The sequence below is a fragment of the Burkholderia paludis genome (assembly GCF_000732615.1).
Taxonomy (GTDB): Bacteria; Pseudomonadota; Gammaproteobacteria; order Burkholderiales; family Burkholderiaceae; genus Burkholderia; species Burkholderia paludis.
Window position 1 is genome coordinate 1 of the sequence record NZ_JPGL01000052.1, and the last position, 57671, is coordinate 57671.

50 protein-coding genes and 2 pseudogenes (1 of these 52 running past the window's edge) are annotated in these 57671 nt (G+C 61.1%); 28 read left to right on the plus strand and 24 right to left on the minus strand.

Going from position 1 to position 57671, the window contains the following annotated elements:
- The first annotated feature begins 39 nt into the window (after positions 1–39).
- Both cyoD and GQ56_RS46680 read left to right on the plus strand, forming a co-directional pair.
- Positions 40–372, plus strand: a complete 333-nt coding sequence (gene cyoD, locus GQ56_RS0127230; protein WP_031399413.1) for a cytochrome o ubiquinol oxidase subunit IV — start codon at positions 40–42, stop codon at positions 370–372.
- Positions 373–391: 19 nt separating this feature from the next.
- Positions 392–571 (plus strand): annotated as a pseudogene (locus GQ56_RS46680) (NAD(P)/FAD-dependent oxidoreductase); the annotation flags it as partial.
- Positions 572–833: 262 nt separating this feature from the next.
- Here GQ56_RS46680 and GQ56_RS0127240 read toward each other — a convergent pair.
- From GQ56_RS0127240 to GQ56_RS0127255, 4 genes are all read right to left on the minus strand, one after another.
- On the minus strand, positions 834–1496 hold the full coding sequence (locus GQ56_RS0127240) for an HXXEE domain-containing protein (protein ID WP_031401662.1): 663 nt from the start codon (positions 1494–1496) through the stop codon (positions 834–836).
- Between the two features lie 129 nt (positions 1497–1625).
- The gene (locus tag GQ56_RS0127245) at positions 1626–2741 is read right to left on the minus strand and encodes a porin (protein WP_034199770.1); all 1116 of its coding nucleotides are present in this window, start codon (positions 2739–2741) and stop codon (positions 1626–1628) included.
- A 463-nt stretch (positions 2742–3204) separates the two neighbouring features.
- Positions 3205–4185 (minus strand): LysR family transcriptional regulator, encoded by a 981-nt coding sequence (locus GQ56_RS0127250; protein ID WP_052001532.1) that lies wholly within the window; start codon positions 4183–4185, stop codon positions 3205–3207.
- A gap of 647 nt (positions 4186–4832) precedes the next feature.
- Positions 4833–5858: a DAPG hydrolase family protein gene (locus GQ56_RS0127255; RefSeq protein ID WP_200878007.1), complete on the minus strand. Its 1026-nt coding sequence runs from the start codon at positions 5856–5858 to the stop codon at positions 4833–4835.
- 287 nt (positions 5859–6145) lie between these two features.
- Between GQ56_RS0127255 and GQ56_RS0127260 the strand changes: the two genes are divergently transcribed.
- The 4 genes from GQ56_RS0127260 to GQ56_RS46260 all read left to right on the plus strand — a co-directional run bounded on the left by GQ56_RS0127260 (position 6146) and on the right by GQ56_RS46260 (position 10468).
- Positions 6146–6898, plus strand: coding sequence for an IclR family transcriptional regulator (locus GQ56_RS0127260; protein WP_031401666.1), 753 nt, complete (start codon positions 6146–6148; stop codon positions 6896–6898).
- Between the two features lie 517 nt (positions 6899–7415).
- On the plus strand, positions 7416–7685 hold the full coding sequence (locus GQ56_RS44770) for a hypothetical protein (protein WP_152601868.1): 270 nt from the start codon (positions 7416–7418) through the stop codon (positions 7683–7685).
- Between the two features lie 239 nt (positions 7686–7924).
- Positions 7925–8665 carry a response regulator gene (locus GQ56_RS41980; protein WP_075123039.1) on the plus strand — a complete coding sequence of 247 codons (741 nt, stop codon included), beginning with the start codon at positions 7925–7927 and terminating at the stop codon, positions 8663–8665.
- Positions 8666–9850: 1185 nt separating this feature from the next.
- Positions 9851–10468, plus strand: coding sequence for a hypothetical protein (locus tag GQ56_RS46260; RefSeq protein WP_200878008.1), 618 nt, complete (start codon positions 9851–9853; stop codon positions 10466–10468).
- A gap of 410 nt (positions 10469–10878) precedes the next feature.
- On the opposite strand, the gene GQ56_RS0127270 is transcribed toward GQ56_RS46260, so the two are convergent.
- From GQ56_RS0127270 to GQ56_RS0127280, 3 genes are read right to left on the minus strand one after another with little or no spacing between them, the layout of a single operon-like run.
- The gene (locus tag GQ56_RS0127270; RefSeq protein ID WP_031401668.1) at positions 10879–13950 is read right to left on the minus strand and encodes an efflux RND transporter permease subunit; all 3072 of its coding nucleotides are present in this window, start codon (positions 13948–13950) and stop codon (positions 10879–10881) included.
- A complete protein-coding gene (locus GQ56_RS0127275) occupies positions 13947–15104 on the minus strand; it encodes an efflux RND transporter periplasmic adaptor subunit (protein ID WP_052007344.1) in 1158 nt (385 codons plus the stop codon). The genes GQ56_RS0127270 and GQ56_RS0127275 overlap by 4 nt, the downstream gene beginning before the upstream one ends.
- Positions 15101–16585, minus strand: a complete 1485-nt coding sequence (locus GQ56_RS0127280) for an efflux transporter outer membrane subunit (RefSeq protein WP_407638607.1) — start codon at positions 16583–16585, stop codon at positions 15101–15103. Before GQ56_RS0127280 ends, GQ56_RS0127275 begins: the two co-directional genes overlap by 4 nt.
- Before the next feature lie 152 nt (positions 16586–16737).
- Between GQ56_RS0127280 and GQ56_RS0127285 the strand changes: the two genes are divergently transcribed.
- From GQ56_RS0127285 to GQ56_RS41995, 7 genes are all read left to right on the plus strand, one after another.
- Entirely contained in the window at positions 16738–17424 is a 687-nt protein-coding gene (locus GQ56_RS0127285; RefSeq protein ID WP_031401671.1) for a response regulator transcription factor, read from the plus strand.
- A 3-nt stretch (positions 17425–17427) separates the two neighbouring features.
- Positions 17428–18498 carry a HAMP domain-containing sensor histidine kinase gene (locus GQ56_RS0127290; protein WP_031401672.1) on the plus strand — a complete coding sequence of 357 codons (1071 nt, stop codon included), beginning with the start codon at positions 17428–17430 and terminating at the stop codon, positions 18496–18498.
- Between the two features lie 265 nt (positions 18499–18763).
- Complete coding sequence (locus GQ56_RS40240) at positions 18764–19255, plus strand: hypothetical protein (protein ID WP_152601869.1); 492 nt, start codon at positions 18764–18766, stop codon at positions 19253–19255.
- A 470-nt stretch (positions 19256–19725) separates the two neighbouring features.
- A complete protein-coding gene (locus GQ56_RS47265) occupies positions 19726–19902 on the plus strand; it encodes a 3-keto-5-aminohexanoate cleavage protein (RefSeq protein ID WP_081894982.1) in 177 nt (58 codons plus the stop codon).
- Between the two features lie 16 nt (positions 19903–19918).
- Complete coding sequence (locus tag GQ56_RS47270; protein ID WP_161788583.1) at positions 19919–20062, plus strand: hypothetical protein; 144 nt, start codon at positions 19919–19921, stop codon at positions 20060–20062.
- A 137-nt stretch (positions 20063–20199) separates the two neighbouring features.
- Entirely contained in the window at positions 20200–20550 is a 351-nt protein-coding gene (locus tag GQ56_RS41990; protein WP_161788584.1) for an EthD domain-containing protein, read from the plus strand.
- Positions 20551–20711: 161 nt separating this feature from the next.
- Positions 20712–21110, plus strand: a complete 399-nt coding sequence (locus GQ56_RS41995) for a DUF3331 domain-containing protein (protein WP_075123035.1) — start codon at positions 20712–20714, stop codon at positions 21108–21110.
- A 61-nt stretch (positions 21111–21171) separates the two neighbouring features.
- Here the strand turns inward: GQ56_RS41995 and GQ56_RS0127310 are convergent, their stop codons facing one another.
- Entirely contained in the window at positions 21172–22098 is a 927-nt protein-coding gene (locus tag GQ56_RS0127310) for a LysR family transcriptional regulator (RefSeq protein ID WP_043301676.1), read from the minus strand.
- Between the two features lie 266 nt (positions 22099–22364).
- Here GQ56_RS0127310 and GQ56_RS0127315 point away from each other — a divergent pair, with 266 nt between their 5' ends.
- The 6 genes from GQ56_RS0127315 to GQ56_RS0127340 all read left to right on the plus strand — a co-directional run bounded on the left by GQ56_RS0127315 (position 22365) and on the right by GQ56_RS0127340 (position 28615).
- On the plus strand, positions 22365–23345 hold the full coding sequence (locus GQ56_RS0127315; protein ID WP_031401676.1) for a VOC family protein: 981 nt from the start codon (positions 22365–22367) through the stop codon (positions 23343–23345).
- Between the two features lie 56 nt (positions 23346–23401).
- Positions 23402–24538 (plus strand): FAD-dependent oxidoreductase, encoded by a 1137-nt coding sequence (locus GQ56_RS0127320; RefSeq protein ID WP_043301677.1) that lies wholly within the window; start codon positions 23402–23404, stop codon positions 24536–24538.
- A 15-nt stretch (positions 24539–24553) separates the two neighbouring features.
- Positions 24554–25480 (plus strand): BKACE family enzyme, encoded by a 927-nt coding sequence (locus tag GQ56_RS0127325; protein ID WP_031401678.1) that lies wholly within the window; start codon positions 24554–24556, stop codon positions 25478–25480.
- A 68-nt stretch (positions 25481–25548) separates the two neighbouring features.
- Positions 25549–26724, plus strand: a complete 1176-nt coding sequence (locus GQ56_RS0127330) for an alpha/beta hydrolase family protein (protein ID WP_031401679.1) — start codon at positions 25549–25551, stop codon at positions 26722–26724.
- Positions 26721–27497, plus strand: coding sequence for a cyclase family protein (locus GQ56_RS0127335; protein ID WP_031401680.1), 777 nt, complete (start codon positions 26721–26723; stop codon positions 27495–27497). Before GQ56_RS0127330 ends, GQ56_RS0127335 begins: the two co-directional genes overlap by 4 nt.
- 167 nt (positions 27498–27664) lie before the next feature.
- Positions 27665–28615, plus strand: coding sequence for a SphA family protein (locus GQ56_RS0127340; protein ID WP_052007350.1), 951 nt, complete (start codon positions 27665–27667; stop codon positions 28613–28615).
- A 138-nt stretch (positions 28616–28753) separates the two neighbouring features.
- Here the strand turns inward: GQ56_RS0127340 and GQ56_RS0127345 are convergent, their stop codons facing one another.
- The 6 genes from GQ56_RS0127345 to valS form a co-directional block, all read right to left on the minus strand.
- Positions 28754–29683, minus strand: coding sequence for a CPBP family glutamic-type intramembrane protease (locus GQ56_RS0127345; protein WP_031401682.1), 930 nt, complete (start codon positions 29681–29683; stop codon positions 28754–28756).
- 195 nt (positions 29684–29878) lie between these two features.
- Complete coding sequence (locus GQ56_RS0127350; RefSeq protein WP_031401683.1) at positions 29879–30892, minus strand: asparaginase; 1014 nt, start codon at positions 30890–30892, stop codon at positions 29879–29881.
- Positions 30893–31152: 260 nt separating this feature from the next.
- Positions 31153–32097 carry a hypothetical protein gene (locus GQ56_RS0127355; RefSeq protein ID WP_031401684.1) on the minus strand — a complete coding sequence of 315 codons (945 nt, stop codon included), beginning with the start codon at positions 32095–32097 and terminating at the stop codon, positions 31153–31155.
- Positions 32098–32132: 35 nt separating this feature from the next.
- The gene (locus tag GQ56_RS44775; protein WP_152601871.1) at positions 32133–32327 is read right to left on the minus strand and encodes a hypothetical protein; all 195 of its coding nucleotides are present in this window, start codon (positions 32325–32327) and stop codon (positions 32133–32135) included.
- Between the two features lie 633 nt (positions 32328–32960).
- The gene (locus GQ56_RS0127360; protein ID WP_031401685.1) at positions 32961–33344 is read right to left on the minus strand and encodes a hypothetical protein; all 384 of its coding nucleotides are present in this window, start codon (positions 33342–33344) and stop codon (positions 32961–32963) included.
- Positions 33345–33725: 381 nt separating this feature from the next.
- Positions 33726–36305, minus strand: a complete 2580-nt coding sequence (gene valS / locus GQ56_RS0127365) for a valine--tRNA ligase (RefSeq protein ID WP_031401686.1) — start codon at positions 36303–36305, stop codon at positions 33726–33728.
- Between the two features lie 966 nt (positions 36306–37271).
- On the opposite strand from valS, the gene GQ56_RS0127370 reads away from it, so the two are divergent.
- Entirely contained in the window at positions 37272–37574 is a 303-nt protein-coding gene (locus tag GQ56_RS0127370; protein WP_031401687.1) for an H-NS histone family protein, read from the plus strand.
- A 241-nt stretch (positions 37575–37815) separates the two neighbouring features.
- The gene (locus tag GQ56_RS0127375) at positions 37816–38733 is read left to right on the plus strand and encodes a LysR family transcriptional regulator (protein ID WP_031401688.1); all 918 of its coding nucleotides are present in this window, start codon (positions 37816–37818) and stop codon (positions 38731–38733) included.
- Positions 38734–38781: 48 nt separating this feature from the next.
- On the opposite strand, the gene GQ56_RS0127380 is transcribed toward GQ56_RS0127375, so the two are convergent.
- Positions 38782–39687, minus strand: a complete 906-nt coding sequence (locus GQ56_RS0127380; RefSeq protein ID WP_031401689.1) for a LysR family transcriptional regulator — start codon at positions 39685–39687, stop codon at positions 38782–38784.
- A gap of 182 nt (positions 39688–39869) precedes the next feature.
- Between GQ56_RS0127380 and GQ56_RS40245 the strand changes: the two genes are divergently transcribed.
- A complete protein-coding gene (locus tag GQ56_RS40245) occupies positions 39870–40481 on the plus strand; it encodes a TetR/AcrR family transcriptional regulator (protein ID WP_161788585.1) in 612 nt (203 codons plus the stop codon).
- 110 nt (positions 40482–40591) lie between these two features.
- On the opposite strand, the gene GQ56_RS0127390 is transcribed toward GQ56_RS40245, so the two are convergent.
- From GQ56_RS0127390 to GQ56_RS0127405, 4 genes are all read right to left on the minus strand, one after another.
- Positions 40592–41335, minus strand: coding sequence for a siderophore-interacting protein (locus GQ56_RS0127390; RefSeq protein ID WP_043301678.1), 744 nt, complete (start codon positions 41333–41335; stop codon positions 40592–40594).
- A 66-nt stretch (positions 41336–41401) separates the two neighbouring features.
- Complete coding sequence (locus GQ56_RS0127395) at positions 41402–42931, minus strand: DHA2 family efflux MFS transporter permease subunit (RefSeq protein ID WP_031401692.1); 1530 nt, start codon at positions 42929–42931, stop codon at positions 41402–41404.
- The gene (locus tag GQ56_RS0127400) at positions 42928–44088 is read right to left on the minus strand and encodes an efflux RND transporter periplasmic adaptor subunit (RefSeq protein WP_052001528.1); all 1161 of its coding nucleotides are present in this window, start codon (positions 44086–44088) and stop codon (positions 42928–42930) included. The genes GQ56_RS0127395 and GQ56_RS0127400 overlap by 4 nt, the downstream gene beginning before the upstream one ends.
- An 11-nt stretch (positions 44089–44099) precedes the next feature.
- Complete coding sequence (locus GQ56_RS0127405; protein WP_052001527.1) at positions 44100–45506, minus strand: efflux transporter outer membrane subunit; 1407 nt, start codon at positions 45504–45506, stop codon at positions 44100–44102.
- Positions 45507–45993: 487 nt separating this feature from the next.
- Here GQ56_RS0127405 and GQ56_RS46700 point away from each other — a divergent pair, with 487 nt between their 5' ends.
- Together GQ56_RS46700 and GQ56_RS46705 are read left to right on the plus strand one after the other, a co-directional pair.
- Positions 45994–46167 (plus strand): hypothetical protein, encoded by a 174-nt coding sequence (locus tag GQ56_RS46700; RefSeq protein WP_235212772.1) that lies wholly within the window; start codon positions 45994–45996, stop codon positions 46165–46167.
- A gap of 17 nt (positions 46168–46184) precedes the next feature.
- Positions 46185–46286: a plasmid pRiA4b ORF-3 family protein gene (locus GQ56_RS46705; RefSeq protein ID WP_235212773.1), complete on the plus strand. Its 102-nt coding sequence runs from the start codon at positions 46185–46187 to the stop codon at positions 46284–46286.
- Positions 46287–46515: 229 nt separating this feature from the next.
- Here the strand turns inward: GQ56_RS46705 and GQ56_RS0127415 are convergent, their stop codons facing one another.
- Genes GQ56_RS0127415 through GQ56_RS0127430 form a run of 4 tightly spaced genes read right to left on the minus strand, consistent with a single transcriptional unit; the run spans position 46516 to position 51206 of the window.
- Positions 46516–47553, minus strand: a complete 1038-nt coding sequence (locus tag GQ56_RS0127415; RefSeq protein ID WP_052007348.1) for a Csu type fimbrial protein — start codon at positions 47551–47553, stop codon at positions 46516–46518.
- The gene (locus GQ56_RS0127420; protein WP_200878009.1) at positions 47550–49895 is read right to left on the minus strand and encodes a fimbria/pilus outer membrane usher protein; all 2346 of its coding nucleotides are present in this window, start codon (positions 49893–49895) and stop codon (positions 47550–47552) included. The genes GQ56_RS0127415 and GQ56_RS0127420 overlap by 4 nt, the downstream gene beginning before the upstream one ends.
- A 10-nt stretch (positions 49896–49905) precedes the next feature.
- Entirely contained in the window at positions 49906–50658 is a 753-nt protein-coding gene (locus tag GQ56_RS0127425; RefSeq protein WP_031401697.1) for a fimbrial biogenesis chaperone, read from the minus strand.
- 8 nt (positions 50659–50666) lie between these two features.
- On the minus strand, positions 50667–51206 hold the full coding sequence (locus GQ56_RS0127430) for a spore coat protein U domain-containing protein (protein WP_031401698.1): 540 nt from the start codon (positions 51204–51206) through the stop codon (positions 50667–50669).
- An 871-nt stretch (positions 51207–52077) separates the two neighbouring features.
- Between GQ56_RS0127430 and GQ56_RS0127435 the strand changes: the two genes are divergently transcribed.
- The 3 genes and pseudogenes from GQ56_RS0127435 to GQ56_RS0127450 form a co-directional block, all read left to right on the plus strand.
- Entirely contained in the window at positions 52078–53667 is a 1590-nt protein-coding gene (locus tag GQ56_RS0127435) for a methyl-accepting chemotaxis protein (RefSeq protein ID WP_052007349.1), read from the plus strand.
- 418 nt (positions 53668–54085) lie between these two features.
- On the plus strand, positions 54086–54520 hold the full coding sequence (locus GQ56_RS0127440; RefSeq protein WP_152601872.1) for a hypothetical protein: 435 nt from the start codon (positions 54086–54088) through the stop codon (positions 54518–54520).
- A 287-nt stretch (positions 54521–54807) separates the two neighbouring features.
- A pseudogene (locus GQ56_RS0127450) lies at positions 54808–55161 on the plus strand (IS66 family transposase); the annotation flags it as partial.
- Between the two features lie 193 nt (positions 55162–55354).
- Here GQ56_RS0127450 and GQ56_RS44790 read toward each other — a convergent pair.
- On the minus strand, positions 55355–56647 hold the full coding sequence (locus GQ56_RS44790) for a hypothetical protein (protein WP_161788586.1): 1293 nt from the start codon (positions 56645–56647) through the stop codon (positions 55355–55357).
- An 851-nt stretch (positions 56648–57498) separates the two neighbouring features.
- Between GQ56_RS44790 and GQ56_RS44795 the strand changes: the two genes are divergently transcribed.
- Positions 57499–57671, plus strand: the 5' portion of a protein-coding gene (locus GQ56_RS44795; RefSeq protein WP_235212774.1) for a hypothetical protein. Its footprint extends 82 nt past the window's final position; only the first 173 of its 255 coding nucleotides appear in the window; its start codon is at positions 57499–57501; the stop codon falls past the right edge of the window.

Genomic DNA, 57671 nt, shown 5'->3' on the forward strand with positions numbered 1-57671 from the left:
TGCGTGTTTTCCTTTGTCTATCTCGCGAGCGTGATCTAAATGGCCCATTCGCATTCGTCTCAACTCGAAGAAGGGCACGGCAGCGTCGGCGGCTATGTCGCCGGCTTCATCCTGTCGGTGCTGCTCACGGCCGCGTCGTTCGGCCTCGTGATGGGCGGCGTGCTGTCGCCGCATGCATCGCTGATTGCGCTCGCCGTGCTCGCGTTCGTGCAGATCATCGTGCATCTCGTGTACTTCCTGCACATGAACAGCTCGTCGGGCCAGCGCTGGAACGTGATGGCGTTCAGCTATACGGTGCTCACGGCGGCGATCCTGATCGTCGGCACGCTGTGGGTGATGCACAACGTCAGCATGAACATGATGTCGCGGTAGCGGTTGTCCGGCAGGCGATTCGCTCGGGCAGTTCGGGTTCTATCGTGGCGGCTTGATCCAGGGGCGTTTCGCGCAGTTCAGCCACCCGATGCGCTACCGGCGGCGCCGGCAGGCGCTGCACGGCTTCTCCAGGGCGACCCTGCCGTGGGTCGCAGGGCGCATCAACGGCAGGGTGCGACTGCGCATCCGTTTGTCCTAACGCAGCTCGTTGCGGCGCTGCGCGACGTTTCCAGGAACGCAGGCATGAACGACCGTGCATCGCCCGGGCTCATGAGCGTGGCCGCGATCGGCAGTTTCGACATGCTCTCCGTTTCGTGAGGCCTGTCGCGGCGGCGCAGCGTGATGCGAGGCCGGCTGCCGCCGCGGGGCGCGACGAGCAGGCCGATCGTCAGCGTGCTCGAACGGCCCACGCCGCGATGATGTCGCGGCGCGACGTGCGGGCCCGCCCCTGTTGCGTGAATTTATTTGGCGACGAATTGACCGTAGTAGCCGTGATTCGGGAAAGGGTACGGCGATTGCGGATCCTTGAGCAGCGCTTCCGGGCCCCAGATGGTGACGAGGAGCACGCCCAGCATCGCGACGCCGGCAAGCCATTGGCGCCCGTTCGGGCGCGGTTTGTTCCGCACGAAGTAGACGACGAAGCCGATGAAAAGCGGGAGGTACCCAAGCAGGGCGGTCACGAGGCCCGGGTCGTACCAGGCGGTTTGGCCGCGGCTGCCGAATGCGTTGAGCGATGACGATATGGACAGGGTGTGCGCGACCACTTCGACGGCGCAAAAAAGCATCGCGGCGATGGCTACTGACGCGCGTCCCCCCCACCTCATGACGGCCGCCACGCCCAGGATGAGCACGCCAAAGTTCGTGATCATGTCGGTGAGCTCGTTCATCGGGTACCGGTCGGGTGCGGCGGACCCCGAGATGGTGTTGTAGATGTAGTGGAAGCCGCCCGGGATGACCCACTCCTCCCAGACGTGGGGCACGATCCACACGGCGGTGAGTGCCGCCAGGCGATCTCCCCAGCCCCATGTGTTCCATTTGCGAATGATGAAGGCCGTGAAGGCGATGCCTGTTGCGGTGGCCACCCAGAGCCACACCGACAACCACGAATGGACGAGTCCGGTCATGAATCACTCCCTTTGCTGTAGTCAAGACATGCGATATTCAACGGCGCGCGCGAGCTGACGGACGCGTGCCACAAGTTGCCCGTGTCGATCGAATGCGGTCGTATCGGCGGGTGTCGAACGCACGATGCGCTAGAAGCGCGTCGACAGGCCGATGCGCGCGAGAACCTGAGTTCCGCTCGTCGACGCACTGCCAGGCTGGTTCAGCGCGTTGATCCACGCCTGCGTCACCGGCGCGTCTCCACTCGCGTGCTGATAGATACCTTCCACGTAGACGAAGGTCCGCTTGGACAGGTGATACTGGACCACGCCGCTGACCTGATGCGCCCGGTTGTTGTCCAGCACGGCGTTGCCGTCCATGAATGTGTAGTTCAGGCCGACGGCCCACGGCCCGCCTATGTCCCACTGTGCGCCGGTCTTGTACACGTTGATCTTCGCGTTGCTCGCGGTGTTTGCCGTGTTCGTATACAGCAACATCGCCAGCACGCTGCCGAAGCGGTAATGCGCGCCGAACCCGAAGTTGCGGATACTGCCGTCCCCGCCCTCGAAGAGGCCCGTGTACTTGACGTTGGTGTAGGCCGCGCCGAGCGCCAGTGGGCCATTCGTATAGTTCATCCCGAAGCTCAGCGTCGAATTCGCCGAGAATGAACCCGGGACGCCGCCCAATCCGTAGAGCGCGCCGAACTGCAGCGCGGAATTGCCCGGACTGCGGTACTTGACGGAGTTCGCTACGCGCGACGTCCCGCCCGCCCGGTCGAAGTCGAACGACCCTGTCGGGTTTCCCGGCACGCCAAGCGCGGCGAACGGGCCTTGCCTGAAGTCGTAGATCCCGCCTGCGAGAAGCGCGCCGTCGAAAAAACCGAGCGTGAGCGTCTCGTACATGAAGTCATACTGGTTGCCGAACGTCACCGAACCCAGGCGATCATTGGAGAGCCCGACATAGGACGTGCGGCTGAAGATGCCGCCCGCACCCGGGTTGATCGAACCGTTGCCGAGATCGAACTGCGAGGTCAGTTCGAAGATCGCATGGGTTCCGCCACCCAGATCTTCCGTTCCCTTGAGGGTCAGCAGGTTCGGCGCAAAGATGCCGCTGTCGAGGAACGTCTTCGAACCGCCGTGCTGATTGTTCACATAGGTCACGCCGGCATCGATCAGGCCCGTGACCGTTACGCTGCTCTGCGGAAAAGCGGAACCGGACGCCGACAGGGCAATGGCCCCCACGCAGAGCGGGATATTCTTTCGTTTCATCGTGATCGTCTCCGCTGCCGGCCGGCTTCGCCGACCCTGGCCAATCTCGCGTTGCCCCGGGCCGGCTTGCACGGCCCAGGTGGAAGTCCGGGTTGTTCGTCAGGAGTGCAAGTCAATAACTTGACGACGCCGGAACCGGGTGTCACAGGTATCGTCCGGGAAGCATGGACGGGTGCGGTTTCCATGACGCGGATCGCCGCTGGAAATCTCGTCGCGAGCATGCCGGGAGCGAAGTACATGGCGTGTTCGATGCCGCGGCGCTTGATCGCATGGCAGGCCGGCACCGGAGCGATTTCTCCGCCGGAAGTGAGGGTGGCAATCATGAAGAGGAGCGTCATGAACAGGAATCCTGGATCGACATGCCGGTTTCACCTTCCCGTGGAAATCCGATGATCTGCGTTTTCGGTGCATCGCTTCTTCATGTCCACTCGCATGCCAGCTCGACTGGACGCCAATCGCCGCGCTAGTCGAATCGGGAAGACGTCGCGGGCACGACCTGTTCGAGCGGGCGCTCGGACACTTCCGCAAACCGGTCATGACTATCGGCAAGTGCCAACGGAATCTCGTGCTTCAGGAACTCCACCCAGGCCCGTGTCTTTGCATCGATGAACTGGCGAGATGGATAGATGACGTACAGGTTGAGCGCGCTCAGCTTGACGTCCTGAAGCACGCAAACCAGTTCGCCGCGTTGAAGCGCGGGCAGGGCCGACGCGGCGGGAAGCACGCCGATCCCGAACCCTTCCTGCATCGCGGCGAGCAATGCGCTCTCGTGATTGAAGGAAAGCCGGACGGGTAAATCCCGGATCCGGTCGAGCGCTTCCTTGCCGGCAAGCGTCCAGGTGCCTGTCGGCATATGCGGCGTGACCATGCGCAGGCAGGTGTGCCGTGCGAGATCGTCGAGGTTGCGTGGTGCGCCGTGGCATCGAACATACTCGGGAGATGCACACGCCACTGCCGCGACGGCGCCCAGCGTATGGGCAACCATATCGGAATCGGGCAGCGCGGGGGCCAGCACCAGGGCAGTGTCGTAGCCGCCGTCGATGAGATGCAACGGTGCGTCCGAAAGCACCAGGTCGACATCGATGGAAGGATGCTTCTCCCGGAACCGCAGGACGGTCGATACGCTTTCGCTCTGCCCGAATCCAAGCTGCGCGCATACCCGGAGCGTGCCGGTGGGATCTTCGATCGCCCCTCGGGCTTCCGCTTCGGCCGAGTCCAGCCATTTCATGATCGTCTTGCAACGCTCGAGGTACTTTTCGCCGGCTTCAGTCAGCATGAAGGTGCGCGTGCTGCGGTTCAGCAGTCGCGCCTGCAGATAGTTCTCGAGCTCCGATATCGCGCGCGATACCCGTGATGCGGAAACCCTCATGCGTTTTGCCGCGGGAGAGAACCCTCCCGAGGCAACAACCGTCATGAAGATGCGCATGTTCTTGATCGTATTCATCTGAGATATTCAACCTGGATTCCGCTTCCCGAACATCGAGTCCGTGCCGCCAGAGATCCGGCGGGAGTCTTGCCGCAGCCGCCGGCGGTCGAAGCGGGAGGTCTTGCACCGGTGCCGGCCCGCTTCCGGGCGCTCGCGGCGGCCTGCCAAGCCGTAGTCCGATCGCGTGGATGGCTTGTCGTTCGACGGTCAACCTCTCCGGCCGCGGATGCGGGAATCGCATCCCGGCGGACTGTCGCGCGCGCAACGTCAAGCTGTCTTCCGGCACCGTTGTGATGCCGGCCATGGGCAAGCGGCAACGAATGCGTTGCAGTGTCCAGATTGCGTCTGGTCATGACTTCGCCGGCTCGATCGCCGCGCAGGGGCAGGTCGTCGCACACGCGCCCGGGCAATGTATCGGGCGCGGGGTCGCCGCGCTTCGATTGCCACGTCCGTACCGGCATCCGATGTTTCGACTGCGCGGTTCGCGTACGACACCTGGCTTCCGTCCTGGCAATGGCCGGCGGGTACCCCTGGCTTGAGTCCGCTGCCGTTACCGCTTGCTGCGTCACGTGTCTGGCCCGGGAGCGCATTCACGTGACGCACGTCATGTCAGCCCGGCGCAACGCCCGAGGCGGATCGCCCGGGCGGACGCCGACGCCGATGCTTCAGACGCCATACTCGCGGTAGATCTGCGGCAGGAAGCCGCCGAGGCAGGTGAACTCCGTCATGTCGTGCAGCGCCATTTCGTATGCGAAGTTTTCCAGTGCGACCTTGTCCATCCCCATGCGCTGGATCAGCGACTTCGAGAGATGCGCGCCGCCGGGGAACTTCTTGAAGCGATCGAAGGACGCGTGCGTCCCGATCCAGTAGCGATTGATCATCTCGAGCCCGGCCGGCGTGTCGCGACCCAGGTGGATCATCAGGACGAGCGGCGTATCGCGTGCGTCTGCCGGCGTGATGATCCCGCTGGCATTGAACGTGAACCCGTGTTCCTTCAGGGCAGCCTTGCTGACGCCGAAGCTTTCCGGCGTATCGAAGTTGATGTAGCCGTCGAGGAAGAGGTTGCCGATGTACTCGGTGATGTGGTTCGGGTTGCCATACAGGCGCTCGCCGTAGGACAGCTTCGAGTTGGCCAGCCGCTTCGGGTCTTCCACCGAGTTGTGGATATGCGCGTACGGGAACCACAGCATGTACCGTTCGCTTTCCAGCGGGTGCCACGTGAACCACCATTCGAACATCTTGGCGGTGACGCCCGGAAAGACGTGACGCGACTGCGCGTAGGCCAGGGGGCCTTCTTCAACCAGCGCATAGCCGGAGACCGGTGCGCTTTCGAAGGTGTGCATCATCTTGTCGAGACCTGCAACCGTCGGCGGCAGGACGTATTCCGGCGGCAGCGGGCCCTGCTCGAGGGCGTTCACCATTGCCATCGGTGCGACCAGGTCCTTCGTGAAGTACTTGGCGTATGACTTTTCCTGCACGAGCTGCTCGTTGATCGGCCAACGCTTCTGCATCGGCACCTGATAGTACGTAATCCTCGTCCGATCGGCTTCCGTGCAGCCACCGGCCGCCGCAGGCGTGGCCGCCATCGCCGACGGCAGCGTGTTTGCAACTGCAACACCCGCAAGAAGGGCCGGGGCCGCACCGAGAATCCGTCGTCGTTTGATATCCGTTGTCATCGCTTCGTACCTCATTAGTCGTACATATCACCTGGAACCACTCTCGATCACCCATCCGATGGTGGCCAATCAGAGTCCGGAAAAGACGCACACCGCTCTGATTTGTTCGAATTGCAAGCCGCGCAGCCGTTAGATCCTGAAACGGGGGCGAACCCCTTGTCTGCGCGGAATGCACCGAGACGCGCTGCGCTTCGGCGTTTTTGATACGCCGCAATCGCACCGCTATTCGATACTTGTGTACCGTATAGCGGTGCGATGCAAAGTCTGGCAAAATTTCACCCGGGCGTCAAGGGAGAAATGAAGTGACAGATGACCGGGAAGGTGATGGGGGCGGGAAACAGGTGGTGGCGCGTGCGGTATCGGTGCTGGAAGCACTCGAGGGGCAGGCGTCGGGCTTGAGCCTGGGCGACATCGCGAAGGCGACCGGCCTGCCGAAGAGCACGGTTCAGCGTCTGGTCGGCGCACTCGAGGCCCGACGTTTCGTGGTCGCCGGTGCGGCCGGCGTTCGCTTGGGTTCGGCGATCACGCGGCTTGCCGCGTCGATCCATACGGACGTGGTCGCGATCAGTGCGCCATTTATCGAAGCCGCATCGAGGCGATTGCGCGAGACGGTCGACCTGTCGGTTTTCCGTGGATCGCACGCGATGACCATCTTCCAGTACGCATCCGATCGGGAATTACGGGTCGTCTCGCCCGTCTGGGCGGCGTTTCCGCTCTATTGCACCGCGCACGGGAAAGCCATTCTGTCGACGCTGGAAGACGACGAGATCCGGAGGCTCGTGAGCGGCCATCTGGACGCGCGGAACCCGCGCACGATCACGGACATGCAGGCGCTGCTGGACGACATCGCCTCCGTGCGACGTACCGGATTTGCGCTCGATGACCAGGAGCACGAGGAGGGGGTGTGCGGAATCGGCATCATCCTCGAGTGCCGAACGGACGAGCAGCATGCCCTCTCGATCGCGGTACCTTCAGTGCGGTTCGAGCGGCAGCTGTCGGAGATCAAGGGCACGTTGTTGAAATGCAAGGCGGAAATCGAGGCCCAGTTTGGTTGAGCCGACTCCAAACCCGGCCTAGGCTTGCGGGAGCGGCAGGCGGTCGCAAACGCACGATGCCTGCCACCCGATCGCCGAAGCACCAACTGTTGGACCTTGGACAAATGGGAAGGCGCGGCGCCCGAAACGCCGGCACGCTGCCTGCTGCACGTCGGGAGCGCGTCGGCAGTGATCCGCGCGGTGGTGCGGCCGGCGCGTGCTCATGGTGCTCCGGCGGCCTGAACCCGGGCACTGCGGGAACAGGCTGGTCGAGCCGAAGGCGAGTGCGATCGCGTGGAGCCCGCGAATCCACAAGAGCGATCTTTCGCCGCCTTGCTACACCTTCGTTTCCGCATCTGGACGACATCGAACGGCACCCCAGGGACGATCGCGACGATGTGAACCCTTCCCTGCAACGCGATACCGACGGCCGAACGCGTTCGCGGGGAATGCACGCGCCGGGCCTTCGACAGGCGGTCGACACGGAGGGGGCGCCGCCATGCAGTCATTCAGTTTCTTCCGGGGCGCGTGATTGCGCATGGCGCGGACGCGTGCGCCGCCAGGCGACACTTCGAGCGAGCAGGCGCTGCGCGCCGGCGAAATGGCTGATCGAACCGGCCATCGTGGTGACTTCACGGCCAGCCGGAAATCGACAGGCTCAAGCAACGTGTGGACGCTGCCCGTTGGTAAAGCGAAGGCACGTCGAAGATCCATCGACAGCCAGGTCGGAAACAAAACTCAAGTGGCCGTATTGCGAATGAAACGCCTGGAGGACTTTACGCAACTTAACATTCCCGAACCGTGGTGAACGGTAACCAAGTCTACGATACGTGAATCGACGGTCCCTAAGGTTCGTCAGGTTTCGACCTCGTGCTCCGGCCGTACCCCGATGGTTCACTTGTTTCAATGTCCGAGTTGCGACGACTACCCGTCCGAGGTGCATGCGCGGGTACCGGATTAACTCGCTAAAGAGGCGACTTGCTGGTCTGTATCTGCCATCGATTCCCGGCGCCGATGCACCTTGCAACAGTCAACTTCGTCTTGTCCATGAAATTTCCTCGTCCCTATCACCTCTTTGTCGTAGACGACGATTTCAGTCAGAGAGCCAGGCTTTGTGCGTATCTTGAAAAATACGGATTGTTAATAACGCAAATGAAGACCGGAGAGGAAATGCTGCTTCGGATTCATCGGGTACGTCCGGATTTGATCGTGCTGAACGCGGTCTTGCCAAATATGTCGGGACTTTGTGCTTGTCGCGAGTTGCGTGCGGACGGTGACCGCATTCCCATAATCTTGCTGAACGACCACGGTGACGACATTGAGCGCGTGCTTGCGCTCGAAACGGGAGCCGATGACTGTTTGAGCGAACCCTATACATCCCGCGAGTTGCTCGCGCGGGTGCGGGCAGTCTTGCGCCGCGCATCGTCGGCGCCGGGCGGGTTATGGGATTCCAATGTTCCGATACAAATCGGAGACTACGAATTCAATGTGGCAAGACGAAGCCTGATACGAGGGAAAGATGTAAGAATTCTAAAGACCGTCGAATTCTCGATGCTTGCCGAGCTAACGGTAAATGCCGGGATTTCGGTGTCGCGCGAACGGTTGAGGGCCGTTTCGCACGGTCGTGATGAAGCGATTTCGTTACGTGCCGTGGACGCCACCGTTGTTCGGTTGCGTAAATTGCTCGAACCCAATCCTGGCGCGCCCCGCTATATTCAGACCGTACGCGGGCACGGCTATGTGTTCATAAAGAATGAGCAGAAAGGCTGGCATGAGCGATCGACATAAATGTCCATTGGTGTGTCAGCTCGCCGTACTCGTGATAGGTGCTGCAGCGGTACTGCTTTGCGCACTGGCCATCGATATCGATTCCGATGCTTTGTTCGATGGCTGGTTGGCGTACTCTATTTTATTCCACGATTAGCCTTCGACCTTGCCGCCGCACTAATGTCGGTGCGACGCTGCTGCAAAGGAATGACGACGAGCGTAGTCGAACCGGGTGTGAACTGAGAATGCCGGGAGCGTGTAACTGGCCATCGGGTCACGACCGTCATCAACACGCGGCTTTAATGAAGCAGGCGGGTCGAAGATTATCGACCGCGAGTCCGCACGCAGCCGAACCTTCTCTGACGCAGGCGAATCCGTCAAGGGCGCAGCGCGTGCGAGCGCAACCGGCGGAATCTCCATGGTTCGAGGGTAGTTGCCGGAGCGACGCGCTCTCGCCGTAGGTTGAACGGTCCGGTGCCTGGGGGCGTTTCGGTCTGAGCGTGTCTGATTGATCCATCTTTTCCGGCTTGGGCGTTGCATGACTGCTTCCTGACATAGTGGAATCGACACATGCGTGTTTACGATGAACATCCGAATATCGTATTTGGTTGGCGGCTTCGATGCCCGATCGGTGGGTTGAGGTGTGGTACCCATCAACGCTTTCTCCGGGATGCCGCGGAGATTCTCTTCGGAAATGCAGGCTGTTCGAATATGTTCTCGCGAGCTTCCAGGCGAAGACCCTTTAAGGGCCCGGGCAACTCCCGGGTCCGGGGTCCCGGCTTCCGGTGGACTTTGTACAAATGCACCGACGTTGAAAGCTGTCGCGATCCGGACGAATGATCTCGCTCCAATACATGTGATGGCGCTTCCCCGTTAAAAAGAGGAATCGACCGTTTATGCACCAGTTCGACCTCGACTAAGTACAAGAGGTGACGTCGTGTGACGGATATATCCCTCTTGTGACGTAGCGTATCAGGCGTTTGTGGCGTGGTTGGTATGTCGCGATGCGAGGTTGGCACTCTCGGTTATCGCGCTGCGATCCCGATCCCGATCCCGATCCGGTATTCGGGAGGATGGTCCACGTCACGAATATGGCTGATCAGGATCAAGCTCGACCCACGGGTATCTGCGAATTTTTCTTTCAAAATTTTTGGCAGGTTTTGAATCGCAATTTTTCAATCAATTTACAACAGGACATTCCTGCATATGAGTATCAGAATCGTGAGCTTCATGACTAGATTTGCAGTGGTAGGTACGGTTTCAGTTGCATTTGCCCTTGCCGGGTGCACGCTATTGGAGCCTGCAAAGCCGACGGTTTTTCCGGAAAGTGTGCCGGATATTGAGGTTTCCATCGACTGTGGAGAGTGCGAGGTCCGACCGGCGGTCCCGGAATCGCTACGAAACGGCTACATTGCCGCAGCCGAAAAGGCTGGCGTAAAGATCGATCCTAATATGCATGCGAATATTATGATCAAGGCGTACAAGGAGCGCAGCGTTGCGATGCGATCTGCGACTCTCATCGTTTCCATCATTCTGCCCCCTGTTGCAATGGTGTTGAAGGACGAAATAAAAGCCGATGTGGTGATAAACGGTAAGGTTGCGCAGGTGGAGTATAACTATCGGATACCGTTTTTGGGGGTTGAGTCCGTCGCCCGGAAGGTGGGCGAACTGAGCTTTTACGAAGCTGTGAAGCATATCAATAATCCGAAATCGGCCGATCAGAAGAATTCTCTGAATCAGGGTTTTCACGTCAACCCGGCGGTGAACCTCGCGTCGATACTGTCGCAATCCAATCAGACCCGACCGATGGCGGTCGGAAGCTGATTGGCTTTCCACCCTTTTCCCGGAGGCATCAGCCAAGCTGATGTCATCCGAAGAGGGCAAGAGGGGCAGGGCAAGAAAGCACGTTACCGACGAATCCAGGCGTGAAGCCGCGCGGTGGTGAAATGAGCCTGGTGCGACGGTCATGCAGATCGGGTGAGGCCTGGATATTGGCGATAACGCATCGTGTCTCAGGCCGGTCGGGCCGGGGCCGAATTGCTGAACCGCGAATGGTTTCGCGGTCGCGCCGCCGCCACGGGCACTCTTCTGACGCTGGCGGACGTCCTACAACGAGCGACTCGCAACGCGCGAATCGCAACCCGCTTCCGGCCGCGGCCCATCGGGCCTGGCCGGATTCCGACAATGTCGGTGCGAGACTCACTGCCTGATCGGTCACGGAACGTCGCTGAAGATCAGCCGGTCATTCTCGCCGTGCGCCTGGAGAGGCGCCGGATCCAGTGCTCAAAGTCGTCCACGTACGTGTAGCCGACGGGAATCACGACCAAACTCAGAAACGTCGATGCAAGCAAGCCACCGATGACGACAATCGCCATCGGCTGACGAAAGCTGGGCTCCGCACCGAGTCCAAGCGCATTTGGCAACATGCCGGCTCCCATCGCAATGGTCGTCATCAGGATCGGACGCGCGCGCTTGTGGCACGCGTCGACGAGCGCTTGCAGCCGGCTCATTCCACGCTCGCGTCGTGCGATCACGACGTACTCGACCAGCAGTATCGAGTTTTTCGTGACGATACCCATCAGCATCAGCAGTCCTATTAGCGCCGGCATGGAAAAACTCATGCGCGTGACGAGCAGCGAAAGCAGTGCGCCACCGACCGATAGCGGCAATGCACAAAGAATGGTGACCGGCTGAAGGAAATCGTGAAACAGGAGAACCAGCACCGCGTATACACAGAAGATACCGATCGCCATGGCGACACCGAAGCTGCCGAACAACTCGTCCATGTGCTCGACCTCGCCTTGCTGCACCTGACGGATCGTGGGCGGCAGATACTTGAGCGCTGGCAATTGCTGTGCTTCCTGGCTGACTTCGCCGAGTGTGCGTCCATTGAGTTCCACTGAAAGCGTGACATTGCGATCACGGTCAATTCGGTCGATCTGCGATGGGCCGCTTCCGATCGAGAGCGAGCCGACGGAGTTCAACGTCACACTGCCGTGGGTGCCTGCCACGCGCAGTTGGCCGATTGCATCCAGATCCTGCCGTAGCAAGGGGTCGACGCGCACGCGTAGCGGGATCTGCCGTTCGGGCAAGTTCAGCTTCGGCAGCGACGTGGAGTAGTCGCCATAGGTACCGATGCGCATGGCGTCAGCCGCCGCCTCGGCCGTCACGCCGAGTGCGGCAGCGCGTGCCGGGTCGATCCTGAATTGCACTTCGGGACGCTGCAGCGCCGCACTGGATGAGACGTTGCCGATTCCCTGCAGCGTGCGCAACTGCTTTTCCAATGCAGCGGCCGCCGCCTCCAGCGCAGCGGGATCGCTGCCGGCCAATGTGATCTGCAGCTTCTCGCCATTGCCGCCGTTATTTGCGGAGACGCGTACGCCAGGCAATTCGCGCAGCTTCGCGCGAATGATCTCTTCCACCTCGAATTGCTTGAGGCTTCGCTCCTTGCGAGGCACTAGATCGACGATGAGCGTTGAACTCCGTGCGTCCACGGCGCTGCTTGTCCCGGCGGCAGGATTGCTTGCATCGGTCGAGCGACCAACCGATCCGAATACACCGGCTACTTCCGGCAACTGACCGATCAATCTGCCTGCCTGGAAGACGATGTCGCGGCTTTGCTCCAACGTGGCGCCCGGCTCCAGTTCCAGCTTTATCTGCGTCTGCGATTTGTCCTGGAACGGGATGAACCCGGTTTTTAACGCCGGAATCAGCGCGAACGACAGCACCAGGAATATGCCGACGGCGATTGCTGTCCGTCGACGCTTGTCCAGACATGTTCGGACCCAGCCCAGATAACGCGTCATCATCGATCCGTCGGGCCCTTCGTGCATTGCCGCCTTCATCACGTAGGCGGCCATCATGGGCGTGAGCAGCCGTGCCACCAGTAGTGACATCACCACGGCCACGGAGGCCGTTACCCCGAACTGCCTGAAGACCAATCCGGGAATGCCTGTCATGAACGCCGTCGGCAGAAAGACGGAGACGAGACTGAGTGTCGTCGCAATGACTGCGAGTCCGATTTCATCCGCGGCTTCCATCGCGGCCTGAAAGGGTGGCTTGCCCATGCGCAGATGACGCTCGATGTTCTCGATTTCGACGATCGCATCGTCGACCAGGATCCCGATCACGAGCGAGAGTGCGAGCAGCGTCACGGTATTCAACGTGTATCCGGCCAGATACATGAAGCCGAAAGTGGGGATGATCGAGAGCGGCAGCGCCGCCGCGGACACGAGCGTCGCACGACCATCGCGCAAGAACCACCAAACCACCACGATCGCGAGAAGCGCCCCCTCGACCAGCATGCTCATCGAGCCTTTGTAGTTGTCCTCGATGGGGGTGACGGTGTTGCTTGCCTCGTCGATCCGTATTTGCGGATTCCTGGCTTGGAATTCGGCGATGGCTCGACGTACGTCATGTACCACCGTGACGTCGGAATATCCTTTCGCACGCGTGATCTGCACGCCAATGACAGGCTTGCCGTTGATGTAGGCATAGGTCGTGCGGTCGGCGGCACCATCGCCGACACGCGCGATTTGATCGAGGCGCACGCGACGCCCGTCGCCGGCGGCGATGGTCAGCGCGGCCACGTCCTGTACCGTCCCGATGCCGGCGAGCGTGCGTGCTGCTTGCCGTTGACCGCCGATATCCCCTTGGCCGCCCGAGCGCTCGCGTTGCATCGCCTTGAGCTGATCCGAAACGGTTTCTGCCGTCAGGCCGAGACCCGACATCACCGACGGATTCAGATCGATATGCACCTCTCGATCAATGCCGCCGATGCGTTCCACCTTGGACACGCCTTTGACTGAAAGCAGCACTTTGGACAGGTCGTTGTCGACGAGCCACGAAAGGTCTTGTTCATCCAGCTTCGTCGAGTGCGCTGCGTAGGTGAGCAGTGAAGCCCCTGCGTTGTCGACCTTTGAAACGGTCGGCGCCGCCATTTCGCCCGGCAGGTCTGCGCGTGCGCTGTCTACGGCGTTACGCACTTCGCTCAGTGCGGCTTGCGGATCCTTTTCCAGTTTGAACGTGACGCTGATGCTCACCGCGCCATCGGTGATCTCGGTCGTGATGTGATCGAGCTTCGAAATCGACGTAAGCTTGTCCTCGATCTTGCGTGCTACCTCATTTTCCAGCTGCGACGGCGCCGCACCTTCAAGTGACGCGGAGATGGTGACGGTCGGGAGATCCATCTCCGGAAAGTCCTGCAGTTGCAGGCGTTGAAAGCCAATGAGTCCGAACAGGGTGAGCAGGATAAAGCAAAGTATCGCGGGAACCGGATTGCGAATCGACCAGGAGGAGATATTCACGACGCGCGCCCCCGTTCGGTGTCGGTTGCAGTGGGCCTGGATGGTGCGTTGCCGGGTGATTGCCTGTCGGCAATCACCTTCACGACTACGCCGTCGGATAGGAAGCCGCCGCCGCCGTTCACGACGCGCATCCCGGACTCGAGGCCCGAGAGGATCTCGCTGCGTCCGTCGCGGTGGCGGCCAACGATGACGGTACGGCGTGTAACGGTCGTGCTGTCGGAATTGAGCACGTAAATGTCGGTTCGACCATCGCGCGGCACCAGTGCCGCTTCCGGTAGCGTCCACGCGTTCGTCATGCCCAATTCGATGTTGCCGCCAGCAAACATGCCGGGCTGCGCATCGTGCCCGCTCAGGGCGACGTAGACAATGGCACGGCCGGTGCTGGTCGACACGGTCGGGGAGACCAGTCGGACGTTCCCGTTGACGGTTTTGCCGCCAGGTAGGGTCACGTGTGCTGACTGACCCGCGCGAATACGCGCGAGTTGCCGAGGATCGACTTCCGCCTGCCACTCGACTCGTCCGCCACGAATGAGTCGAAACAGTTCCGTGCCCACGCTGACAACGTTGCCGAGTAATGCGGAGCGTGACGAAATGGTCCCGTCGTCCACCGCGACGATTCGCGTTTGCGACAGTGTGATCCGCGCATTCTGCAGCTCGGCTTGCGCCGAGGCCAGCGCGGCGCGGTCGACGGCCGCCGTGACGCTGTACTCGTCAAGTTTCTGGCGCGACAGGGCGCCGCTGTCCGCGACCAGCCTCGAGCGCTTCACGTCCGCTTCGGCTTGATCCAGGTTTGCACGTGCCTGGGCGACCGCGGCCGTCTGCTTGCGCAAGTTGGCCGTTGCGGTGTCGTCGGCGAGCCGTGCAAGCAACTGGCCGCGCTTCACTGTGCTCCCCACATCGGCGTGCAACTCGGTAATGCGCAAGCTGCCCGTCTCGGCACCGACGATTGCCTCCTGCCAGGCCGCGGTATTGCCATTGGCTTCGATGGTGTCGGGCCATTGCAGGTACTGCGGCATGACGACGCTCACGGACAGCGCGGCCGGAGGCGAACCGGGTTTGTCGGCGGCTTTGAGGCCGGGTCTGATGACCCAGAAGACTCCGATTCCGACGAAGAGGATGGCCGTCCATGCGGACGTGCGTCGACTCAGCTTCACTGTGTTGTTCCTTGGGAGGTGGCGGGTGTGGCGGGGGCCGTCGATACAGCGACATCGGTGTCTTGCCAGCCGCCGCCCAGGGCCTTGTAGAGTGAAATCCAGCTGCGTACGCGATCCCGCCGAAGCTCGATATACGCGATCTCCGTGTTCGTCAGCGAGCGACGCGCTTGTTCCAGCGTCAGCAACGTGTCGAAGCCCGCACGCCAATTGATTTCGACCGCGTCCGTGTAGCGGCGATATTTTTCCGCTGCGCGGCGTGCGTCGTCGGTCCGGCGCGCCGCACCATCGAGGTCGGTGAGTGCCACCTCGACCTCCTTGACCGCGCTGCGTACTGCACTGCGGTATGAGGCGATCTGCTCGTCATACGCTGCGAGTGCCGAATCCACGGCGGCCTTGCGTTTTCCGGCATCGAAGATCGGCGCGGACAAACTCGGTCCGAACGACCATGTTGAAAGCGGACTGGTGAGATTGGTGGCCGAGAGCCCGATCGACCCGGACAGGGACAGGCTTGGAAGGCGCTCCGCCCGGGCTTTCCCGATCGATGCGTAAGCCGACGCGAGTGCGCGCTCCGACGAGGCGAGATCCGGGCGCTGCCTGATCAGGTCGGCCGGTGTCGTTTGCACACTGAAAGCTTCGGGACGAGGCAGATCGGGCGCTCCCGATCGGTCGACGATTGCGCGCAGCGCTTGCTCGTCGGCACCGGTCAGCTCGACCAGAGACTTGATCAATTCTTCACATGTCACTTTCTGTTGAGTAGCGGTCGCGCGTGCGCTCGCGGTGCTGGCTTGAGCGAGATCGCCGTCCGACGCGGGCGTCATGCCGGCTGCGACGAACTTGAGCGTCGCTACTTCCGTTGCGGCATAAGATTCGACCGATTTGTCATAGGCGCTGGCAAGCTGGCGACATGCGCGGTATTGCACATAGTCGTCGGCGACTTCGGCTGCCAGCGACACGCGAGCGTCGTGCCAATCGTCGATGCGGGCTTGCAACTGGGCGCGCGATGCTTCGCGGGCTGAACGCACCTTGCCAAACAAGTCGAGTTCCCACTCGGCGTCGAGCGAGCCGCTTCGCGTGGTTGCCAGGCTTGTTTGGGCGATGCTGCCTGTCGCGAAAGAGGACTCCGCGCGCGTCAGCGTGCCGCTGCCGGTCAAGGAGGGCGAGGCTGCGGAATCGCTGGACGCGAGAGTGGCGCGTGCGTCCGCGATACGGGCTACGGCCTTTGCGATCGTCGGGCTATCTTCCTCTGCGATGCTGATCAATTCCGCAACTGCCGGATCGTTGAAACGGCGCCACCAGTCGACAAGATGCTCGACACTGCCACCGTGTGGCAATTCCGCGTGCCAATTGGTGGCCGAGATGGCATGTGGCGCTTGATATGGCGGTTGCAGCGAGCAGGCGCATAGCGCGAGGACGTACCCAATTCCGGCCGGCCATGCCATTCGCTGCCATTGTTGCCTCATCATTTTCAACGCATGCTCCATGGCTCAACCCGAGTCGAAGGCTGCCATTGTCCCGAGCGGACGATCCAGTGCGGTATGGGTAAGTTAAGTTGCGTAAAATTCGATGCGAGGGACTTTCTCGTCCCGCACAGGCGCGCCATACTGATCCCATGATCAATCCCGACCAATCTTCCATGACCGCGGTGCTACTGGTCGATGACGACGCCGAACTGACCGGTATGCTGGTGCAGTACCTTGCTCATGAGGGTTTTGCGGCTGAAGTTGCGCACGATGGGGAGGCGGGTGTGGCTGGCGCGCTCTCGGGGCGGTTCGCCATTGTCGTTCTCGACGTGATGATGCCGCGCCTGACCGGTATCGAGGCGCTTCGGCGCATTCGCTCGGCGAGCAAAGTGCCGGTCCTCATGCTGACGGCCCGAGGCGATGACATTGACCGCATCGCAGGGCTCAATCTCGGCGCGGACGACTATGTTCCCAAACCTTGCACGCCCGGCGAACTCGTTGCCCGTCTACGGGCGATTCTGCGCCGCGTATCCAGTACGGATGCATCCGGTATCGGTAGCCCGATCCACACTGGCCAACTTGTCCTGTGGCCTTCCAGCAGGCGCGCTACCTGGCAAGGAGCAACGCTCGACTTGACCGGGACGGAGTTTAGCCTGCTCGAGATCCTGGCGCGTCATGCCGGGCGGCTCGTCAGCAAGGAGGACATCTCGCTGCAGGCGTTTGATCGGCCGTTGGCACGTTTTGACCGTCGCATCGATGTCCATGTCAGCAGCATCCGCCAGAAACTGGGGCAACGCGCTGACGGGCAGCCGTGGATTGTGAGCGTACGCGGGATGGGCTATCAGCTTCTCACTGACTAAATGATGCAAATGCCCCTCGGACGCCTGTTTTGGCGAGCGTTTCGCTTGCTGTGGCTTGCCATGGTGGCAGCATTCGGATGCGCGGGCGCCTATCTTTCCGCGACAGGACACAATCCCCCGCCGTCGGGCGCGATGCCTTGGATTTTACTCATCCCTGGAATTTCGGGAGCCGTGGTAGCACTGCCATTGGCTTTCATGATGGCGTGGCATTTGTCAAAACCGTTGCGCCACCTCAGTTCGGCGCTGCGCGACGCGGCGCGGGAGCGATTCGAAGTTCGTGTTTCCCCCGCGCTTGGTGCCCGACGCGATGAGTTCTCGGACCTCGCGCGCGAGTTCGACGACATGGCCGCACGTCTTCAGCAGGCCGCGGTACAGCAACGCCAACTCTTTCACGATGTATCGCACGAACTGAGATCGCCGCTGGCGCGCATTCAAGCCGCGATCGGACTGATGCAGCAAGACCCTCATTCGGCCGAGGCAATGGCCGGGCGCATTACGCGGGAAACCGAACGGCTGGACCAGTTGATTGAAGAACTCCTGACTTTGCACAAGCTGGAAGTGGGAGCGATGAATCCTGTCCGCGAGCGCGTGGATGTCGTGGAATTGCTGGCCGATATTGTGCAGGATGCCGCGTTCGAGGCACAGGGGCGTGGTTGTGCCGTGACATTGGACGCATCGGACGGCTTTGTGGCAGATGTCGTTGGGGAGCCGCTCTATCGCGCATTTGAGAACGTCGTCCGCAATGCCGTCAAATACACCGCACCCGGTACGGTCATCGAGGTGTGCGCGCGCAAGCTCAAGCCATCTCAATCTACCCATGATGGCGCGGAATGGCTCGAGGTTACCGTATGTGACAGAGGGCCGGGTGTACCGGTGGAGTTGTGCGAAGAGATTTTTGAGCCTTTTCGGCGTCTTGAGCCGTACCAGCGCGACGAGGCCACCGCGGTGCCCGGGACGGGGTTGGGGCTGGCCATTGCCCGGCGCGCACTGATTTTGCACGGCGGCGATATTCGCGCCATGCCCCGCGACGGGGGCGGCCTCGCCGTAACCATTTCCCTGCCGAGCAAGAGATGATCGTGCGCTGCACTTTTATTTGAGTATCGAACGCCGTGGGTGCTGTTCGTTGATAACTCCGGAATGGTTTTGTCTATTTAAATATATCGTATTAATTTTAATTTCTGACGATGGATGCATCGTCTCCATCTCGTTTTGGAATTCGACTTTTCGGGGCGTCATGGAGCTTTCACATCGGACGTTACGAAATCGGTTCGAACAGCCGGTTCATGCTCGGTAGTCTATTCGAGTCTGGCCGGACCAACCAGGCATAAACAGGACGGAAATGACTCGGAGCTCACGTATCAAGCGCAAGCCCCTTACGAAGGCGCAACTGTTGCCGTTGAGTAACGCGAATGTCAGGACATTGTCGCTGGAGGCGCATGTTGCGCTCGCAGCCGTTCGCAGCGGACAAGGTGGAGCAATTCAGGTTGGACATCTTGCAAGAACAGTCTACGTAACATTTTTTCTTTTGGACTCGACGGCCGAAGGCATGGACGTCGAACTGTTTCAGCGAGCCGAGAGCGTCGTTGACCAATGTATCGAACGCGCATCGAGTCTCGGAAAATGGTTCGTGCCGGAGGAAGATCTTGCGTTGTTTGAGCGATTGTTGAAACTGTATGACGCGCAACTGGAGGCGGTGCCGGCGTACCGGTTCTCCGAGGCGATCGGACAGTTCCAGCGAGCGATGATCGATAGCCTCCGGCGCCCATTTGATTCGGCGGAGCGGGCGAGGCTTGAATTCACGATAAGCGAACTTCGGGCCCAGATGAAATAGTTTGATCGCCTGGTGCGGCGCGAGCAGGTCTGGAGTCGCGCGCCGTCGAATCCTTCGCATGCGTTGCGCTTCCGACTACGGGTCGTCTCGCCTGTCCGGGCGGCGTTCCGCTCTATTGCACTATTGCACCGCGCACGATCACGGACATGCAGGCGCTGCTGGATGGCATCGCGCCCGTGCGACGTCCCAGATACGCTCGATCCCCACGAGGGGGTGTGCGGAATCGGCGTCATCCTCAGTGCCGAACGGACGAGCAGCATGCCCTCTCGATCGCGGTACCTTCGGTGCGGTTCGAACGGTGGAGGGTCGTCATCCCCTTCGATACATTCACGCGATGAATGCCTCACATTGAAACAATCAAGTTGAACCAGGAACATGCCCGGCCCATGATTGCTACTACCAAGGCATAAGTGGCCCGCGCCACCAGATACTGGAGACGGTATTCAAGACTACGCATACACACACCGACCATGTCGGAGCATCTGCAGCTTTCGCCCACGGGAATCACGGAGCAGGCAATCGAGGCTGCCGAGGCCGGGGCGGAGATACGCCATCTGCATGCACGTGATTTCCGTGCTCGTTGCAGGCCGCCACCAAATGTCTCTCCTTGCGGCAGGTGCCGTGTTTGGTGGAAACGTTCGGGTTGACCTCGAAGATGGCCTGTTGCTCGATCTGACCGACGCTTCCGAACGCGGGAACGATGACGGCTGGAACCTTGCAGCGCTGCAGGTCAAAGCCGACCGTTCTTATGGATCCCGGCGTCACGCATCGCACATTTTCGAGATTATTGATAACGCCTTTCTCTGAAAGGCGGTAGTAATTGGGGGCATGGCGAGCGACGCGAAGCAGAAATTTTCCGCTTTCCTGCAACCGTGCCGGAGCGTAATTTCGAAAGCACTAGCGCGCTATCCCGACCGTCTTTTTTAAATGGATGACGAGTTATGATGAAGCTGATCATTGCTGTAAAGAGAAAGCCTGGTTTCACGCGAGAACAATTTATCGAGTATCTCAGTGAGACGCATGCGGCCATTGTTCGAGGTTGCCCGGCAAGTCACCGATATGTTAGAAAATATGTACAGAGTTATGCGCTACAGATCGGAATTGACGGGAAGCCGATGGAGCCATCGCTCCAGGAGTACGATGCCGTATCCGAGCTGTGGTTCGATTCCATTGAAGATGTGAAGTCGTTTTTTTCGGATCCGGAATATTTGGCCTCGGTTCATCCGGATGAGGCGCGCTTCTCGGATAGGGATAAATGCGTCTTCTTTATCACCGAGGAGCGTCAAATAATCTGAGGAACCCCGCTCCGGGTAGCTCGGAAGTGCCGCGAGCGTGTTCGCATGCATTTAAACGAGCCGGATTCCGCGATGCCCGGTACGAAATCGATTAATTTGATATGGAGTTCTTAATATAATTCTGGATTGCGGTGCCGAAAAATGTTTCAAGGAGCGCTGACATGAGCGACAGTGCCGGGCCATGGCTCGTGATCGTCGCTGCGATAGGCGGGTTCGACATGCCGTCGGTATCGTCGGACATATCGCGTCGCCAGAGTGTCACGCGCGACCGACTGCCGTCGCCGGACGAGACGGTCAATCCGACAATCAGCGTGCTCGAACGCCCGACGCCCGACACGGTGATGATTTCGTGGTGCGACGCATGCACCGGTCGCTACGGGTATCAAAAATGGCGGCTGCTCACGACACGCAAGCGCGGCGTCTGCGCCCTGTCGAGACAAGCGATCGCGGTCGGCGACCGCGTCTACGTTCCTCAACTAAGGGGATCCCGCCCGGGCAACGCGGCAGCAATGATACTGGCGTGCTATCTCGACAGGGCTCGGGCGCCCGCGGCACCTTGAGGTCAAGCGACGGGAACTGCCGTTCACGTTCGTTCCAGCGCTCGACTGGCAGGAACTCGCTTCAACGCGTGCGCTTGCTCGACGGCAACGCGCGAGCGACCGATGTGATCTGTTCTCTGAACCACGAAAGCGCCGAATCATGTTGCTGGTATTTGTGCCACTGGATGGTCTCCGTCAGCTTGGGCAGCGGTACCGGGCATGGCAAAACCCTCAACCCATACGACGGTGCGATAGCGCGAGCGAGTCGCGTGTGAAGCGTCGCAATCCTGTTGGTTCCCACCAGCAGCCGCGGAACAAGCGTAAAACTGGGCGCGATCACCTCCCGCCTGCGTTGCATGCCGCGTTCCAGCAGAACCGTCTCGTCGATTGTATGTAACCTGTTGATCCCCCATTGAACAGCGACATGTCCGAGCGACAGGTACTGTTCCTTGGTCAGTTTACCGGTGACTTCATCGTTTCCTTCCCAGATCAGGCAAGAGAAGGTGTCCTCAAAGAGTTTCTCGGAAGGATGGCCTGCGGCGTTGAAGAAGTCCGGGACGACCAACATCTCGACGTCTCCATTCTCGAGCTTTTCGCGCGAGTTCTCGGTGAGTACCGACAGTTCGATCAGCATGCCTGGCGCAGACTCCCACACCGTGCGTACCACGTCGGCCAGCAGGATCTCGATGACGTAATCGGACGCCTCGATTCTGATCCGTTTCGTTGACGTCGAGGGATCGAAGGTCGGTCTTACGGTCGTGATTGCCTGAATCCTGAGGAGTACGTCTCTCACCGGCTCGACGAGTGTCTCGGCGAGCGGCGTCAGCACCATCGACCTGCCCACGTGCACCAGAAGTTCGTCGGAGAAAAACTCGCGCAGACGAGCCAGGCCGTTGCTGGTCGCCGGTTGGCTCAGGAACACGCGCTGGGCGGCCCGCACGACGCTCTTTTCTACAAGCAACGCGTCCAGCAGCACAAGTTGGTTCAGGTCTAACTTGTTGAATCGCATGGCGTCATCCCCTTCGATGCATTCACACGATGAATGTATCACATTGAGACAATCAAGTTGAGTTGAGGGAGTGTCCGGCTCATGATTGTCACCACCAAGACATAAGTGGCTCATGCCACCAGATACTGGAGACGGCATTCATGATTGCGAATACCCCCACCTGATCTCGGCGTCACTCGCCATCCCCTCCGTGTTGCTCTCGAAAAATGGCATGCGTTTCCACGCAGGCCATGGGGCACGTTCGTCTTCAAATTTAGGTCAATGCCATGACTATTATTGGAATCAAATCGCTCGTTTACGGCGTCGAGGACGTCGCGGAATGCACGCGGTTCTTCGAGGATTTTGGACTGCCGCTTGCGATGATCAATGCCGAGCAGTCGATTTTCGATCTCGCGGATGGATCGAGCGTGATTGTTCGGAACCTGGAAGACAAACGTCTTCCGAAGAGTGCTCTTGCAGGTCCAGGCGTGCGCGAAGTCGTATGGGGCGTCGACAACGCCGCGTCTCTCGAGACGTTGGTTGCGAGCCTTGCGGTTGATCGGGAGGTGGTCGTCGACCAGCAAGGAGACGCGCACTTTCTTTCGGATTGCGGATTGCCGATGGCACTGTCGGTTTTCCACAAGCGATCCGTGGCAAACGCTCCGGACCGTCTGAACGCACCGGGCGTCGTCAATCGGCTCAACACCCATCGTAAATGGCGCAAGCGCGCCCATCCCAAGACGATCAACCATGTCGTCTTCGCCGTGAAAGACTTCAAGAAGTCGTTCGCATTCTTCCGTGACAGGCTGAACTTTCGTCTGACGGACTACCAGCGCGGTTTCGGTATCTATTCACGCGCGGCCGGAAGCAACAACCATCACAACCTCTTTCTGCTGGACGCAGCGCTACCGTTTCCCGGGCTCGATGGTCAGCCGAGATTTCACCACGCGAACTACGGCGTCGAAGACATAGACGAGATCATGACCGGCGCGAACTACATGGAGCGCAAGGGATGGCCGAAATCCTATCTCGGGCTCGGGCGGCACCGTATCGATTCCGCACTGTTCTTCTACCTGCCCTGCCCGACGGGAGGTGAAGCCGAGTACGGAGCAGACGGCGACTATATCGACGACGCGTGGGTGCCTCGTGAGTGGACTGTTCCTCTCTTCGGGTACGCACACTTTGTCCATAACCTCCCGGAATGGCTGCGCGATGCCCCGGAGTGGGAGTTCAAGTATCTGAACGCGCGCGGCGAACTGCCCGAATAAACCTGCAGGAGCGAATGGAGAGGTGACGACAGTTCGCCTCCCGGAGGAGATCGATTGTGGAAGATGTCAAGAAAGTCCTGATTGTAGGCGGCGGTATCGCTGGACTCACCGCGGCGGTGGCGCTCAAGCGCCGGAACATCGAGGCATTGGTGGTTGAGAAGAACCCGGACTGGTCCGTGTACGGTGTCGGAATCATTCAACCGTCGAACATGCTTCGTGCATTGCGCAGCATTGGCCTCGGTGACAAATGCCTTGCCGCGGGGCGCGGCTTCAACGGGTGGCGATTTTGTGATCCGGATGGCTGCGTGCTCGCCGAGGCGGCAGAGTTCAACATCGCCGGGCCCGGCTATCCCGCCGCAAACGGAATCACCCGCCCCGCGCTCCACAAGATCCTGACCGAAGCCGTGCTTGAACAAGGCACGGAAGTTCGTCTCGGCGTCACCGTTCAGACTTTGCGTGACGATGGAGAGGGCGTCGAAGTGCTGTTCACCGATGGGACGCTTGATCGCTTTGATCTCGCGATCGGCGCGGACGGTGCCTATTCGAAGATGCGCGCGATGCTCTTTGGTGACGCGATTCAGCCGAAGTACACCGGTCAGGGCGTATGGCGATACAACTTTCCGCGTCCCGAGGGTTTCGACTGGGGCTCGATGTACTTTGGTCGAAAAAGTAAAGCCGGTCTCGTGCCGCTCACCGAGTCGACGATGTATCTCTTCCTGGTGACAGCCGAAGAGGGCAACCCCCGCATGCCTTCCAGCGAACTCGGCGCGTTGCTGCGCGAACGTATGCAGGAATACGGCGGCCTGCTTGCCGACCTGCGTGAGCTCGTCACCGATTCCTCTGCCGTTGTGTACAGGCCGATGGAAGTCGTGATGTTGCCCCGGCCGTGGCACCGGGGCCGGGTTCTCCTCATCGGGGACGCGGCTCACTCGGGCACACCTCATCTCGCCGAGGGCGCCGCCATGGCAATCGAGGATTCGATCGTGCTGGCCGAGATGCTCGAGGGCATGACGGACATCGACGCAACACTGAATGCCTTCTGGGCGCGGCGTGCGCCACGTGCGCAACTTGTGTACGACACCGGCATCCAGCTTGGCGAATGGGAACAAGCCGAATGGAAAGGCCAGCCGCTCGGCGGAGCGGCGCACGAAGCTTTTACCCATGCATACAAGGTTCTCAGCGAACCGGTCTAACCGAACGAGGTAACGATGAACAAAGTCATTGTCAGCTGTGCAGTGACGGGCGCGATACACACCCCGACCATGTCGAAGCATCTGCCGCTTTCGCCCACTGAAATTGCGGAACAGGCAATCGAGGCTGCCGAAGCCGGGGCGGCGATACTCCATCTGCATGCACGTGACCCGAAAGACGGTAGACCAACCGCCGATCCCGCCGTCTTTCAGCAGTTCGTGCCGCAGATTGCCCGGTCGACAAATGCGGTGATCAATATCACGACGGGTGGCAGTACGAGCATGTCGCTGGCTGACCGGCTGGCCTATCCGCTCGTCGCAAAGCCTGAAATGTGTTCACTGAACATGGGCTCGATGAATTTCTCGATCCATCCGGCAGCGAGAAAGATCAAGGATTGGCGCTTCGACTGGGAGAAGCCCTACGTGGAGGGCACCGAGGACATCATCTTCCGCAATACGTTCAGGGATATCCGAAGAATCATCGAACAGCTCGGAGCGTGTGGAACGCGATTCGAACTCGAATGCTACGACGTCGGTCACCTCTATAACCTCGCGCACTTTGTCAACGAGGGGTTGATCAGGCCGCCGTTCTTCATCCAGTCGATCTTCGGCATTCTGGGTGGCATGGGCCCGGATCCCGAGAATCTGAGCGTGATGCGTTCGACCGCCGATCGATTGTTCGGCAGGGAGAACTACCGCTTTTCCGTGCTCGGCGCAGGTCGCCACCAAATGCCTCTCCTTACGGCAGGTGCCGTGTTTGGCGGAAACGTTCGGGTCGGCCTCGAAGACAGCCTGTATCTCGAACGCGGAAAACTGGCGACGTCCAACGCGGAGCAAGTACGCAAGATCAGAAGAATCCTCGAGGAGCTTTCGCTGGAAGTGGCGACGCCTGATGAAGCCAGAGAAATGCTGCATCTGAAAGGTGCCGCGCAGACGTCGTTCTGATTTGAACTTGGCGCCAGCGCACGGCAACGCTTGGCGTCACCATTCTTCCCGACTTTGTAGAGACAGACATGCTTGAATATTTCCCGACCAACTACGTGTGGAACCTTGCCACGAACCTCGCCCTGATGATGGGCGGCAACACCGGTGAAATCGACGTCATTTGCCGCAAGTTGATCGACGCGTCCAAACGCGGGGACGACGACGGTACGGAAGCGTTCTTCGACGCGTGGTGCGCGCAGGCGGACACGCTGGTGGAACTGGCCAATGAAGATATCGAGAAGGGGCGGTCGCTGAGCGCCGGAAAGAAATTCGGCCGGGCCGCGATCTACTATCTCACCGCCGAGCGCGCACAGAATCGAGAATATGCGCCGCGACGCGTGGCCTATTCAAAGATGCTGGAGTCCTTCGACAAGTTCACGAAGCTCAATCAGGAGAATTGCGAGCGCGTCGAGATCCCGTACCGCGGCAAGGTGCTCGCCGGTTTGCTCGTCAAGGCCGACCGGCCCGACGGCACGCCGTCGCCGTGCATCGCGCATTTCAATGGGCTCGACAGCACAAAGGAGATGATCTACGGCGCGGGTATCGCCCAGGCGCTTGCCCGCCGGGGCATCTCGACACTGATGGTCGATCAGCCAGGCGTCGGGGAAGCGCTTCGCCTCCACGACTTGCATGCGATCGTCGAGAGCGAGGACTGGGCCGGGGCGGTTGTCGACTTCCTTCAAACGCGCGAAGAAATCGACGCCAGCATGATCGGCGTGTGCGCCTGGTCGTTGGGCGGCTATTACGCTCCGCGAGCCGCCGCCTTCGAAAAGCGCTTCAAGCTTTGCGTCGCCTGGGGCGCCAACTTCAACTGGGGTGAGTTGCAGCGCCGTCGCCTCGCGCGGGAGGGGGACAAGCCGGTACCCCACTACTGGGAACATGTTCAGTGGGTATGGGGCAAGACATCGCTGGACGAATTCATGGCGTTCGCCCCGAGCGTGACCCTCGAACACGTCATCGACAAGATCACCGTACCGTTCCTCGTCACCCACGGAGCCAACGATCGCCAGATCCCACTCGAGTACGCACATGCACAGTATGAAGGGGCGGTGAACAGTCCGAAGCGCGAGCTGAAGTTCTTCACCGAGAGGGAGGGCGGCATTGAACACGTCAGTGCCGATAACGTCGAAAACGCTCGCGACTATATCGCGGACTGGATCAGCCAGACATTTCGCGAACTCGGTGCGACTGGAGTACGTACATGAGTCAGCGAATCATCGATCTTTCGATCTACCTCGAAAATGACGTGGTGTCGGACCCGCCGATCTATCGGCCCAGGATCCACTACATCGACCACAAGATGTCGGTTCCCGACCTCACCGGTTTTTTCCCGGGGTTGATGCAGGAGGATTTGCCGGATGGCGAAGCATGGGCAATCGAGCGGATTGAACTGATTACGCACAACGGCACACACCTCGATGCGCCTTACCACTTCGCTACTACCATGGACGAAGGAGAGCGTGCGCTCACGATTGACGAAGTGCCATTGGAATGGTGCTTTCAGCCGGGCGTGAAGCTGGACTTCCGGCACTTCGAGGATGGTTATGTCGTGCAGCCCGAGGATGTGAAAAATGAGCTGGCACGCATCGGCCATACGTTGAGGCCGTTGGAAATCGTCCTCGTCAATACCTCGGCAGGCAAACGTTATGGCGAAGACGACTACGTGAGCGCGGGATGCGGGATGGGCGCCGACGCAACGCTGTACCTGCTGGAACAGGGTGTCAAAGTCACCGGCACTGACGGGTGGAGCTGGGATGCGCCGTTCGTGCACACGAAGGAGAAATACGCCGCGACGGGCGATGCTTCCCTGATCTGGGAGGGGCATAAGGCGAGCCGGCTCAAGGGCTATTGTCACCTCGAGAAGCTCCATAACCTTGAGGTGCTTCCGCCGAGTGGCTTCAAGGTCACCTGTTTCCCCTTCAAGATACGGGGCGGCTCCGCTGGCTGGACTCGCGCCGTGGCGATCCTGGAAGAGTGAACCGGAATCGTCTTTATAACTGCATTCCGAATTATTGAATTCGGAATGCAGTTGCAGTAAAAAAATATCGAATCTTTCCGAATCAAGTGGCGGGGAATCTGTTTCCCCTGGCTCCAGGCCAGTCGCCGCTTGAGTATCGGGCGAGAATAAATATATTGGAGACTTTGATGATCAACAGTAAACTTGAAGCGACAGTTGTCGTTTTGCTCGCGACCGCCTGTGCGGGTGCCATTGCAACGGAGAACGGACAGCAAAGCTATCCCCTCGGTGTAAACACGGTTCTGGACGGTATCTTGCCGTATCCAGGGACTACGCAGTTTTATAACTACACCGTGTTCTATACCGCGAACCGGTTTGCAGGTTCGAATGGCGGGAGTTCGATTCCCGGCTTTAAAAGCAACGTATTTATTGATAGCCCACGGGTGCTGCACACCTGGAGTCCGATGTTGGGACCGTTCACCATGACGTCCGGAATCGTGGTTCCGGTGGTGCATGCGAACGTAAGTGTATTTGGATCGAGCGATTCCCGATGGGGCCTGGGTGATGTAGTCGTGCACGCGATGACGCTCGGATATGCGGACCCTGCGCACTATTTCTTTTCGGCGTTTGCCTTCGATTTTGCACTTCCTTCCGGGAAGTTTTCTCCGAACCATGTTGCCAATACCGGCATAAACTCGTACGCGTTCATGCCGAACATCAGTGCGACCTATTTTCCGTTCGAGAAAGTCGAGGTATCGGCGACTGCCGGTTACGAGATCAATTCCCCGGACCGTGACACAGGCTACCACTCGGGGAACGTTGCTTTCCTTGACTGGGTAGCAGGCTACGCCGTGACGTCGAAGCTGCAACTCGGCGTGCAGGGGTATGCGCTGAAACAGACGACGGACGACACTCTAAACGGCGCTGCATACGAGGGTGGATTTCGCGGAAGAGTTTATGCAATCGGTCCGCAGGTCAGATTCGACTTCGCCCAGTACTCAGGCATCGTTTTCAAATGGCAGCATGAATTCGGTGCCCGTAATCGCCCTCAGGGGGACAGAATATGGCTGGAGTTGACTTTCCCGATCGATGGCAAGGTCGCGCAGTCCAGAGGAGCAAGTCAATCCGATTCACGGTGAGGGCGACGACACGTACGTTGCCTATTCAAAGCGACCGGCCGGGATCGAGCGGGGCCGCTTCCGGTCGTACAGCTCGATGTAGTTGCCGATGGTGCGCCGGGTGTGGCCGACCGTCTCGTCGTCGGCTTCGCCGGCGTTCTAGCCGGACGCCGGCAGCTTTGCCGGGAGGGGTTCGGTTGGCGAGAACCAGCCTCCCGTTATTTGCAGAACCCCGTACATTGCCCCAAGAGGCAATGCGCCTTTCAGGATCGCGAGGGAAATCCAGTCATACGTTGTGATCGTCGTGGCGACCTGCATATGATGTACCGGACCCGTGAACAATAGTAATTTCAAGACCACACATATATTCATCGTCGAATGTGCGCCGATGGCAAGCTCGAGGCGTTGATCGCGCAGGCACAAAGCGGACAACCCAAGCGAGGTCGCCAGCATCAGCGTCTTTATTTTCAGATCATATTGTGTATGGAAGGCGGCAAACAGGATGGCGACGAGTGCCGCGGCCAGCGCCGGCATGCGTACATGCTGGCCGATGGTCTGGGTCAGCCAGCCCCGGAAAAACAGTTCTTCCGCGAACGCAAGGAACGGAATGGCGATGATCGCAACAACTGCCGCAAAGATCGCGCTGGCGGCAGGCCGTTCAAAGTGATCGAGGGGAATCGTCCAGGCGCCATATCGCGTCGAAATGTACAGCGACATGGCAGCGATACCGAGCAGGTTGGCAGGCAGGTACAACGCCGCGCCAACGAAGCATCGACGAACGCTGAACGTCAGATCGGTGGAAACCAGCGAGAGAAAAGGGCGTTTCAGGATGATTTTGCACGCCAGCCAGAGCCCGAAGATGCATACGAGGGGATTTGCCGCTCCGCTCACGACGGTGGTGCCGACGTCCGCGAGATGAACATGTTTCAGATAGATCGACCAGCCCGTAAAGGTCAACATGAGCGATGTGCCCAGAACGCTCAGAAGCACGACCAGCAGGATGGTCAGAACAGCGGCCTGCCAGCCGCGTCGCCCCGTTTTTGCGAGATCGATAAAAGCACGCGAAGAAGAATCAAGCTCGAGTCTCATGGATACTGTTCACTTGAAACAACGTTTGTTTCAGGCAGTGCACCTGCGAAGCCCGGTACTTGCCTGAAACGGACGTTCGAAGCGTTCAACGCGGGAGCCATCCGGGCGGGATCGAACCTTCGTCCGAAGGCGCCCGTGGAAACAGGCAGCGCGAGCGGCGCTGCAACACATCGACGCGCGCAGGGTGCCTGCGTGCTACGCGCGACTCAGGTGCAGCATCGTTTTAAGCTGGCCTACATCCGTTCCGCGGAGATTGCGCAGCCTTGGATTGTCCCAGCGGGCGAACGCCGGGACGTTTTCATCGTCGACGAGCCCGATTTCCCTCAGGACGGCAACCGCACTTGCGTAAAGCGCCGACAGATCGCCATCGGCAATCTTGATGGCGATCCCCAAACCGAGGCTCTTGACTCCAATGACGTATGTGCCGTCTACGCCCACCTTGCCGACACAGTCCCCGCCGGTCGCTCGCGCAATCGCCAGATCGCAGCGGCCGGTCCCGGAAACCATTTCCGGGTGCGCTGCCATCGCCGCGAAGATCTCGGACAGGATGGCGTCTTCCTTTGCGCCTCGTCCCGATGCACCGGATGCGAGGCGGGCCCACATCGTCGCAAGCCGTGACAGCGGCATGCCGATGTTGGGTGCGCTGCATCCATCCGTGCCGAACCAAAGCTCCGACGCCCGCAGCCCCGAAAGCTGCTCGATTTCCCGAACGATCCCTTGCTGCAAAGGGTGAGTGTCCGCAACGTAGTCCGTGTGGGTGTGACGATGCAGGCAGCAATACCCGAGGAATCCCGCATGTTTCCCGGAACAGTTGTTGTGTCGTTGATCGAAGCGGCTTCCGGCAGGGGGCAGGTTGTCTTCGCCGTACTGAATCGGCATATGCACCCCGCAGCGTAGATCCTGCTCCGACAAGCCGATCTTCGAGAGCATCGAGTCGACCGCGGCAACGTGGAAATCCTCGCCTGAATGACTACCGCACAATAGCGCCACTTCCGGGTCGGAAAAGCCGAAGTGGGCCGGCCCCTGATCCCGCACGAACGGAATTGCCTGAAAAGGCTTGATCGTGGAACGAGAGAATGCATAGGCATGGGGATCGCCACACCAGGCAAGCAACGCGCCTTGGGCGTCCGTCACTGCGACCGACCCCCAGTGACTGCGCTCGACATGGCCATTGCGCATGGCCGTCGCTAAAAGAATGTGATTTGACATGATGGTGTGTTCGTCGTGCATCGCCGTGAAGATGCCATCGGTCGCTCAACCTGCCCCGGACGCCGATACGTGCCGATTGTCGATGACGATGATCCAGGCGGCAATGTCGAACGGCCTTTCGCAGCCGAATGCCGATGGGTGTGGCTGTCTGTCGCCGACCCTCGACGGTCGCCGGCCATTCTCGTCAGGGCAGCCTTTGGCCGGGCGTTGACATCGCCGCTGCCCCCGGGCCCCGCATGGGGGCCCATGACGCGGCGCCGTCATCGGCCGTTGCGCCTGAAGGTGAACGCGGTGCCGCCGCAGCATTTGCCGTCTTGCAGGTAGACGTCGAAGGTCTTGTCGACGACGGCGTAGCTGACCGTCACGACGTCCACGCCGTCGTTCGGCAGATAGGTGCCCGACATCGCAGGCACGAAATCGATTGCGTCGCGGGCGAGCAGGTAGAGATGCTCGTCATGGACGGTGGTGGCGGGCGACAGCATCTTCAGGTCGTCTTCCACGACGCTGTCGTGGGGCTGGTTGATCTCGTACTGCATGCCCGAATCACGGTAGGGAATCGACAGCAGCACCTTGCCGTCGACGCTCAGACGCACGGCGAGCGAGGCGTCTACCGTGACCGTCATGCTGTTGAGCCGGTGCAGGTCGTCGCGCGTCAGGCTGACGTCCGAGAACTCGCGACGCGCCATTTCGATGGACGACACGTTCGATTTCCAGCGGCCCTTGTCCCGCCACGATTCCCACATGCCGTTGGCGCCCCCCGAGCCGCTGATGCTATCGAGCCGGTAGGTGCCGATCGCCTGCTTGAGAATCTCGCGCTTCGAGCCGATGATGATTTCCGAGGTCTGATGCGCGTCGACGGGCAGTTTCCGGTCGCCGCGGGCCGATGTCCACGTACCGCCGAGCGTGTCGCCGGCCACCTTGCCGACGAAGGTGCCGGTGCGTTTGCCGGTGTCTCCGGTCTCGTCCATCGTAAAGGCGCCGGATGGGTCGATCGTGCCGTTCACGTAGATGTCATTGCGCTTGCCGGCGTAGCGATAGCTTCCCGAAAGCCTGCCGTCGACATTCTTGAGATCCATCGTGAATGCATAGCGATCGCCGAGGCGGCCGGCAAATGTCTTGTGGAAATACTGGGGCGCGGCCAGCGCCGTGGTCGCGGTCATCCAGGATAAAAGCAGGGCGGCGAACCGCAGGGCGTAACGGAACATGGAGCGTCGTCGGTATGGGCGGTGGCCCGATTGTGTCACGCCTTGCCGATCGGTGATGGGTGGCCGCGCGCGGAAATCGCCTGGCCGGGAGGGTTTGCGGGGTAGGGAGCGTCGGCGATTCCGGACCAGGCTTTGCCGGACAGACCGTTTCCGGCCGATTGTCGACGTATGCGTTGAATTTCAGCCGGTTCGAGCATGACTTCGTCACGACCACCCAAAAAAAGATCCATCGCAGACCTGCCGACTATCCGGCCGCCCGGTTCCTCGTGAATCGGATGTGTAGCGCAAATGCCCGGTGCCTCAGGTTTTGCGGAAAACTTCGATTCCCGGAAATCTCCCGCAGTATCTCGTCTATCTCGTCGTCAACGGCCAGACCTTGCTCCAGCCAACCAATCGCCAGATCACACCAGTACGGTAATGGCCATCGTAGCCCTGCCATAACGACTTCACGAGCAGAATCGATGTCCGACGAGAATGCCGCCAGGGGGCGTTCAAGCGGCCTGACTATCGAGGGCGAGTTCATCCCGAAGCGTGATTGGTTTTGGTTGAAGAGGTTGCGTACAAGGCGAGCCTGATCGATTCTCGTTGGTTCAGGCAACCAAGTCGACTGACCGATTGAATCCGCCGCCGGCCTCCGACCGTCGGCACTGCCGCTCTGCGCGGCCGGGGCGGCACCCGGAGACAGCGGGCGCCGTCCCGTTGCTGCCGGTCGGGCCGCTGCAGTTCCAGCGATGGGTGTCGAAGCACAATGGTCACTGCGTTGGCGGATCGGTCGGAGCAACGGAGTGCCGGGCGCACCCCGTGACTGACCTGATTCCAGCCCCGCGCCGGGCGCGACTCGAGACGCCAACGGCAAGCGACGGTCAGAGATCCCCGCGGACTTCACCGGTTCCCAGCTCGCTCCGCTGCCGGTTGACTTCCGCCCAAAGCTCGTCGCTGTCGTTCTCGCGCAGCAGGACCATCCAGTCCAGTTGATCGTCGGTCACGCCGAAGTATTCCAGGATTTCCAGGCGAACCGCATCGACGAACTGCGCGTATTCCGGGGACGCCTGGGCCTGCGCGTGCAACGCGTCGTATGCGGCGTCGTCCGCGCCGCTGCCGTGCTCGTCGATGTAGCGCGAGATCCACTGGTCGCGTTCGTAGTCGTAATCGGCCTCGGCGCGCATCGCTTGCGCAGCCGTGTAGAAATCCAGTTGGGCAAACGCGGCGATCGCCGCCGTTGTCGCCGCGTCGAATGTAGTCGTCATTCCATCTCTCATGTTGATCATGACGCATCATCTCACGGGCCGCACGGGTCGCACGGGCGGCAGGGCGCTCGTTTGGCTGCATGGCAAGCACCGTGATGAAAGCAATCGGGTGCGGTAGATCGCAGAACACGCTTCGAGCGCCAGACCGGCCGCGGGTCGCGAGTGGCTCATCAGGGCCGGGCAATCGTCTCTGGTGATCGATGGAAGCCAACGGTGGATTCAACGCCGGCCGCGCGGCCTCGTACACCGCCCGCCCCCCGTGAGCGGTTGCCTCGAACGCCGTCACTCCAACGTCCGAGGCAGCTCACGCGAGCTTCAGCAAAGCTGCATCGCGATCACAACGGCGCCATCCATCGAACAGAGGCCATCGGGTGACATTTTTCAGGCAAAAGCGATGCTGATCTGAAACGACTCCGAGGCAACCATTTCGATCCGATCCACCTGTCCGGCGCGACACAAATCGTGCTCCACCGATCGCAAGAGCGCCAACCGTTGCGCCGAATCGCTGACGGTCATGCTGGCGATACCCGCTTTCATCGACAGCTTCGATTCCGATTTGGTCCGGCGAATCTCCCGCAAGACATCGGAGACCACGTCGATCGTGGCGACGATTGCCTCCGGTCCGGCGAGCGCCTCAAGCAAGCCGGCGTCCGGCCACGGAGCGCGATGGACCGACGTCGCATTCCACCACGACCAGCTTTCCTCGGCGGCAAAAGGCAGGAACGGCGCGAACAGCCTCTGGAGGACCGACATCGATTCCGCCAGTGCCCGATGCGCGGACGCCGCCCCACCGCCGGTGCCGTGCGCCCGGCTCTTCACCAGTTCGACATAGTCGTCGCAATACCACCAGAAAAAGGCTTCCGTTTGCTCGATCGCCTTGCTGTAGTCGAGAGAGGCCAGCGCAGCCGTGGCGAGTTCGACGACCTTCGAGAGGCGCCCGATCATTGCGCGATCCAACGCCTCCGTGAGACCGTCGCCGGGAGTGCAGGCAAAGCCGAGCGCGAACTTCGACACGTTCAAAAGCTTCAATGCCAGCCGCCGACCGTTCTTCATCTGCGTTTCGTCGAACGCGGCGTCCATGCCCGGACGCCCCAATGCCGCCCAGTAGCGAACGCCGTCGGAACCGTACGTGTCGAGCAGCGCAAGCGGCGTCACCACGTTTCCCTTCGACTTCGACATTTTCTTCCGGTCAGGATCCAGAATCCAGCCGGACAGCATCGCGTTCTTCCACGGCAACTGCTTCGTTTCCAGATGCGATCTGACGACTGTCGAAAACAGCCATGTCCGGATGATGTCGTGCCCCTGTGGGCGAAGATCCATGGGAAACACGCGTTCGAAGCAGCCATCGATATCTTCCCAGCCCGCCGCGATCTGGGGCGTGAGGGAACTCGTCGCCCATGTATCCATGATGTCGGTTTCCCCGATGAATCCCCCGGGCTGTCCTCGTTGAGACGCGATGAACCCCGGCGGAACATGTGACTGAGGGTCGATCGGCAGCGTGGACTCGTCCGGGCAGATGGGCGCGCCAAAATCCGGCAGGCCCAGCGAATCGAGCGGATACCACAGTGGAATCGGCACGCCGAAAACCCGTTGACGGCTTATCAACCAGTCTCCGTTCAGGCCGCCGACCCAGTTCGCATAGCGGCTTCCCATGAAACCGGGATGCCAGCCGAGCGCCTCGCCCGACCCCAGAAGCTCGTCTCGCAGCGCGGGGTCACGGCCGCCATTGCGCAGATACCACTGGCGCGTCGCGATAATCTCGAGCGGGCGGTCACCCTTCTCGAAGAACTTGACGGTGTGCGTGATCGGCCGCGGCAAACCGGTCAGATCGCCGCTCGACGCCAGCATTCCGACGATCCGGCGACGTGCTTCCGCCACCGTGCAGCCGGCGATTTGCAGGTACGATGCACGACCCTCCGGCGATTCGATCCAGTCGGGCGCGCCGCGCTCCAGGCGGCCGTCCTTGCCGATGACGGCGCGGGTCGGCAAATTCAGTTCGCGCCACCAGATCACATCCGTGAGATCCCCGAAGGTACAGATCATCGCGAGGCCCGTTCCCTTCGCGGGGTCGGCAAGCGCATGCGTCATCACGGGGATGTCGATCCCGAACAACGGACAACGGACCCGGGCGCCGATCAACCGGCGAAAACGCTCGTCCCCGGGATGCGCAACCAGCGCGACGCATGCCGGTAGCAGCTCCGGCCGGGTGGTGGACACGATCACGTCGTTGCCGTCGACGTCGATAAAGCGGAGATCGTGATAGGCGCCGGCGATATCGCGATCTTCGAGTTCGGCCTGGGCGATTGCGGTCTGGAACGTCACGTCCCACAGGCACGGAGCCTGCTGGCTATAGAGCTCGCCGCGTTTCAGATTTCGCAGCAACGCACGCTGGCTGGTGCGCTGCGCACGTTCGTCGATCGTCGCGTAGGCGAGGCTCCAGTCGACCGAAATACCGAGGCGAATGAACAGATCGCGGAACGCGACCTCGTCGATCTTCGTCAACCGATGACATAGTTCAAGGAAGTTGCGCCGGCTGATCCGGGCAAACAACGAGCGCTGCGACGGTGCGACATCAGGCGCGCAATAGTCCGGATGATATTCGGCTTCCGGATCGCAGACGACGCCGTAGTAGTTTTCGACGCGCCGCTCCGTCGGCAGGCCGTTGTCGTCCCAGCCCATCGGATAAAAAACCGTCTTGCCCGTCATTCGCTGGAAGCGGGCAATGATGTCGGCATGGGTATAGCTGAACACGTGGCCGACGTGCAGCGAACCTGAAACGGTCGGAGGCGGGGTGTCGATCGAAAAGACGGATTGACGGTCGGCCTGCCGGTCGAACGCGAACGTGCGATCTGTTTCCCATTGCCGAGTCCAGCGGGCTTCGATCCCGTCGAGTGTCGGCTTGTCGGGAATGCGGTGGGTCGATGGACGCGGCGATTCCGGAGAAAGTAGTGGGCTCTTCATTGTGTGTCGGCACAGATAAGGTGACGAGTCCACGTTTGCGCAACGACCGGTGCGACTCGCGACATGAGCGAGCGCAGCGCAGGCCGGTACGGCAAACGGGGCGGGCGGTATTCAGGAACGTGGGGCAGACTGCACGCCAGCAAAGGCCGTCGTCAGCGAAGGCTGGACTGGCTTGCGAAAACGGCGCGCAACGGCACGAGCGACTGCGATATCGGGCGACGGAGGGAAGAGCCAGCGACGGAAAAACCGGCTGCAAAGAGATCCAATGAACTTGCGAGTGCCACTGGATGAAGCAGTGCGCAATGACAGATGCGCTTGAGGCGGGATTGGGTGAAGCAGTGACGCTGTTGCAGCGCTTAGCGCGTCGCTACGTTTAACGGTGACATAGCATCCTCCGGAGGTAAATGGGAGAAAAGGATTGTTCCGGCTTGTGGCGCGGACGTATTTTTATAACCGATTCCCGTCATTCCCGCAACAGCTGCGCCTCTTGAAAGGTGTGACGAAAGTCAGCGGCGGTGAGTAATGGCGCGCATCGTCGCGCTGAACGAGGATCTCTACGGCAATGGATGCCGGGGGATGGGGCAGAGGACGACAGGAAGCGATGCCGACGTCAGGCGGGCTCTACGGCGGTTGCCGGATCAAGCCAGGATTTCGTCGTAAGGAAAAGCGATGCGCTGGGTTATAAGCGTGGCAAACAAGCTTCCGTCCGTATGGGGCGCCGTCGATATCGCGGATATCGAATTAAAAGAGCGCTACGGAGATAAGTGGAAGCGCGCTGCCCTTTCCCTGATTCAGCGGGTGTTTCGGACAAGTTCGAAGATTGGGGTAATCCCGTGTTGCCGTCTTATGGAGATAAAACGCGGGATGCGAGGGGAGAAACATGAATACGTTGATTCTGTACACCTCAATAGATGGCATAATAAGCGGCATCGCGCTTCGCGATCAACGAAACAGGGAGATCGATTCATGGCAACGAAAAACTACAAGGAACTGAAGGACCAGCTTGCGAAGCTGCAAGAGGAAACCGAGACGGCACGTGTCGCTGAACTGGAAGCCGTGGTTGCCGACATTCGCGTAAAAGTGGCCGAGTACGGCATTACGGCCGAGCAGATCTTCGGTCGTCAACGCGCAAGCAAGGGCAAGACGGTTTCTGCGCCGGTTGCCGCCAAGTACCAGAACCCCAAGACGGGCGAGACGTGGAGCGGGCGCGGGCGAGCGCCTGCCTGGATCAAGGACGTGAAGAATCGCGATCGCTTTCTGATCGCATGAGCAAAGGGAGCTGCGGCTCCCTTTTTCTTTGGGCGTGCGATCGGCGGCAACCTGCTGCCTTGATAAACGAACGCAAACTGCGTCGCGCGGATCGGCATGCGGCCTGCTGGAGTCGGCACCGCCGCGCGAACGAATCAGGGCGCGGATCAGGCGAGGGCATAGGTTGCTTTCCACACTCGAATCGCGGATGATTTTCGGGTAATGCGAATGCAAGGCCAAACCTGTTTCGTCGTTTAAAAAAATGGAATCCACCGACCTTAATCTTCTGCTTGCGCTCGATGCCATGCTGACTGAAGGCAGCGTCACCGGCGCAGCGGAGCGTCTGAATCTCAGCGTACCGGCCATGAGCCGAACGCTCAATCGCGCCCGGAAGATGGTCGGCGATCCGCTGTTCGTCCGGGCAGGGCGCGGGCTCGTGCCGACGCCGCGCGCCGAAGAATTGCGCGAAAGCGTGCACGACGTCATCCAGCAAGCGACCTTGTTGCTGCGTCAAACCGATACATTCGACTTCAGGAATTTGCGCAGGACCTTCACGATTCGCGCGGACGACGGCGCGATCAGCACGATCGGCCCCGATGTCCTGAATACCCTCAAGACCATCGCGCCGCTCGTCACGCTCAGATTCACGGCGCAAGGCAGGCAGGATGTCGTCGCGCTTCGCGAGGGCATGATCGATCTCGACATCGGAGTCATCGACGACCTGGGGCCGGAGATCGTCCGGCAGACGTTGCTGCACGACCATTTCGTCGCGGTCTTTCGCGCCGGCCACCCGCTTGCGAAGCTCAAGCGGCTCTCGCCGAAGGAGTTCGTGAAGTATGAACATGTCACGGTCTCCCGTCGCGGTCTGTTGAACGGGCCGGTCGATATCGAACTCGGCAAGCATGGCCTGTCCAGACGCATCCAGTCCGTGGCCCCCACCTTTATGGAAGCGCTATCGATCGCGCGACATACCGACCTCGTCGCAACAGTTGCTTCGCGCCTCACACAAAACGCGCGCGCCGACATGGCGTTTCGCGAGCTGCCGGTTCCCACGCCGCGCATCACGATCTCCCAGGCGTGGCACCCGCGCTTCCAGGCGGACCCGGGGCACCGTGCGCTGCGCACCCTCATCCATCGCATCTGCCAATCCGGAAACGGACGAACGCCGCCGGCGCGCTGACTGTGCGCGCATGCAGCCCGTCGCGCCACACCGTCGGCGACGTGCGGGCTAAGCAGGCACGGACGAACACATCTCGTATATGACGCGCCGCAGCCACCGATGTGCCTGATCGCTCTGGAGCCGGGGGTGCCATGCCTGGACGATAGCCACCGGTTCGAGCGGAACGGGAATGGCAAACCTGCGGACCCGCACGCCCATTTGCTCGATACTCCACGCGACGTGTTCCGGAATCGGCAGGATCAGGTCGGACGAACACAGCGCGAAAATCGCCGAGTAGAACGTCGGCACCACAAGCGACACGCTTCGCTCGAGGTTGCATTCAACCAGCGCCGTGTCGATCGGCCCCGCGGTGCGGCCGCGGCGGGACACGCCGATGTGTTCGTAAGCGACGAAGCGCCCGGGGGTGATCGCCTCATCGAAGATCGGATGATCGTTGCGTGCAAGCCCGACGAAGCGCGTCGAAAATAACGACTGGACATGCACGTCGGCGCCGGGTTGCCGCATCGCGTCGATATGGAGATCCGCCGTGTCGTTTGTCAGCACGTCGACTTCCGCATCGGTTTCCGGCATGAACCGCAATACGCAGTGCGGCGCCTCCTGCTTCACCCGGTCCAGCAATCTGCCGCCGAACGACCCGGTAAACGTATCGCTCGCATAGAGGTTGAAGTGGCGCTGCAGCGCGCTCAGCTCGACCTGGCGATCCGGCTGCAGGATCCGGGTCGCCGTTCGGACGGATTCCCGGACCTGATCGCGCAGCGCGATCGCCTTCGGCGTGAGCACCATGGATCGGCCCACCTTCACCAGTATCGGGTCACCGACCACGCGCCGGATGCGTCCCAGCGCACGGCTCATCGCGGGCGTACTCAGCTCCGTGCGGCGAGCGGCACCGACGACCGACCCCTCATCGAGCAACGCGTTCAGGGCAATGAGAAGGTTCAAGTCCGGCAGCGGCATGGCAGTTCCTCGTCGATACGCAGATCGCGCTGCGCAATGTGTTGCGTGTTGCATGTCGTGCAAAGCTGCGCTGCGCAAGACGGCATTTACCCGGGCGCACGCGTGCGCGGAAGATGATGCGTCAATCGGCTCGCCCGCCTCGTGGTCGAAGTCGGTCAGCAAGCAGCCCAAAGCAATGCGTCATGAAACACGATCCATTTTCGGCCGTTCATATCAGAAAGGTGCCTCGTCAGCGGCGCTCCTCCAACACGGTCGACCTCATCCTCGCGACCGCGCGCCGGCTCTGGTCGGAACGCGGGCCGCGAGGCTACACGACCAACGAAATCGCCCGCGTCGCGGGTATCAGCGTCGGGTCGCTCTATCAATACTTTCCGAACAAGGACGCGGTCCTTCATGCGCTGGTTCAGCAAGAGCTGGAACAACTGATTGACGCACTCAGTTCACACCATGCGTGGCAACGCGAGGGTTCCGGTCTGCACGACCTGATACTCGCGCTGGTCACGCATCGCGGCCGCTTCGTCACCGTCCAGAAAATGCACTGCGCGTGCGCTGACGCATCGGGTCCCGCACACGTCGGCGAACTGCTCGCCGGGATCCACGACGTTTTCGTGAGCGCCCTCGAACGCGACGAGTTCGTGAGCGATCTCGAGATTCGCACCGTCGCTGTCGATATGGTCGCCATCATTCATGGCATGCTCCGAGCCGCGAACCCGAACCCTGCCGACGACGCAACGCAGCTGGTTGAACGGATCGGGCGAGCGGTGTTCGGCTATCTGGAAGCGTCGCGGCGATGATCGACGATCGGCCGGCGCGTGAGCGCCGTACGCGACGCGACAAAGCGACAGGCTTTCGGTAGCGAAGGTCGGGGGAGCGCAGCAGCAACCGGAGCCCCGACCGTGAGCGGTCAATCCCGGTGGTCGGCCGCGCCTACTTTCCAGTAACCCTTGCAGCTCAGACGCTGGCGGTCCAGGAACCTGCGCTCGAGCCAATAGGCGCGCCAGCTCTTGACCCATTCCGCTTCGCCCGCCACCCAGACCTGCCCCGGCCCGCCCAGCGCGTCGATCGTCGCGATTGCGTCGTCCGACGCGCGAAGCGACTCCGCACGATCGAGATCGTGACGCCACAGGATCGTCAGGTCGGCGTCCGAGCGCACCACCTGATGGTCCGACGCGTCGTGCACGACAAACAACCCTGCCGCGTATGTCTCTGCCGGCAGGCTTTCCAGAATGGACAGTGCGGCGGGAAGCGCGCTTGCGTCCGCCGCGAGCCAGACCCAACGCGAGTCCGGCAGCAGCGCGAAGCCGCCATTGCGCGGCCCCGCGATGTCGACCTGGTCGCCGCGTCGCGCGGCGCGGGCCCAGGCCGAGACCGTGCCGCCATCCCCCGCGTCGCCATGCAGGACGAAATCGATGTCCAGGGTGCCGGCCGCCGCATCGACGCGACGGATCGTGTAGGCCCGGCCGGCGCGATCGGGCGGAAACACCTTGACCCACGCGGCCGGCGAACGGACGCCGTCCGATTCGAGCCATGCCGCCAGGTCGGGGCCGCCCAGCACCAGGCGACGCATGTGAGGGGTGATGTCGAGCGCGTCCAGCACGATGGCGCTGATGCGGGCACGCGGCGAACGGCGAAGAAATTGAAGATCCATGATTGCGTTCCGTGAATGAATTGACAACGATCGATAGTGTTCGATACGGACACCTTGTGAAGTCGGCTATCCGGGTTTCCTGGGCGACCTCGCCATCCAGACGATCGCGATCGACAACGTGAAGCCGAACGTGGAGAGCACGAAGAAATCGTTGAGCGACAGCATGTCCGACTGCACCATGACGTGACGCCAGATCACCGCCCACGACTGGTGTTCGGTCAGTCCGCCCTGTTCGAGCGTGCGCAGCCCATGCGCCACCCGGTCGGAGAACGGAGTCAGCGTGTCGACCAGCGTGTTTTGATAGAAGCGCGAGCGCTCGTCCCAGAAGGTCTGCCCGAGCGACGCCACGAGGCTGCCGGACATCATCCGTATCGAAGTCTGGAGCCCGGATGCCGCGGCCAGGCGCTCCGGCGGCAACCCCGCGAGCGACAGCGCGACCAGCGGCGTCAGGAACAAGCCGATGCCGATCCCTTGCGCGAGACACGTCAGCGCGATCGTCGCGGCGTTGACCTCGGTCGTCATCGACGCGCGCCACCATGCGACCAGCGCCCACGCGACGAACGCGAGACTCGCGAAGACGCGGGCATCGCCCCGCTGCACCCACTTGCCCAGCAGCGGCGCGAGCAGGATGCCGAACACGCCCATCGGCGCCGTGACGAACCCTGCCCAGGTCGCGTTGTAGCCCATGTCGGTCTGCAACCAGAGCGGGATCAGCACCAATGCCGCGAAATAGAGACCGAAGCCGACCGCGACCGCGAGCGTTCCCATTGCGAAGTTGCGGTGGGCAAACAGATGCAGGTCGATGATGGGGTGCTTCTCGCCCAACTCCCACACGACGAGCAGAATGAATCCGAGCACCGACAGGATCGCCGTCGTGCAGATCACCGGCGACGAGAACCAGTCGAGGATGCGCCCGCGGTCGAGCGTGATTTGCAGGCAGCCGATGGCGACCGCGAGCAACACCAATCCCGCCACATCGACGGGCAGCTTGGTGCAAGGCGTGTCTCGTCCCTTGAACAGCATCAGTGCGGACGCGACGACGAACAACCCCACCGGCGCGTTCACGAGAAAGATCCACGGCCAGCTGTAGTCGTCGGTGATCCACCCGCCGAGCATCGGCCCCGCCACCGGTCCGGCCATGTTCGTCATCGCCCACATGGCCAGCGCGAAGGTGCGCTTGTTCGCGGGAAAGATCGCGACGAGCAGCGCCTGGCTCAGCGGCACGATCGGCCCGGACACCATGCCCTGCAGTACGCGCGCGGCCAGCAGCGATTCGAAATTCGGCGCAAGGCCGCACATCACCGAGGCAATCGTGAAGGCCGCGACCGACATCACGAACAGGCGAACCTGGCCGAACCGCCGGGACAGCCATCCCGTCAGCGGAATGCAAATCGAGTTCGCGATCGCGAAGAACGTGATCGCCCACTCGCCGATTTCGGAGCTGACGCCGAGATTGCCCGAAATCGTCGGGATCGACACGTTCGCGATCGTGATGTCGACGACCGCCATGAACGATGCGAGGCTCACCGTGATCGCGGCGATGATCAGCATCGGCCCCGACAGCGGCTCGATGGGCTGGAGTGCGGCGCGGGTCACGGTTGTTCTCCCCGGCCGTCGCCGATCGCGGTTGCCGCGTGTTCGTCGGCGCGCTTCTGCTGGTCGGCGTACAAGGCGGTGCGCTCCACCGTCGCGGCCCGCTTCAGGTCCTTGCCCGAAACGCAGGTGGACGTGTCGATGTCGACCTCGGTCGACATCCCGATGCGCAGCGGATGCTTTGCCACTTCGTCAGGATTCAGCCGGATCCGGACGGGTACGCGCTGGACGACCTTGATCCAGTTCCCCGTCGCATTCTGGGGCGGCAGGAGCGCGAACGCCGACCCGCTGCCCGCCTCGATGTCGTCGACCGTGCCGTGATAGGTCACGCGGCTGCCGTAGATATCGGCCTTCACGACCGCCGGCTGGCCCGAGCACACGCCGGCGAGCTGAACTTCCTTGAAGTTGGCGTCGACCCACACCTGGTCGAGCGACACGACGGCCATCAGCTTGTCGCCCATGCCCACGCGCTTGCCGAGCTGCACGGTGCGCTGAGCCACCATGCCCGAGATCGGCGAGCGGATGGTCGTTCGCTCCAGCGCCAGCGCGGCGGCACGTACGCGCTCCAGCGCGACGCGGACTTCGGGATGATCGTCGACGTCGGTGCCTTGAATCTGCGCGAGCGCTTCCGCATGCGCTTGCACGGCCGCGTCGAGGGCCGCGCGGGCCGTCTTGACCGTGTCGCCGGCATGCCGGGTCTCCTCGGCCGTCACCGCGCCCTGGTCGACGACGCGCTGCCGCGCGGTCAGGTCCGCGCTCGCCCGGTTGAGTTCGGCCTTGCGCAGCTCGATCAGCGCGGCTGTCTGCGCTTCCGATGCAAACAGCCCCTTCACCTTGCGAATGGTTTTCGCGAGTTCGGCCTGTGCGGCATCCAGTGCGATGCGCGCATCGCTCGAGTCCAGTTCGACCAGCGTCTGGCCGGCCTGAACCCGGTCGGCGTTGTCGGCCAGGACGGCGGACACGGCCGCCGCGACTTGCGGCGTGATCGATACAACGTGGCCGTTCACGTAGGCATCGTCGGTAGAACGAATCGTGTCGCCGGACAGCAGCTGCCATCCGCCCCAGGCCGCCGCCGTCACGGCGAGTACCCCGGCGATCGCGAGCAGGCGGCGGCGACGGGCCGCCGATTCGGGTGTGTGGTTGGATTGGGTGTCGGTCATGTTCGATTCCGTTAATGGGTAGTAGCGGGAGAGGGCGTCCATGCGCCCCCGAGTGCCCGTATCAGGGAAACCTGCGCATCGGCCAGCTCGGCGTCCGTCTCTGCCACGCGCCGCTGGCTCATCAGCGAGGCTGTTTCCGCCGCGAGCAGATCGCCGGCATCCGACAGCCCGCTGCGCTTGCGCGCGCGCTGCAGGTCGACGACGTGCAGCCGTTGGCGCTCCGCCACCGTCGCCTGCTGTTGACGAATCCGGGCTGCCTTGACGGTCGCGATGCCGTCCGCCACTTGCTGAAGCGCCACCGCAATCGTTGCGTTATAGGCACTCACGGCCGCGTCGTATTCGGCCACCTTGCCTTTCAGGTTGGCGCGAAGCCGGCCCCCTTCGAAGATCGGCAACGTGATGGCGGGGCCCAGGTTCGCCGTCGTGCTGCTCGCCCGGAGCAGATAGCCGATCCCGAGGCTCTGCATGCCGGCGAACGCAATCAGGTCGACGTCCGGATAGAACGCGGCCTTCGCCACGCCAATCTCGTTCGCGGCGGCCTCGACGGCTTCGCGCCGCGCCGCGACATCGGGGCGATAGCCGAGGAGCAGCGACGTGACGTTCGACACCGGCGCGGGGTCCGCCAGCGCCCGAAGGTCGGGCCGCCGCAATTGATCGGCGAACGCGGGCGTTTTGCCGAGCAATGCCGCGATTTCATGGCGCCGCCGGGCGATGTCCGCGTCGTAGCGCGCGATGTCCGCTCGCGTCTGCGTGGCGGCATCGCGGACTTCGATTGCATTGAGGTCGGTGGACAAGCCGGCGTCGATGCGCAACGCCTGCAGCTTCAGTACGTCCTCGCGCCGCGACAGTCCTTGCGCGGCGACATCTCGCAGCTTGTACGTCGCATCGAGTTTCAGATACGCCGCCGCCAATGCGGTTTGAAGTACCAGCCTGGCGTCCTCCGCTTCGAATCCGGCCGATTCGGCGCGAAAGCGGGCGGCATTCGCAGCCTTGCTCCACTTGCCCCAGAAGTCGACGTGATAGCGCAGGTCGAGACCGAGCGCGCCTCTGCTGCCGGTGTTGTCCGCATAGGGCGCGGAATACGTGTCATGGCCGGGGAACCGGTTGGCGCTGACCGATGCGGTGCCGTCCACGGTCGGCAGCAGGCCGGCCGCCGCGACTGCGCCGGCCGCCTCGGCTTGCTGCAGGCGAGACTCGGCGATCTGGATCGACGGTGCGTCACGGGCAGCCTGTTCCATCAGGGCATCGAGCTGCGCGTCGCCGAACGCTTGCCACCACATGGGGGCGGCGATGACGGGCTCGGCGGAACGCTGCAACGCCGAGATTTCCTTTCCGCTATCCAGCGTGTCGGGGGAGAGCGCGACGCGCGATGGTTGCATCCCGTTGCCGCTCGCGCATCCGGCGAGCACGGCGACCATGATGGCGGTGAGCGAAGCAGCGATGATCCGGCCGTCGATCGAGCGGCTGTCACGGCTGCTGCGGGAGCGGCACCGTCTCGTCGGCTCGTCGAGCCGTTTGAATAAGGAGCGGTTGATTTTGAGTCTCCGGTTGAGTGCATGGCTCGTATCCTGGAGGACTCGGTGAGTTGCGTGAATGATCTGTGCGATAAGTTAAACTTGCGTTTTTTGCAAGTGACGGATGTAACGGCGAGCGATCCGGGGGACATCTGGCGAGCTACATGGGAATCCTGCAGGCGGATGTTTTCGGCGGGTATGACAGGCTGTATCGCGACGGCACGAACATCGAGGCCGGGTGTATGCGCGGCGCAAGTTCCACGACCTGTGAAAGATGGATGGCCCATCAATTGCCCCAACAATAAGGCTGAGCGTGCGATCAGGCCGGTGGTTCCCGGCAGGCAAATTTATCTGTTCTCAGGCGCCGACGGCGAGGGGCCAAAGCTCGACGGTGATCTATAGCCTGATGCACGAGTTCGTCTTCAGCGAAGACAGCTTGGGTAAGCCGGGTGATTTCGGATTCCATATCGATCAATCGATGATCGATGAAACACGCATCACGCTGGCGAGGGCGATGGGACGGATGAAGTTCTACGACTACGGTGACGCTGGCAGCCTGGGATAAAGGTCGAGAAGGCGCTGGTGCTCGTTCCAGGCAGACGTCGATCGCCGTGCTTGGGTAGGCGGAATGCGTGTCCACAGGAAGACGTCGATGGAGTGCGAGGATATGCCGACTTCTTCTGAGCGATCGCCGATCGGACGCTTGGTGTGGCGGCAGATTCGATCCCGCCGTGGCCGATCTCGTGCTCGCGAATCAGCGGTTCTCGGAGGTCAAGTTCCAATCGTCGAGACGGCGTTGGATTGACGCTTTCCTTCGAGCGTCGGCGCGACATTCGTCTTGCGTTGCTTTCCTTGGCCGCTGCCGTTATCTGTTCGCGATTTGCGGATGCCCCGTGTCGGCGAACCGGAATACCTAGTAATTCACATTGACGGTCACGGTGTCGGAGTAGGTGTCGGGGGTGTAGTTTGCGTTGGGTACGGTCGCATAGACCGTGAGCGACTGGCCCTGACCGCTGCCGCTACCGGATTTGCCGTTGCCTGCCGTCGTCGACGTAGCCGTGTTGCCCCACGGCGTTCCGCTCGGACCGGGCGTGGAACTGAGCTGGTACGGTACTTGATCGGTGTTGCCGCTCAAGGCCCCCTTCATGACGCCGGCGCCCGCGGTGTTGCCATTGGAAGGCGCGAGACCCACGAAATAGGGCGTGCCGTTGGTGCAGCTCACGTTAAGGGTATTGCTGGCGGTTGTGTTGACCGAGGTCGAGGGAACCGTGCCAAGGTTGACGTTGTTCGCCGTAACGACGCAGGCCTTCTGTACCGTCGCGGACGCGACAAATGACGCACTCCCGGCGTTGAGTGTGTTCGGGCCGCTCGAACAGGAACCCGGCGGCGTGCTTGTGTTCATGTTGTAGGAACCGCTGACGGTCGCGGAGAGCGTGCTCGTGTAAGTGCCGACCGGGGCGGTCGTCTGTCCTCCGGGTAACTGCGCATAGAACGGAGTCTGGCCCGTGACCGTGGTCGTCAGGATCAACCCGGCCGGAATGGCGACGGAAATGCTCAACGGTATCGGTGTCGCCGAGGTCGCGGTGGAACCCCATATCTGACTATCCGTCGCATTGGCATAAAGCTGGTATTGCAGGTTGCTGCTGCCGTTGTTGAGCAGGCGCGGGTTGGCCTGAGTCCCGCCGGTGCCGGTATTGAGATTCAGGCACATCACGATGTTTGCCTGCGGCGACAGGACGACACCCAGGATCCCCGTGCTGGTGCAGGACCATCCGATCGAGCCGCTGATGTTGACGGTGCCCGACGTGAAGTCGACCGTGCCGAACTGAACATTGCTGATGGTGGGGTTGGCGCAAGTGACCGTCTGGGCGTCGGCCGGGCGCGGCAGGGCAAGGCCGCCGATCAGCAGCGTCAGGATAAGGAGCAGCATGCGCTGATAGTGCCGGCTCATGGGGAGGCGTCCTTGCGACAGCGTAGTGGCCCGATCTCGGGAATGGTCCTGCTCTCGTTGTGATAGTCGAAACTCGCCTCACATGTTCCGGTGGGCGTGTGGACGACGAGCGTATTGTGTTCGTCCAGTGTGTCCAGGTAGACCACGCCGTCGAAACCGGTCATGGATCCACTGTCGGCGCGGTCCTTGATCGTCACGCGGCTGCCGAGCGGCAGGGGCTGGCCGCTGTCGTCATGCAGGATGATCGAGGCAGCGCGTATCGGTGCGATGCCAAAGCGCACCAGCGCTCCGGCGCGGTCGGTGGGGGTGGCGAGCGCCTTGACGCGATCGATTCTCACGTTCGCCGGAAGATCCATCGGATCGATGCTGAGCAGATTGTTCTGATAGGCATTCAGCGGCGACACCAGCAGCATGCCCCGGCTGTCCGTCGTGCCGATCGGATTGTTCTCGAGCTTCACGGGCACATCGGCGATGCCATCGGTGGATACCACGGCGAAACCCGTACTGATCTGCCGTGCGGCAAAGACGTCGCCGCTCATCAGCACCAGCGCGCCGGTGGCGCCCGCATACCCGTAGCGGGTCTGGCCGACGGAACTGACGCCTGCCTGCAACTGGCCGTAACGCCCCAGATAGTCGATCTCGCCTTGCGCGCCATTTTGATCGTTGCCTTGACGCGCCGCGGCGCGCCAGCTGAAGCCGCCCTCACTGGGTGGCGACTGGCTTGCGTTGACGACGAAGCCGGTACTGTTGCCGTTGCGCTGTACGCTGCCGCTTACGGTCATGTTGTGTTCCAGCGCGATGGTGGCCACCAGAAACATGCTTCGACTGGCCGCATTCCCTATGTTCTGGTTGAAACTGAGATTCAGCGACAAGGAACGCCCGAGGGATTTGAACCAGTACACGCTGGCAAAACGGGTGGCTTCCTGCTGCGGGTAGCGCAATTGGACGTAGCTCGCGCCGAAGCTGCCGAGATGCGTCGTGCTGTAACCGGCGGTCGCCTGCCCGCTGAGGTTGGGCGGAGGCGGCCCGTAGAGCGTGGCCGCATCACTGTAGTCGCCACGGGTATGAACGCCGCTGGCACTGAAATTGAAGCGGTCGTTGCGCCAGCTGTAGCCCAGCCCGTACTGCGATCCGCTATGACCGGCGAATGCGCTCTGCGCCAATGACGCGGACACGACGCCACCGGCGCTACCCAGCAGCAAGGCGCCGCCGCCGCCGCCGTTGATCACGCGGCTGGTCGCTTCGGCATGAGCTTCGACGGTGAGGTGGTCATTGACGCCGTAGCGCCACGTACCGCTGCCGACGGGGTCATGGCCGTAGCTGAACGAGGTCAGCCCGTAGTTCTCGCGCACGACACCGAATTCCGCCGACCAGTCCGAGAGGCCCTGCTTCAGCAGTTGCCGTTCATCGTACAGCGAGAAATCAAGGGTGGTGGACCGGCCCAGTGCATCGGTCAGCACGACTTGCGCGTTGCCGGCGCCGTTTATGTTGGGGATCGTATTGAGCTGGAACGGACCGGCCGGCACCTGGCCGCTGTATTGCTGCAAGCCGTTGATGAACAACTGCACATTCGAGGGCAGCGTGGCCGAACCGAGAAAGGACGGTAGTGGCGCGGTGACCAGATAGGGCTGTAACGTGAAATTGGTGCCCAGCTGCACGCCGGCGATACGAGTCGGGCGAGACCACGACAACGCGTCAGTCAATGTGTCGCCGATCCGCAAGGTCGTCAGGCTGTCTGGAAACGAAGTGCTCCAGCTGGTATCCAGGCGGACCGAGTGGTTCTGCCAGCCGCTGCCGTTGCCGTGGGTGGCCTGCGAGAGCGCGGTGGAGCTCAATACGCCACTGCTGTCGAACGCACGCAATTCCGTGAATGCACTCAGGCTGCCGGCCTGCGGGCCCTGAGTCCCGAACAGGTTGTAGTTCAGCAGGATGCCGGGCGAGGCGGTTGCATGGGGACGACTGTTGTCGGGGGCATTGAGCACCGTCGTGCCCAGCTTGAGCATGCTCAGGGGGGCGATGACGGCCACCGTCTGGCGACGGGTATCGTAGTTCGCCTGCACCCCGTTCAGGCTATTCAGGCGTACCGGATCGGGTACGCTGGCCGGCAAGATGAAGCCGAGTCCACGCAAGGTCGCGGTGCTGGCCCATAGCTCGCCGTCGAGGTAGATGAAATGCGCCAGACCGCCCTGAGCATCGTTGACGGTGACCTCGAGGTACAAGTCGGTGCCACCGAGGCGGCTCGCACTGTCACTGCTGTCGACGAGCGGTGCGGTATCGGTCGGGGAACCCGTGGACGTAGCCGTGCCGGCGGCATGGCTACCGGACACGAGCAGGCTCTGCAACAGGATGATCTCAGTGAGAACGGTCGGCCAGCGACAGGTTCTGCGTGACCTTCTCGCCATTCACCATTGCCTCAAGAGTGCCGCCAGATGCAAAGACCGCGGTGGATGGCTTCAGCATCCAGCGCATGGTCGCGCCCGGTAGCACGTAGCCCAGTAGTCCCGCGGTGATGTCGGTACGGTGTCCCGTGGCGTCCACATAAGCCAGGCCTGCCAGTTGGGTATGACTGCCGCCGTGATTGCTCACCTGCAGCATCACGTGATTGCCGTCCCGCAACAGGCTCCACTGCAGTTGTGGCGGAGCGGCCGCTACGCCGCCCGGCTGAATGAACACAGGTACCGAGTAGTGCAGCACAAACTGCAACCCCGGCTTGCCTTGCGCATCGATCGGCAACTCGTCGATCGACAGCCGGTAGGCATCTTCCACCGCGCCGACACCATTCGGCGGCGCATCCACCCGGATGACCCGCACCAGTTGGCGATCGCCGACCGCCAGCTGCAGCATCGGCGGGCTGATCACGAGGCCGTGAGACTCCGCGAGTCGATCGCCCTGGCTATCCTGTGTCCAGTGGTATACGCGAACCTGTGCATGCACCACGCTGTCGCCGGTATTGCTGAGCCACAATCCGTCGGCGTTTTGCGTGGCCTTCAGGCTGAGGGTGGTGGGGGCCACCTGCAAACCGCTTGCATCAGCGCTTCCGCCTGCCGCCAGCAGACTGACGAGCAGGCCGCTGCATAGCGCATGCAGCCACCGTGTGTGCTTCATGGCATCGGTTAGAAGTTCACGTTGACGGTAACCGTATCGGCATAGCTGTCAGGCGTGAAGTTGGCACTGGGGGCGGTAGCGTATACCGTCAGCGATTGCGCGTTTCCCGTACCTGTGCCGGCCACGCCATTGCCCACCGAGGTCGAGGTTGCGGTATTGCCCCAGGGCGTACCCGACGGACCCGGGGTGGAGCTCAACTGGTACGGCACCTTGTCGGTGTTGCCGGCCAGTGCGTCGGCCGTGCTCATGGCGCCGCTGCCGGTGGTGGTGCCGCCGTTGGCGGCCGACGGCGCAAGGCCGATGTAGTACGGCGTGGTCTTCGAGCAGGTCACGCTGATGGTGTTGCTGCCGGTGGTGTTGACCGCAGTGGCGCTCACGGTGCCGAGGTTGATGTTGGAGGCAGCGCCGGCCGTCACGGAGCACGCCGTCTGAATGGTAATCAACACCTGGAAGGTCGCCGTGGCAGGACTGGCGGCGGTGGCGGGAAGGGCCGCCAGGCCGGCAGCGACGAGCAGGCTGGTGGCGAGCAGGGTTTTATTGAGCGACATGAAAGCATCTCCCGATGAATGAATTAACCGAAAACTCCAGGCAATATGAGGCGGCGGTTGTTAAACCACGGGGCGTATCTCCGGTTTTTTAAAATTCATCACGCGAGAATTATCGGCATTGCACGTAATTGAGGCCCCGGCAGCCACTAATCTTGAGCATGCCAGCCTGTCGAGCATCGCACTCCGCTTGCGGCTGCATACCCTCATCAGAGGCTGATTGTCGAGTAATTCCTTTTGTTTTGCTGTTTTGATTCGGACTACTGTTGATTTAATGTAACAAAAATGAATCTGTCAGCTTCGTCAGTCGTATGAAATCAAACGGATGCTCACTGCGCGACGCAGATGCTACCGAAAAATTTTCTCGCTTAATGTTAACAAATGATAGTACGAGTCGAACACTCCGTAAAAGTATTGCCGCGTCAGCGGAGCAGGTTCACGTGGAGCCTGATGGTGCCTATTGATTCGTGATGCAGATGGAATCTGGATGATTTCGGTGAATTCACACCATGTCGAGAAACGTGCGCCACGGCGTTTTCGATAGCGGCAGGCGCGCAGCAGATGCCGCTTCGAGGTATGGCCTTCGCGTCCAGTCGGACGCATCATTCCGGGTTTCTCGACCCTTGAACCGGACTGTTTCTCGGGTTCGGGGCAGGTCAGGGTTGCCGGCGCGGCGTATCCGACAACGCGCACTTCGTTCCTACTACGAGTAGCGCGTTCCTCGCAATCCCCGAAAGACGATCGATTTCCCGCGTTTTTCGGGAAGCTGGCGCGCCTGGAGGTACTAGCATGATGTCGATCCAATCTGGTTCCATCGTATCCGTCCTGAAACAAGGCAAGGTTGAAAGAGCGGAAAGGTACAAGAGGTCAAGCCATGCTGAAAAACGCCACGACACGCGGGAAACTGCTTTCCGGGTTCGGTCTCGTTCTGCTGTTGTCTCTGATCGCTGGAATTGTGGCGCTGCTGCAACTGCGAATATCCAACGACAACCTGAGCCGGGTGGTGGTCGACGGCAACACCCGACTGGCCCTTGCCAAAGACCTGTCCACGCAAATCCGGATCGGCCTGGCGTCGATTCTGACGACCGTGGTCGTGACGGATGCGGAAGCCGCGAAGTCCGCGATGAGCACCGGCCTCGCTGCGGAGCAACGATTCCTGAAAGGGAGGGAAGAGCTCCGCAAGCTGTACCGGGGCGACGCCGAGGGCAGCAAGCTGGTCGACGTCTTCTTCGACGTCGAGGACCACCGAACGAAGCCTGTTTTCTCGCACTACGTTGAGCTGGCGCAGCGGGGGAGTCGGGAGGAAGCCAGTGCCTGGCTGGTGTCGCGCACGCTACCGTCGATGCAGCTCCTGCAGGATTCGATCACCAGTATCGTGGAATACCAGAGCCGCCAGATCCTGCAGATCCAGGAATCCAACAATCGCGACTACGGGCTTGCGATCTGGATGACCGTCGGCGCTCTGGCGTTGTCGCTGATCGGAGGTGTCGCCGTAGCCGTCACCTTTTCGCGCAGCCTCTACAAGGAATTGGGCGCGGAGCCCAGGGACCTCGGCGCCGTCGCCAAGAGGATCGCGCAGGGTGATCTGAGCCAGGCCATTGATGCCGGCCATGATGACGTCAGCAGTGTGATGTCCAGCATCGCGAGAATGCAGGCCAATCTATCCGACGTGGTGGTCAAGGCTCGGATCAGTTCGGAAAGCGTCGCGTCCGCCAGTGCGCAGCTCGCGATGGGGAATACCGATTTGAGTCACCGTACCGAAGAGCAGGCCAGCGCGGTGGAAGAGATCGCGGCCACGACGGAACAGCTCAACAGCACGGTGCGCAACAACACCGACAACGCCAGGCAGGCCAGCCAACTCGCTCAAGTGGCGGCCGACGTTGCGACACAGGGCGGCGCGGTGGTGGGCCAAGTGGTCGGCACCATGCAGGCTATCAGCGACTCCAGCCGCAAGATCGGCGACATCATCGGCGTCATCGACGGCATCGCCTTTCAAACCAACATCCTCGCCTTGAACGCCGCCGTGGAGGCCGCTCGAGCCGGTGAGCAAGGTCGCGGCTTCGCCGTGGTCGCAGGCGAGGTGCGCAGCCTGGCGCAGCGCAGCGCAGTGGCGGCCAAGGAAATCAAGAGCCTGATCACTCACAACGTCGGGCAAGTCGGCCAGGGGACGACCCTGGTGGACCAGGCCGGCAAGACCATGCGCGACATCGTCACGTCCATCAAGCGGGTGAGTGACATCGTCGAGGAGATCAGCACGGCCACTCAAGAGCAGAGCAACGGTGTCCATCAAGTCGATGGAGCCTTGGGAAAACTGGACCAGACGACTCAACGTAACGCGGCCCTGGTGGAGGAGAGCGCCGCTGCAGCCGAGAGCCTGAAGGTTCAGGCGCAGCAACTCGTTCAGGTCGTTGCGTTCTTCAAGCTCGCCAGAGGCATCGGTATCAACGCCGAACAATCGGGATGACGAAGGGAATTGAACCGCATCGGGGTTAGTCGCGGCTCCGGCTCTTGAGGGAACAGAGCCATGAACGCGAAACCGGGCAAGTTGCCTCCGGATGTCCGGGAGCACGGCGCGTATCGCGATCAACTTTCCGCCAGGGCCCGTCGAGCCGGGCTGGATTCCGACAATATCGACGCGAGATTCGCTGCCTTGTCGAATCCGTCTCCCGGAGGCGGCCAGCGTGGCGAATACAAGGACCGGAAAGTTCAAGGATTGTCATTTCCTGATCGTTTCCGTGCGTGGTCGGGGGGTACGACATTCACGCTCAGGCAAGATCATGCAAGAATTCCCGGCTGCTTCGCCGGTTAGGATCGATAGTAAATAAAAAGCCTCCCACGCTTGTGACAAGGGTTCGATTCCTTTCGCTTGCTCCAGTGAAAGCATGATCGAGGAGCGTGGGCGAGCAGGTTTTCAGGTGAGTCGCAAAAAACGAAAGCGAAGTATTGTGATGCTCAAGATTGACGAAAAGCTTCCGATGGGAGCGCGCATTACCAATCTCATGTCGGACGGAGGTGAGTGGACCGTTACGGAACTTCGCCGATCGTTGGACCTGACATCCATTCAAGTGCGGCAAGTAATGCGCAAGTTGGCTGAAAATGGAATCGTCAGCGTTACTCACTGCCTTGTCGCGTCGCGCGCGCATGTCTATAAGCTCGCCGACGCCGAAACGTATGGCCAGGAGGACAGAGAGGCCGCTTTGGACCGAACTCACCGGTCGTACAAAGGATGGCCCGATGCAGACCTGAACGTATCCGCTGCCATGTATGCACTCGTGCGCGCAAGCGACAACGTTGAGGTCGGACTCGAGGATCAATAGGAAACAGTCGGCACCGTCATGTTGCCGAGGGGTATCGCAGGATTTCGGGACGAAGAAGGCGAAATCGCGCGATCGCGGCCATCCGTTTCAAGTGGCGGCCGTCGGCCTGGCCGCGCTTCAGCATCGCAAGACGTCGATTCGCATCGAAGGCGGCCCGGAATCCGCCGTGCTGCGTTCCGTTCTCGATCGCATTTTTCGATGATCGGTCCGCCTCAAAACACCAGGATCTGGATCGCGGCGGGCGTCACCGATATTCGATGCGGCTTCAATTCGTTGGCCGCGAAGGATCCGACACGGCCAAGGCGATTCGGTATGCACTGAATCGCTGGCCAGCGTTCGTCTACTGCTGCAGCGATGGGTGTGCCGAGATCGACAACAGGATCGCCGAGCGAGCACTGCGAGGCGTCGCTCCCGGAAAGCGGAACTATCTGTTCGCTGGCGCCGACTCCGGCGGCGAACGTGCCGCCACGATGTACAGCCTGATCGGCACGGCAAGCCTGAACGGCCCCGATCCCGACGCGTATCTCGCCTGCGTGCTCGAGCGCATCGCCGATCGTCCGGCCAACCGCGTCGGCGAACTGCTTCCGTGTAACGTGGCGTCGTCGCTGTCGCCAACCGCTCGCGTCGAGCCCATTCGATAGCGCCGCGAATCTCGGTCTTCAACAACCAGCACTACGGTACTGCCCGGGTGCTTCCGCCCCTCGACTAGAGACAGAAATTGGAAAGCACCCGTACTGGACCAGGCTGGAGCAGGTATGTGCCATCAGGGGACCTCTGCGCAGTTCCCGGTAAGGCACCCGCGATTTTTCAAAACACAGGTTCCCAACTCGATCGCTACCACTGCGCGTCCAGCCCCGAATCACAGCAACTGACCGAGCGGGCAAGACTTCGTTCGTCAGTGGCCCGCATGCGACACTCCGGCACGGCCGTTGCGACGGCAACACCGGCTCGATCTTTATCTAGAGCGTGCGCATCGAGGTTCGAGCGCGTGATCCGAACATAGCTGCGATGATCAGGCAAAAATGCAACCCAAAGCATGTTGCTGCGGTCCTCGTTCGTGCCTCTGTCGGAGAGCTCCCTATCCGGCCCTACCTCGTAGGCCGGCATCGCTACTTTGGCCCGATAGCACTCGTACATATTCGTTGCTGCGCCATCCGTGATTGGTTCAAACCAGGCCAAGTTCATTTTTCCGCCGGACCGACCATCGGACGGCACCACGGCAATGTTGACAAAACCACCGCGTCCACCCTCGTATTCAACTTCACGGACGACATTTGGAACCTGCTTTGTTCCCGCCTTGATTCTTCCCATTTCAGGGAACATGCCGTCCTCACGCGGCGCCACGAAAGATCCGTTCCCCCACCAATTCGCAACCGAAATTCCCGTGAGAACGTACGCGTCCACACTGGGCTGCGATGTTGGCCTGACGCCATGCATGGAAAGATTGCGGATCTCGCCCTCGCCGGCATTGAGCACTTTGACAGTAACAGGCATGGGTGCCCATGCGCCCTGCGTCTCCTGAGAGGGGGCGAGATCGTGCACCGCATCCCCCTCGCGTTCATGGCCAAGCCATCGAACGCGCAGACGATTGCCGGGGAGAAACGTCAAGGACAAGATCGTGCGCGTAATGCCCAATTTTTCAGGCAAGGAAATCGGTGCCGTCACGCTGTGCACCTGCGACGTACCTTCAATTCGCTGCGACACCGACCACGTGACATGCAGAATGTCCTCGCCAGGTTGGGGCGGTATATCCGGGTGCACGGTGAGAGTCGGTTGGTCATCGCTCCAGTACGACTTTCCGGGACTAATGCCGTACTCGAGTATGTTCTGTCCATCGACGTGATGCAATTTGCAGCTCGGGTAACATGCCCGCTCACCAGACACTGAATACAGGGCTGGAATTACCGTGACTCTGAACACCTGATTGTCACCGGCTTCGTCCAGCGCGTTGTGTGCCTCGGCGAGTATTTCATGCGCGTTCGAGCCTGACTCTGCATTTGAAAGGGGCGTCGGTAGCTGCACGTCAGCAGGGTTGCAAGCAACCATCGCAGGCAAGACGAGTGCACTAACGATATTCGTGAATAGTCTGTGCGCAATCGGTTTCAGACGTGCTAAAAATGGCGTCATGCTGGTTAATAGGGCTTCGAAGGGGATTATGCAGAGGGGCCAAGGTGGGCCGATCATCACATATCAACTACGGCAGGCCAATCGAACGGCACTTTTGCGGGACCGCTTCCGGCCCGAACATGGGCAGCGGGCCACATTTCGTTTGAGTGCTCGCGCGCCGACAAACTTGACTACCTCTTCGCTGCCGCCGGTTGCTCACGTCGAACTCATCCGGGGGCATCGCGTATCACTCATTGTCAAAGGCCTTCGCTACGGTAATGATCGAGCGCTTACAGTGCTCCTGCCCGGCTCCGTGCAAGGTCGTCACCGCCGGCTGCGCAGTTGTGCCGCGGCCAGACCCGAAGTAACGGAGCGGGGCGACGCAAAGTATGTGTTCGTCAGGGCCAGTGCCAAGGTCAACAACCTAGCACAGAAAACCATCAGCCCGCCGGTGGACGTGAGCGGCGCATGCGCGGATTTCGTGCCTCGAAGCACACACTCACGCTAGTCGCGCGATCGTCGACCGATCCGTTGGCGTTTCGCCTTGTAGCGGTATCTGCTGCGTGCCTGCCTCCATCGCAAACACTTCGGCATACGTTTTTCGACATCGCGACACTTCGTCGATGTCGCCCGGAATCCGTCTGCGGCATGAAGCAATCGGCCGCTTTCACGGTCCTTGTGAACCTACTCAGTTGGCTGACAATTCGGCCGGACGATCTTACGGGCGGTAAGCGTTGTCAAGCATTGCAAAATCACCCGTACGGCGCTTGTCGACTGAAATGGGATCACGCAACATGGATTCCATAATTTGCCGAACTTGGTATTCGGCAATCACGGTGTTATTTCCGATTCGATGGGTTGTATGAAATATGATGAAACAATTATCAATCGCCATTCGGCTGCCGGACTATGCACGTTACGTGCTGATTGATGCGGCAAAGTTCGGTATCGATCGAATCGATCAGGTTGCAGAAAGATTGCGAGCGGAATATCCCGACGCCTTTCATTCCGAGGAATCTCTTCCGGAGCGAGGCTTCGTGCACCC

What these genes read in the sequence shown, in the direction of transcription:
- cyoD (WP_031399413.1), top strand. Translation starts at nt 40, where the DNA reads ATGGCCCATTCGCATTCGTCTCAACTCGAAGAAGGGCACGGCAGCGTC.
- GQ56_RS0127240 (WP_031401662.1), bottom strand. Translation starts at nt 1,496, where the DNA reads ATGACCGGACTCGTCCATTCGTGGTTGTCGGTGTGGCTCTGGGTGGCC.
- GQ56_RS0127245 (WP_034199770.1), bottom strand. Translation starts at nt 2,741, where the DNA reads ATGAAACGAAAGAATATCCCGCTCTGCGTGGGGGCCATTGCCCTGTCG.
- GQ56_RS0127250 (WP_052001532.1), bottom strand. Translation starts at nt 4,185, where the DNA reads ATGAATACGATCAAGAACATGCGCATCTTCATGACGGTTGTTGCCTCG.
- GQ56_RS0127255 (WP_200878007.1), bottom strand. Translation starts at nt 5,858, where the DNA reads ATGAGGTACGAAGCGATGACAACGGATATCAAACGACGACGGATTCTC.
- GQ56_RS44770 (WP_152601868.1), top strand. Translation starts at nt 7,416, where the DNA reads ATGGCGCGGACGCGTGCGCCGCCAGGCGACACTTCGAGCGAGCAGGCG.
- GQ56_RS41980 (WP_075123039.1), top strand. Translation starts at nt 7,925, where the DNA reads ATGAAATTTCCTCGTCCCTATCACCTCTTTGTCGTAGACGACGATTTC.
- GQ56_RS46260 (WP_200878008.1), top strand. Translation starts at nt 9,851, where the DNA reads ATGAGTATCAGAATCGTGAGCTTCATGACTAGATTTGCAGTGGTAGGT.
- GQ56_RS0127280 (WP_407638607.1), bottom strand. Translation starts at nt 16,585, where the DNA reads ATGGAGCATGCGTTGAAAATGATGAGGCAACAATGGCAGCGAATGGCA.
- GQ56_RS0127285 (WP_031401671.1), top strand. Translation starts at nt 16,738, where the DNA reads ATGACCGCGGTGCTACTGGTCGATGACGACGCCGAACTGACCGGTATG.
- GQ56_RS0127290 (WP_031401672.1), top strand. Translation starts at nt 17,428, where the DNA reads ATGCAAATGCCCCTCGGACGCCTGTTTTGGCGAGCGTTTCGCTTGCTG.
- GQ56_RS40240 (WP_152601869.1), top strand. Translation starts at nt 18,764, where the DNA reads ATGACTCGGAGCTCACGTATCAAGCGCAAGCCCCTTACGAAGGCGCAA.
- GQ56_RS47265 (WP_081894982.1), top strand. Translation starts at nt 19,726, where the DNA reads ATGTCGGAGCATCTGCAGCTTTCGCCCACGGGAATCACGGAGCAGGCA.
- GQ56_RS41990 (WP_161788584.1), top strand. Translation starts at nt 20,200, where the DNA reads ATGAAGCTGATCATTGCTGTAAAGAGAAAGCCTGGTTTCACGCGAGAA.
- GQ56_RS41995 (WP_075123035.1), top strand. Translation starts at nt 20,712, where the DNA reads ATGAGCGACAGTGCCGGGCCATGGCTCGTGATCGTCGCTGCGATAGGC.
- GQ56_RS0127310 (WP_043301676.1), bottom strand. Translation starts at nt 22,098, where the DNA reads ATGCGATTCAACAAGTTAGACCTGAACCAACTTGTGCTGCTGGACGCG.
- GQ56_RS0127315 (WP_031401676.1), top strand. Translation starts at nt 22,365, where the DNA reads ATGACTATTATTGGAATCAAATCGCTCGTTTACGGCGTCGAGGACGTC.
- GQ56_RS0127325 (WP_031401678.1), top strand. Translation starts at nt 24,554, where the DNA reads ATGAACAAAGTCATTGTCAGCTGTGCAGTGACGGGCGCGATACACACC.
- GQ56_RS0127330 (WP_031401679.1), top strand. Translation starts at nt 25,549, where the DNA reads ATGCTTGAATATTTCCCGACCAACTACGTGTGGAACCTTGCCACGAAC.
- GQ56_RS0127335 (WP_031401680.1), top strand. Translation starts at nt 26,721, where the DNA reads ATGAGTCAGCGAATCATCGATCTTTCGATCTACCTCGAAAATGACGTG.
- GQ56_RS0127340 (WP_052007350.1), top strand. Translation starts at nt 27,665, where the DNA reads ATGATCAACAGTAAACTTGAAGCGACAGTTGTCGTTTTGCTCGCGACC.
- GQ56_RS0127345 (WP_031401682.1), bottom strand. Translation starts at nt 29,683, where the DNA reads ATGAGACTCGAGCTTGATTCTTCTTCGCGTGCTTTTATCGATCTCGCA.
- GQ56_RS0127350 (WP_031401683.1), bottom strand. Translation starts at nt 30,892, where the DNA reads ATGTCAAATCACATTCTTTTAGCGACGGCCATGCGCAATGGCCATGTC.
- GQ56_RS0127355 (WP_031401684.1), bottom strand. Translation starts at nt 32,097, where the DNA reads ATGTTCCGTTACGCCCTGCGGTTCGCCGCCCTGCTTTTATCCTGGATG.
- GQ56_RS44775 (WP_152601871.1), bottom strand. Translation starts at nt 32,327, where the DNA reads ATGGATCTTTTTTTGGGTGGTCGTGACGAAGTCATGCTCGAACCGGCT.
- GQ56_RS0127360 (WP_031401685.1), bottom strand. Translation starts at nt 33,344, where the DNA reads ATGACGACTACATTCGACGCGGCGACAACGGCGGCGATCGCCGCGTTT.
- valS (WP_031401686.1), bottom strand. Translation starts at nt 36,305, where the DNA reads ATGAAGAGCCCACTACTTTCTCCGGAATCGCCGCGTCCATCGACCCAC.
- GQ56_RS0127370 (WP_031401687.1), top strand. Translation starts at nt 37,272, where the DNA reads ATGGCAACGAAAAACTACAAGGAACTGAAGGACCAGCTTGCGAAGCTG.
- GQ56_RS0127375 (WP_031401688.1), top strand. Translation starts at nt 37,816, where the DNA reads ATGGAATCCACCGACCTTAATCTTCTGCTTGCGCTCGATGCCATGCTG.
- GQ56_RS0127380 (WP_031401689.1), bottom strand. Translation starts at nt 39,687, where the DNA reads ATGCCGCTGCCGGACTTGAACCTTCTCATTGCCCTGAACGCGTTGCTC.
- GQ56_RS40245 (WP_161788585.1), top strand. Translation starts at nt 39,870, where the DNA reads ATGAAACACGATCCATTTTCGGCCGTTCATATCAGAAAGGTGCCTCGT.
- GQ56_RS0127390 (WP_043301678.1), bottom strand. Translation starts at nt 41,335, where the DNA reads ATGGATCTTCAATTTCTTCGCCGTTCGCCGCGTGCCCGCATCAGCGCC.
- GQ56_RS0127400 (WP_052001528.1), bottom strand. Translation starts at nt 44,088, where the DNA reads ATGACCGACACCCAATCCAACCACACACCCGAATCGGCGGCCCGTCGC.
- GQ56_RS0127405 (WP_052001527.1), bottom strand. Translation starts at nt 45,506, where the DNA reads ATGGTCGCCGTGCTCGCCGGATGCGCGAGCGGCAACGGGATGCAACCA.
- GQ56_RS0127415 (WP_052007348.1), bottom strand. Translation starts at nt 47,553, where the DNA reads ATGAGCCGGCACTATCAGCGCATGCTGCTCCTTATCCTGACGCTGCTG.
- GQ56_RS0127425 (WP_031401697.1), bottom strand. Translation starts at nt 50,658, where the DNA reads ATGAAGCACACACGGTGGCTGCATGCGCTATGCAGCGGCCTGCTCGTC.
- GQ56_RS0127430 (WP_031401698.1), bottom strand. Translation starts at nt 51,206, where the DNA reads ATGTCGCTCAATAAAACCCTGCTCGCCACCAGCCTGCTCGTCGCTGCC.
- GQ56_RS0127435 (WP_052007349.1), top strand. Translation starts at nt 52,078, where the DNA reads ATGCTGAAAAACGCCACGACACGCGGGAAACTGCTTTCCGGGTTCGGT.
- GQ56_RS0127440 (WP_152601872.1), top strand. Translation starts at nt 54,086, where the DNA reads ATGATCGAGGAGCGTGGGCGAGCAGGTTTTCAGGTGAGTCGCAAAAAA.
- GQ56_RS44790 (WP_161788586.1), bottom strand. Translation starts at nt 56,647, where the DNA reads ATGACGCCATTTTTAGCACGTCTGAAACCGATTGCGCACAGACTATTC.